Annotated in this window: 52 protein-coding genes and 3 pseudogenes (2 of these 55 running past the window's edge); 44 read left to right on the forward strand and 11 right to left on the reverse strand. The window is 62.3% G+C overall.

What is annotated here, in order from left to right:
• From KW062_RS11505 to KW062_RS11520, 4 genes are all read left to right on the forward strand, one after another.
• On the forward strand, window positions 1–117 hold the final stretch of the coding sequence (locus KW062_RS11505; protein WP_105755679.1) for a coproporphyrinogen III oxidase. It extends 1,224 nt beyond the left edge of the window; 117 of the gene's 1,341 nt are visible here — the last part of the coding sequence; its start codon lies off the left edge, out of view; its stop codon occupies window positions 115–117.
• Window positions 101–1,489, forward strand: a complete 1,389-nt coding sequence (hemN, locus tag KW062_RS11510; protein ID WP_105755678.1) for an oxygen-independent coproporphyrinogen III oxidase — start codon at window positions 101–103, stop codon at window positions 1,487–1,489. Before KW062_RS11505 ends, hemN begins: the two co-directional genes overlap by 17 nt.
• 122 nt (window positions 1,490–1,611) lie before the next feature.
• Window positions 1,612–2,403, forward strand: a complete 792-nt coding sequence (locus KW062_RS11515; RefSeq protein WP_177433276.1) for a CbbQ/NirQ/NorQ/GpvN family protein — start codon at window positions 1,612–1,614, stop codon at window positions 2,401–2,403.
• The gene (locus tag KW062_RS11520) at window positions 2,387–2,974 is read left to right on the forward strand and encodes a cytochrome c oxidase subunit 3 (protein ID WP_027620464.1); all 588 of its coding nucleotides are present in this window, start codon (window positions 2,387–2,389) and stop codon (window positions 2,972–2,974) included. The genes KW062_RS11515 and KW062_RS11520 overlap by 17 nt, the downstream gene beginning before the upstream one ends.
• Here the strand turns inward: KW062_RS11520 and KW062_RS28875 are convergent.
• Window positions 2,967–3,089, reverse strand: a complete 123-nt coding sequence (locus KW062_RS28875; RefSeq protein WP_256351164.1) for a hypothetical protein — start codon at window positions 3,087–3,089, stop codon at window positions 2,967–2,969. The two genes, KW062_RS11520 and KW062_RS28875, sit on opposite strands and share 8 nt — an antisense overlap.
• On the opposite strand from KW062_RS28875, the gene KW062_RS11525 reads away from it, so the two are divergent.
• The 8 genes from KW062_RS11525 to KW062_RS11560 all read left to right on the forward strand — a co-directional run bounded on the left by KW062_RS11525 (window position 3,034) and on the right by KW062_RS11560 (window position 11,753).
• Window positions 3,034–3,252, forward strand: a complete 219-nt coding sequence (locus KW062_RS11525; protein WP_256351117.1) for a cytochrome C oxidase subunit IV family protein — start codon at window positions 3,034–3,036, stop codon at window positions 3,250–3,252. The genes KW062_RS28875 and KW062_RS11525 overlap by 56 nt on opposite strands.
• 90 nt (window positions 3,253–3,342) lie before the next feature.
• Entirely contained in the window at window positions 3,343–3,783 is a 441-nt protein-coding gene (locus tag KW062_RS11530) for a c-type cytochrome (RefSeq protein ID WP_105755675.1), read from the forward strand.
• A gap of 3 nt (window positions 3,784–3,786) precedes the next feature.
• A complete protein-coding gene (locus KW062_RS11535; RefSeq protein WP_105755674.1) occupies window positions 3,787–5,214 on the forward strand; it encodes a cbb3-type cytochrome c oxidase subunit I in 1,428 nt (475 codons plus the stop codon).
• A gap of 66 nt (window positions 5,215–5,280) precedes the next feature.
• Window positions 5,281–7,122 carry a nitric oxide reductase activation protein NorD gene (locus KW062_RS11540; protein WP_105755673.1) on the forward strand — a complete coding sequence of 614 codons (1,842 nt, stop codon included), beginning with the start codon at window positions 5,281–5,283 and terminating at the stop codon, window positions 7,120–7,122.
• Window positions 7,123–7,563: 441 nt separating this feature from the next.
• Window positions 7,564–8,355, forward strand: a complete 792-nt coding sequence (locus KW062_RS11545; RefSeq protein WP_218424837.1) for a DUF4123 domain-containing protein — start codon at window positions 7,564–7,566, stop codon at window positions 8,353–8,355.
• Between the two features lie 5 nt (window positions 8,356–8,360).
• Window positions 8,361–8,882, forward strand: a complete 522-nt coding sequence (locus KW062_RS11550) for a DUF3304 domain-containing protein (RefSeq protein ID WP_218424839.1) — start codon at window positions 8,361–8,363, stop codon at window positions 8,880–8,882.
• A complete protein-coding gene (locus KW062_RS11555) occupies window positions 8,870–11,197 on the forward strand; it encodes a T6SS phospholipase effector Tle1-like catalytic domain-containing protein (RefSeq protein WP_105756004.1) in 2,328 nt (775 codons plus the stop codon). The genes KW062_RS11550 and KW062_RS11555 overlap by 13 nt, the downstream gene beginning before the upstream one ends.
• 94 nt (window positions 11,198–11,291) lie before the next feature.
• Window positions 11,292–11,753 carry a DUF3304 domain-containing protein gene (locus KW062_RS11560; protein WP_371321433.1) on the forward strand — a complete coding sequence of 154 codons (462 nt, stop codon included), beginning with the start codon at window positions 11,292–11,294 and terminating at the stop codon, window positions 11,751–11,753.
• Between the two features lie 64 nt (window positions 11,754–11,817).
• Here KW062_RS11560 and KW062_RS28880 read toward each other — a convergent pair whose 3' ends face one another.
• Window positions 11,818–12,009 carry a protein DnrP gene (locus KW062_RS28880; RefSeq protein WP_081786409.1) on the reverse strand — a complete coding sequence of 64 codons (192 nt, stop codon included), beginning with the start codon at window positions 12,007–12,009 and terminating at the stop codon, window positions 11,818–11,820.
• Window positions 12,006–12,689 carry a Crp/Fnr family transcriptional regulator gene (locus KW062_RS11565; protein ID WP_027620459.1) on the reverse strand — a complete coding sequence of 228 codons (684 nt, stop codon included), beginning with the start codon at window positions 12,687–12,689 and terminating at the stop codon, window positions 12,006–12,008. The genes KW062_RS28880 and KW062_RS11565 overlap by 4 nt, the downstream gene beginning before the upstream one ends.
• Before the next feature lie 558 nt (window positions 12,690–13,247).
• Between KW062_RS11565 and KW062_RS11570 the strand changes: the two genes are divergently transcribed.
• The gene (locus KW062_RS11570; protein ID WP_105756005.1) at window positions 13,248–14,438 is read left to right on the forward strand and encodes an NnrS family protein; all 1,191 of its coding nucleotides are present in this window, start codon (window positions 13,248–13,250) and stop codon (window positions 14,436–14,438) included.
• Window positions 14,439–14,466: 28 nt separating this feature from the next.
• The gene (locus tag KW062_RS11575; RefSeq protein WP_105756006.1) at window positions 14,467–14,904 is read left to right on the forward strand and encodes a CopD family copper resistance protein; all 438 of its coding nucleotides are present in this window, start codon (window positions 14,467–14,469) and stop codon (window positions 14,902–14,904) included.
• A gap of 70 nt (window positions 14,905–14,974) precedes the next feature.
• On the opposite strand, the gene ytfE is transcribed toward KW062_RS11575, so the two are convergent.
• The gene (ytfE, locus tag KW062_RS11580) at window positions 14,975–15,649 is read right to left on the reverse strand and encodes an iron-sulfur cluster repair protein YtfE (protein ID WP_027620456.1); all 675 of its coding nucleotides are present in this window, start codon (window positions 15,647–15,649) and stop codon (window positions 14,975–14,977) included.
• A 153-nt stretch (window positions 15,650–15,802) separates the two neighbouring features.
• Here ytfE and norR point away from each other — a divergent pair, with 153 nt between their 5' ends.
• The 9 genes from norR to KW062_RS11625 all read left to right on the forward strand — a co-directional run bounded on the left by norR (window position 15,803) and on the right by KW062_RS11625 (window position 27,243).
• A complete protein-coding gene (gene norR / locus KW062_RS11585) occupies window positions 15,803–17,332 on the forward strand; it encodes a nitric oxide reductase transcriptional regulator NorR (protein WP_105756007.1) in 1,530 nt (509 codons plus the stop codon).
• A gap of 90 nt (window positions 17,333–17,422) precedes the next feature.
• Window positions 17,423–18,070 carry a pyridoxamine 5'-phosphate oxidase gene (gene pdxH / locus KW062_RS11590; RefSeq protein WP_105756011.1) on the forward strand — a complete coding sequence of 216 codons (648 nt, stop codon included), beginning with the start codon at window positions 17,423–17,425 and terminating at the stop codon, window positions 18,068–18,070.
• Window positions 18,071–18,195: 125 nt separating this feature from the next.
• Entirely contained in the window at window positions 18,196–18,684 is a 489-nt protein-coding gene (locus KW062_RS11595; RefSeq protein ID WP_027620453.1) for an Lrp/AsnC family transcriptional regulator, read from the forward strand.
• Window positions 18,685–18,802: 118 nt separating this feature from the next.
• Window positions 18,803–19,342, forward strand: coding sequence for a peptidylprolyl isomerase (locus KW062_RS11600; protein ID WP_105756008.1), 540 nt, complete (start codon window positions 18,803–18,805; stop codon window positions 19,340–19,342).
• Window positions 19,342–21,114 (forward strand): aminopeptidase P family protein, encoded by a 1,773-nt coding sequence (locus KW062_RS11605; RefSeq protein WP_033866391.1) that lies wholly within the window; start codon window positions 19,342–19,344, stop codon window positions 21,112–21,114. The genes KW062_RS11600 and KW062_RS11605 overlap by 1 nt, the downstream gene beginning before the upstream one ends.
• A gap of 160 nt (window positions 21,115–21,274) precedes the next feature.
• Window positions 21,275–22,564, forward strand: a complete 1,290-nt coding sequence (locus tag KW062_RS11610) for a purine-cytosine permease family protein (protein WP_027620451.1) — start codon at window positions 21,275–21,277, stop codon at window positions 22,562–22,564.
• A gap of 160 nt (window positions 22,565–22,724) precedes the next feature.
• A complete protein-coding gene (locus KW062_RS11615) occupies window positions 22,725–23,438 on the forward strand; it encodes a TorF family putative porin (RefSeq protein ID WP_158261859.1) in 714 nt (237 codons plus the stop codon).
• Between the two features lie 56 nt (window positions 23,439–23,494).
• Window positions 23,495–25,546, forward strand: coding sequence for a hydantoinase/oxoprolinase family protein (locus tag KW062_RS11620; protein ID WP_177433291.1), 2,052 nt, complete (start codon window positions 23,495–23,497; stop codon window positions 25,544–25,546).
• Window positions 25,543–27,243: a hydantoinase B/oxoprolinase family protein gene (locus tag KW062_RS11625; protein ID WP_027620448.1), complete on the forward strand. Its 1,701-nt coding sequence runs from the start codon at window positions 25,543–25,545 to the stop codon at window positions 27,241–27,243. The genes KW062_RS11620 and KW062_RS11625 overlap by 4 nt, the downstream gene beginning before the upstream one ends.
• Before the next feature lie 94 nt (window positions 27,244–27,337).
• Here KW062_RS11625 and KW062_RS11630 read toward each other — a convergent pair.
• Window positions 27,338–27,527: pseudogene (locus KW062_RS11630) on the reverse strand (alkene reductase); the annotation flags it as partial.
• Window positions 27,503–28,339, reverse strand: coding sequence for a type VI immunity family protein (locus KW062_RS11635; RefSeq protein WP_327192035.1), 837 nt, complete (start codon window positions 28,337–28,339; stop codon window positions 27,503–27,505). The gene KW062_RS11635 and the pseudogene KW062_RS11630, both read right to left, overlap by 25 nt.
• 2 nt (window positions 28,340–28,341) lie before the next feature.
• On the opposite strand from KW062_RS11635, the gene KW062_RS11640 reads away from it, so the two are divergent.
• Entirely contained in the window at window positions 28,342–29,601 is a 1,260-nt protein-coding gene (locus KW062_RS11640) for an IS256 family transposase (RefSeq protein ID WP_105756142.1), read from the forward strand.
• Between the two features lie 91 nt (window positions 29,602–29,692).
• On the opposite strand, the gene KW062_RS11645 is transcribed toward KW062_RS11640, so the two are convergent.
• Entirely contained in the window at window positions 29,693–30,211 is a 519-nt protein-coding gene (locus tag KW062_RS11645) for an RNA polymerase factor sigma-70 (protein WP_105755639.1), read from the reverse strand.
• 204 nt (window positions 30,212–30,415) lie between these two features.
• Here KW062_RS11645 and KW062_RS11650 point away from each other — a divergent pair, with 204 nt between their 5' ends.
• The 18 genes and pseudogenes from KW062_RS11650 to KW062_RS11730 all read left to right on the forward strand — a co-directional run bounded on the left by KW062_RS11650 (window position 30,416) and on the right by KW062_RS11730 (window position 49,941).
• Window positions 30,416–31,381, forward strand: a complete 966-nt coding sequence (locus tag KW062_RS11650; RefSeq protein ID WP_027620441.1) for a FecR family protein — start codon at window positions 30,416–30,418, stop codon at window positions 31,379–31,381.
• A gap of 97 nt (window positions 31,382–31,478) precedes the next feature.
• Window positions 31,479–33,854 (forward strand): TonB-dependent siderophore receptor, encoded by a 2,376-nt coding sequence (locus KW062_RS11655; RefSeq protein WP_105755638.1) that lies wholly within the window; start codon window positions 31,479–31,481, stop codon window positions 33,852–33,854.
• 13 nt (window positions 33,855–33,867) lie between these two features.
• The gene (locus KW062_RS11660) at window positions 33,868–35,019 is read left to right on the forward strand and encodes a PepSY-associated TM helix domain-containing protein (protein WP_105755637.1); all 1,152 of its coding nucleotides are present in this window, start codon (window positions 33,868–33,870) and stop codon (window positions 35,017–35,019) included.
• Window positions 35,016–35,195, forward strand: a pseudogene (locus KW062_RS11665) (hypothetical protein); the annotation flags it as partial. The gene KW062_RS11660 and the pseudogene KW062_RS11665, both read left to right, overlap by 4 nt.
• Before the next feature lie 142 nt (window positions 35,196–35,337).
• Entirely contained in the window at window positions 35,338–35,892 is a 555-nt protein-coding gene (gene moaB, locus KW062_RS11670) for a molybdenum cofactor biosynthesis protein B (RefSeq protein ID WP_027620438.1), read from the forward strand.
• Window positions 35,889–37,124: a molybdopterin molybdotransferase MoeA gene (locus KW062_RS11675; protein ID WP_027620437.1), complete on the forward strand. Its 1,236-nt coding sequence runs from the start codon at window positions 35,889–35,891 to the stop codon at window positions 37,122–37,124. Before moaB ends, KW062_RS11675 begins: the two co-directional genes overlap by 4 nt.
• A 183-nt stretch (window positions 37,125–37,307) precedes the next feature.
• A complete protein-coding gene (ubiU, locus tag KW062_RS11680) occupies window positions 37,308–38,303 on the forward strand; it encodes a ubiquinone anaerobic biosynthesis protein UbiU (protein WP_027620436.1) in 996 nt (331 codons plus the stop codon).
• Window positions 38,304–38,313: 10 nt separating this feature from the next.
• The gene (locus tag KW062_RS11685; protein WP_105755635.1) at window positions 38,314–39,204 is read left to right on the forward strand and encodes a U32 family peptidase; all 891 of its coding nucleotides are present in this window, start codon (window positions 38,314–38,316) and stop codon (window positions 39,202–39,204) included.
• The gene (ubiT, locus tag KW062_RS11690; RefSeq protein WP_105755634.1) at window positions 39,198–39,668 is read left to right on the forward strand and encodes a ubiquinone anaerobic biosynthesis accessory factor UbiT; all 471 of its coding nucleotides are present in this window, start codon (window positions 39,198–39,200) and stop codon (window positions 39,666–39,668) included. The genes KW062_RS11685 and ubiT overlap by 7 nt, the downstream gene beginning before the upstream one ends.
• Before the next feature lie 211 nt (window positions 39,669–39,879).
• Window positions 39,880–40,797 (forward strand): LysR substrate-binding domain-containing protein, encoded by a 918-nt coding sequence (locus KW062_RS11695; protein ID WP_105755633.1) that lies wholly within the window; start codon window positions 39,880–39,882, stop codon window positions 40,795–40,797.
• 198 nt (window positions 40,798–40,995) lie between these two features.
• Window positions 40,996–42,183: an aromatic ring-hydroxylating oxygenase subunit alpha gene (locus KW062_RS11700; protein ID WP_027620432.1), complete on the forward strand. Its 1,188-nt coding sequence runs from the start codon at window positions 40,996–40,998 to the stop codon at window positions 42,181–42,183.
• Window positions 42,184–42,194: 11 nt separating this feature from the next.
• Complete coding sequence (locus KW062_RS11705; RefSeq protein WP_105755632.1) at window positions 42,195–43,640, forward strand: aldehyde dehydrogenase family protein; 1,446 nt, start codon at window positions 42,195–42,197, stop codon at window positions 43,638–43,640.
• Between the two features lie 5 nt (window positions 43,641–43,645).
• Window positions 43,646–43,810 (forward strand): annotated as a pseudogene (locus tag KW062_RS28885) (rubredoxin); the annotation flags it as partial.
• Complete coding sequence (locus KW062_RS11710; protein ID WP_256351119.1) at window positions 43,799–45,049, forward strand: FAD-dependent oxidoreductase; 1,251 nt, start codon at window positions 43,799–43,801, stop codon at window positions 45,047–45,049. The pseudogene KW062_RS28885 and the gene KW062_RS11710, both read left to right, overlap by 12 nt.
• 10 nt (window positions 45,050–45,059) lie before the next feature.
• Window positions 45,060–46,388 carry an NAD(P)/FAD-dependent oxidoreductase gene (locus KW062_RS11715; protein ID WP_027620429.1) on the forward strand — a complete coding sequence of 443 codons (1,329 nt, stop codon included), beginning with the start codon at window positions 45,060–45,062 and terminating at the stop codon, window positions 46,386–46,388.
• A complete protein-coding gene (locus KW062_RS11720) occupies window positions 46,385–46,756 on the forward strand; it encodes an ethanolamine utilization protein EutQ (protein WP_105755630.1) in 372 nt (123 codons plus the stop codon). Before KW062_RS11715 ends, KW062_RS11720 begins: the two co-directional genes overlap by 4 nt.
• A gap of 77 nt (window positions 46,757–46,833) precedes the next feature.
• Window positions 46,834–48,069, forward strand: a complete 1,236-nt coding sequence (locus KW062_RS11725) for an MFS transporter (RefSeq protein WP_177433274.1) — start codon at window positions 46,834–46,836, stop codon at window positions 48,067–48,069.
• Between the two features lie 216 nt (window positions 48,070–48,285).
• Window positions 48,286–49,941, forward strand: a complete 1,656-nt coding sequence (locus KW062_RS11730; RefSeq protein WP_105755629.1) for a BCCT family transporter — start codon at window positions 48,286–48,288, stop codon at window positions 49,939–49,941.
• A 644-nt stretch (window positions 49,942–50,585) separates the two neighbouring features.
• On the opposite strand, the gene KW062_RS11735 is transcribed toward KW062_RS11730, so the two are convergent.
• The 4 genes from KW062_RS11735 to KW062_RS11750 all read right to left on the reverse strand — a co-directional run bounded on the left by KW062_RS11735 (window position 50,586) and on the right by KW062_RS11750 (window position 54,228).
• Window positions 50,586–50,945 carry a putative zinc-binding protein gene (locus KW062_RS11735; RefSeq protein ID WP_027620427.1) on the reverse strand — a complete coding sequence of 120 codons (360 nt, stop codon included), beginning with the start codon at window positions 50,943–50,945 and terminating at the stop codon, window positions 50,586–50,588.
• Window positions 50,946–51,020: 75 nt separating this feature from the next.
• A complete protein-coding gene (locus KW062_RS11740) occupies window positions 51,021–51,698 on the reverse strand; it encodes a Crp/Fnr family transcriptional regulator (RefSeq protein WP_027620426.1) in 678 nt (225 codons plus the stop codon).
• A gap of 86 nt (window positions 51,699–51,784) precedes the next feature.
• Window positions 51,785–52,429, reverse strand: a complete 645-nt coding sequence (gene narL, locus KW062_RS11745) for a two-component system response regulator NarL (RefSeq protein ID WP_027620425.1) — start codon at window positions 52,427–52,429, stop codon at window positions 51,785–51,787.
• Window positions 52,426–54,228 carry a HAMP domain-containing protein gene (locus tag KW062_RS11750; protein ID WP_105755628.1) on the reverse strand — a complete coding sequence of 601 codons (1,803 nt, stop codon included), beginning with the start codon at window positions 54,226–54,228 and terminating at the stop codon, window positions 52,426–52,428. The genes narL and KW062_RS11750 overlap by 4 nt, the downstream gene beginning before the upstream one ends.
• A gap of 302 nt (window positions 54,229–54,530) precedes the next feature.
• Between KW062_RS11750 and KW062_RS11755 the strand changes: the two genes are divergently transcribed.
• Together KW062_RS11755 and KW062_RS11760 are read left to right on the forward strand one after the other, a co-directional pair.
• Window positions 54,531–55,823 carry an MFS transporter gene (locus KW062_RS11755; RefSeq protein WP_027620423.1) on the forward strand — a complete coding sequence of 431 codons (1,293 nt, stop codon included), beginning with the start codon at window positions 54,531–54,533 and terminating at the stop codon, window positions 55,821–55,823.
• Window positions 55,801–56,666, forward strand: partial view of a NarK family nitrate/nitrite MFS transporter gene (locus KW062_RS11760; RefSeq protein WP_027620422.1) — the 5' portion only. It continues 532 nt past the right edge of the window; only the first 866 of its 1,398 coding nucleotides appear in the window; it begins with the start codon at window positions 55,801–55,803; its stop codon lies off the right edge, out of view. The genes KW062_RS11755 and KW062_RS11760 overlap by 23 nt, the downstream gene beginning before the upstream one ends.

The following is a 56,666-nucleotide window of genomic DNA, read 5'->3' on the forward strand; positions in this document are numbered from 1 at the left end:
ATTCTCCCGGCCGGTCGACCGCAGCTGGATGCCATCTGCAACCTGTTTCAACAACCTGTGGGCGCTGCACAACCTGACTCGCACAGCGAGTGGATAAACCATGACCCGTTCATTTGATTTCAATCGCGCCCTGGTGCAGAAGTACGACCTGCCGGGGCCGCGCTACACCTCCTACCCGACCGCGCCGCAGTTTCACCAGGCGTTCGCCGTCGACGACTATCAGCAGGCCGCTGCCTCCAGCAACCGGGCCGCGACGCCGAAACCGCTGTCGCTGTACATCCACATCCCGTTCTGCAAGAGCCTCTGTTACTACTGCGCCTGCAACAAGATCATCACCCAGAAGACCCATCGCGCGGTCGAGTACCTGAGCTACCTCAAGCGCGAAATCGCCATGCAGGCGGCCTTGTTCGATCGCTCGCGAACCCTCACCCAACTGCACCTGGGCGGCGGCACGCCGACCTACCTGACCCGTGAGCAACTGGCCGACTTGATGGACTGCCTGCACCAGGCCTTCGTCATGGACGACAGCGACAACCATGAGTTCTCCATCGAAGTCGACCCGCGCACCATCGACACCGAGCAGATCCAGGCCCTGCGCGGCCTGGGCTTCAATCGCCTGAGCTTTGGCGTGCAGGACTTCGATCCGGATGTGCAGGCGGCGGTCAATCGGGTGCAAAGCGAGGAGCAGATTTATGCGCTGGTGGCGGCGGCACGCGCTGCCCGATTCAAGTCGGTCAGCGTCGACCTGATCTACGGCCTGCCGTTGCAGACCCAAGACAGTTTCGCCGTGACCCTGGACAAGATCATCGCCCTGCGCCCGGACCGCATCGCCGCCTACAGCTACGCGCACTTGCCGCAGATGGTCCGCGCACAACGGCTGATCCGTCCGGCCGACATGCCACCGCCGGAGCGCAAGCTGCAGTTGCTGGAGCTGACCATCCGCCGCCTGACCGAGGCCGGCTACGTATACATCGGCATGGACCACTTCGCCCTGCCGGACGACGAGCTGGCGCTGGCCCGGGCCAACGGCAGCCTGCAGCGCAATTTCCAGGGCTATTCGACCCACGCCGACTGCGACCTGATCGGCCTCGGCGTGTCGTCCATCGGCAAGGTCGGCGACAGCTACAGCCAGAGTGTCAAGGAGCTTTCGCAGTACTACGCGCGGCTCGACCAGGGCCTGTTGCCGGTACATCGCGGCTATCGCTTGAGCGAGGACGACCGGCTGCGCCGCGAAGTGATCAGCGACCTGATGTGCCATGGCCGCATCGACTTCGGCAAATTCGAGGCGCGCTACGGCATTGACTTCAACGAGTATTTTGCCGACGCGCTGGCGCAACTGCGCGAGCACGTGCGCGACGAGCTGCTGGAGATTCACCCGGACCGCTTGCTGCTGTTGCCCGCCGGCTACTTGATGATGCGCAGCGTAGCGATGGCCTTTGACGCCTACCTGGGCGGCGAGCAGAAGGGCAATTTTTCGCGCACCGTTTGAGGCCTTGCAGGCAAGCTTGACCGCGATCAAGTTTGCCCGAGGTTCCGCTGGCAGCGACTCGCCAGGGGCCGTAGCGTGGTGGCCAAACCCGCTTCTGACCCCGGTGCCCGATGAACGCCAGCATGACCTGCGAACTCAAGATCGAACCCTTCTACCAAGCGCAAGACAACGAACAGGCGCTGTTCGAACAAGCCTGGCACCACGGCATGCCGGTGCTGATCAAAGGCCCCACCGGCTGCGGCAAGACCCGTTTTGTCCAGCACATGGCCCACCGCTTGAACCTGCCGCTGTACACCGTCGCCTGCCACGACGACTTGAGCGCCGCCGACCTGATCGGCCGCCATCTGATCGGCGCCCAGGGCACCTGGTGGCAGGACGGCCCGCTGACCCGGGCGGTGCGTGAGGGCGGCATCTGCTACCTCGACGAAGTGGTCGAGGCGCGCCAGGACACGGTGGTGGTCCTGCATCCATTGGCCGACGACCGCCGCGAACTGTTCCTCGAACGCACCGGCGAAGTGCTCAAGGCGCCGCCCTCGTTCATGCTGGTGGTGTCGTACAACCCCGGCTACCAGAACCTGCTCAAGGGCATGAAACCCAGCACCCGCCAGCGTTTCGTGGCGATGCGTTTCGGCTATCCGCCTGAGCCTGAAGAGGTGCGCATCGTCGCCCGCGAAGCCCAGGTCGACAGCGCGCTGGCGGCCCAGGTGGTCAAGCTCGGGCAGGCGTTGCGCCGGCTCGATCAGCATGACCTGGAAGAAGTCGCCTCGACCCGCTTGCTGATTTTCACCGCGCGCATGATCGGCTCCGGCATGAGCCCTCGCCACGCCTGCATGGCCTGCCTGGCCGAGCCCTTGAGCGATGACCCGGTGACGGTCGCGGCGCTGATGGACGTGGTCGATGTCCACTTCGGCTGAGGCCGCCAGCCTTGCCCGCAGGCACCTGCCGGGCGATCTGGCGATGTGGTTGTTCATCCTCGCCGAGCTGTCGGTGTTCGCCCTGCTGATCCTCGCGTTCGCCGTGACCCAGGCCCTCAAGCCGCAGCTGTTTGCGCAGAGCCGGCTGCTGCTCGATACCTCAACCGGCCTGGCGTTGACCTTGAGCCTGCTGAGCGCCGGCGGCCTGGCTGCATTGGCGGTGGAGCAGGCCAGGCAATCGCGGCCCCGACGTGCCGCCTGGTTGCTGATCGCGGCGCTGCTGGTGGCGAGTGTCTATGTGCTGCTCAAGCTCGGCGAATATCGGCACTTGCTGGCAGCGGGGCTGGGCCTGGAGCACAACACCTTCTTCACCCTGTACTGGATTCTCACCGGCTTTCATTTCGTCCATGTGCTGCTGGGCATGTTGATCCTCGGCTGGCTGGCCCTGCGTTGTGCGCGGGGTGCCTACGGCGCCGGTGATTGCAGCGGGCTGGAGTCTGGCGTGCTGTATTGGCACATGGTCGACCTGGTCTGGGTGGTGCTGTTTCCGTTGGTCTACCTGCTCAATTGAAGTGAGGGCCCATGTTGGCTTCCAGGCTGTTGTTGTGCTGTTGGGCGGCGCTGGCCGTCTTGAGTATCGGTACTGTGTTGTTGGCCCGATCCGGGGCGAGCGCAGGGCTGTCCATGGCCATCCTGCTGGTAGCGCTGGGCAAGGCCTGGCTGATCAGCGACGGCTTTATGGAGCTGCGTCACGCGCCACGGCTGTGGCGTTGTTTGCTGTTGGGCTGGCCGCTGGCGTTGCTGGGATCGGTGGCGTTGACGCTGATGCTGCTGTCCGGCAATACCTGAGCAAAACCATCTGCCTTTCTTGATCGCCATCAAGCAGGTTCCAGCCCCGCGCTTCCTATCATGGACGGGCCAAGCAATGAGGAAGCGACGATGTCAGAGACCTTCACCAAAGGCATGGCGCGGAATATCTACTTCGGGGGAAGCATCTTTTTCTTCCTGGTATTCCTCGCCTTGACCTACCACACCGAACAGACCTTTCCCCAACGCAGCAACGAGGCGCAGCTCACCGAGTCGGTGATTCGCGGCAAGACGGTCTGGGAGCAAAACAACTGCATCGGCTGCCACACGCTGCTGGGCGAGGGCGCCTATTTCGCGCCCGAGCTGGGCAACGTGTTCCAGCGTCGCGGCGGCGAGGAGGGCTTCAAGCCGTTCCTCCACGCCTGGATGAAAATGCAGCCGCTGAATGTCCCGGGGCGGCGCGCCATGCCGCAGTTCAACCTGAGCGAGCAGGAGGTGGACGACATCGCCGAGTTCCTCAAGTGGAGCTCGAAGATCAACACCAACGGCTGGCCGCCAAACAAGGAGGGCTGAGACATGAACAAGGTCAATCCACACCTGAAATTCGCTTCGCAAGCCGTCGCCAAACCTTACTTCGTGTTCGCTCTGATGCTGTTTCTCGGCCAGGTGCTGTTCGGTTTGATCATGGGCCTGCAATACGTGATCGGCGACTTCCTGTTCCCGGTCATTCCGTTCAACGTGGCGCGCATGGTCCACACCAACCTGCTGATCGTCTGGCTGCTGTTCGGCTTCATGGGCGCTGCCTACTACCTGATTCCCGAGGAGGCCGACCGCGAGCTGCACAGCCCGAAACTGGCGATCGTGCTGTTCTGGGTGTTCGCCGCCGCGGGCGTGCTGACCATCCTCGGCTACCTGCTGGTACCCTATGCGGGGCTGGCGCGGCTGACCCACAACGAGCTGCTGCCGACCATGGGCCGCGAGTTCCTCGAGCAGCCGACCATCACTAAGATGGGCATAGTCGTGGTCTGCCTGGGCTTTCTCTACAACATCGGCATGACCCTGCTCAAGGGCCGCAAGACCACGGTCAGTATGGTGATGATGACCGGGCTGATCGGCCTCGCGGTGTTCTTCCTGTTCTCCTTCTACAACCCCGGCAACCTGGCCCGCGACAAATTCTACTGGTGGTGGGTGGTGCACCTGTGGGTGGAAGGCGTGTGGGAACTGATCATGGGTTCGATGCTGGCGTTCGTGCTGATCAAGATCACCGGCGTCGACCGCGAAGTGGTGGAGAAATGGCTGTACGTGATCATCGCCATGGCGCTGATCACCGGGATCATCGGCACCGGTCACCACTTCTTCTGGATCGGCGCGCCGGAGGTCTGGCTGTGGGTCGGTTCGATCTTCTCCGCCATGGAACCGCTGCCGTTCCTGGCCATGGTGGTCTTCGCCTTCAGCATGGTGCGCAACCGCCGTCGGCAACACCCGAACCGGGCGGCGACACTCTGGGCCAAGGGCACCACGGTCACCGCGTTTTTCGGCGCGGGTGTCTGGGGTTTCCTGCACACCCTGGCACCGGTCAACTTCTACACCCACGGCTCGCAACTGACGGCGGCCCACGGTCACCTGGCGTTCTACGGCGCCTACGCGATGATCGTCATGACCCTGATCAGCTACGCCATGCCACGCTTGCGCGGCCTCGGTGAAGCCGCCGACGAGCGTTCGCAGACCCTCGAAGTCTGGGGCTTCTGGTTGATGACCCTGTCGATGGTGATGATCACCCTGTTCCTCACGGCAGCCGGGGTGGTGCAGGTCTACCTGCAACGCTGGCAGGCCGACGGCATCGCCTTGCCGTTCATGGCCACGATGGAACAGTTGCAAGGGTTGTTCTGGGCGCGGCTGGTGTCCGGTGTCGGCTTCTTCGCCGGGCTGCTGTGCTACCTGCTCAGCTTCCGCCAGCGCGGACGTGCCGCATTGCGCGCACCGGCGCCGGTGGTGCCGTCCTGAGTGTTGGAAAGGGTTGGCCCGGCTGGTATAGCGGGCCGTTTTCGGATCTGCAATAAGGCAACCAAAATGGCCTTCAGCGTCGAACTGGAAGAATGGGTCGGCAGTGTCTGGCACCGTTTCATCACCCGCCGCGCCAGCGTGGATTTTCCCGAGGCGCGGGTCGAGTTACTCGATCAGCAACGCTCCCTGGCGTTGCTGTTTCGCGCCATGGGCGGGGCCGGCGGGATCGCCCTGGAAGCGGCCAGCGAGCGCGATCTGCTGCTGCGACGCAACCTGCTGCAGCAAATCGCCGGGACCTGCCGGCAAGTGCCGCTGGCCTGGTGTGATCCGGCGCATTTGCGCTTGCCACCGAGCCTGGCGGTGTTCCCCGAGGTTGCCCTCAATCAGGAACTCTATCGCTGGCTGGCCTTGCTGGCGGCACAGGCCGGGCCGATGCAGCACTGGGGGCGCGACAACCAGCGCTGGACGTTGCAGCTGTTGCAGCGCTTTCCGGCCTTGCGCGGGCGCTATCAGCGGCTGGTCGAAGCGCACTTGTTGTTACGCCCCGATCCGGCGTCGTTAAAACCAAACGAAGCGGCGCTGGAGCGGGCGCTGTGTCAGGCGCTGCGCGAGCCCGGCAGTGTCGAGCATTTTCCCCGCAGCGAACGCTCCGCCTGGCCGCTGCCGCTGTGGCTGTACCCGGCGCAGCAGCTGGGCAGCCCGCAAGCGGCAGATCTGGGCGACGATTCAGAGGAGTCGTTGACCACCGCTCCCGGTGAACAAAAAGCCGGTCGCAAGCGCGCCACGCGCATCGATGACGCCCGTCGCGATGGCGGGTTGCTGGTGGTGCGCCTGGAGAACCTGTTCAGCTGGACCGAACACGTCGACCTGGATCGTTGGGTCGACGACGGTGAAGACCCGGACGCCGCGCGGGTCGCCGATGATCTCGATGAGCTGACCCTGTCTCGAACCCGGCTGCGCAAGGGCGGCGGTCTCAAATTGCACCTCGACCTGCCGCCGGCGGACGTCGACGATGTGCCGCTGGGGCAGGGCATCAAGCTGCCGGAGTGGGACTACCGCAAGCAGCAATTGCAAGAGGACTTCGTCAACCTGCAAATGATGCTGCCCCGCGACTCGGAGGCGCAGCCGCTGCCGACACGGCTCAAGGCCTCGGCGCAGAAACTGCGGCGCCAGTTTGCCCATCTGCGCAACGACCGGCAGTGGTTGCGCCAGCAGCCCCAGGGCGCGGAGCTGGACTTGCAGGCCTGGCTGGATTTTCGCGTCCAGCGCGAGCAGGGCCAATGCGTCGAGCGTGGTTTGTTCATGGAGCGCCGGCAGACCCGCCGCGACCTGGCGTGCCTGTTGCTGGCGGACCTGTCGATGTCTACCGACGCTCACCTCAACGACCAGCAGCGGGTGATCGAGGTGATCCGCGACAGCCTGCTGCTGTTCGGTGAAACCCTGGCGGGATTGGGTGATGACTTCGCGCTGTACGGATTCTCTTCATTGCGTCGCCAGCAGGTGCGGATGCAGGAGCTGAAATCCTTCAGCCAGCGATACGACGATCACACCCGTGGCCGCATCCAAGGTCTCAAGCCCGGCTACTACACGCGCATGGGCGCAGCTATCCGCCAGGCCACCCGCTTGCTGGTCAAGAGCAAGCGGCGCAGCAAGCTGTTGCTGTTGCTGACCGATGGCAAGCCCAATGACCTGGATCTGTATGAGGGTCGCTACGGCGTCGAAGACACCCGCCAGGCGGTACTGGAAGCCCGGCGCCAGGGCCTGATCCCGTTCTGCATCACCATCGACCGCGAAGCCGGCGCGTACCTGCCCTACATGTTCGGCGCCCAGGGCTACACCCTGATTCGCCAACCCGAGCAACTGCCGCTGCGCTTGCCGCAGGTGTATCGGCAGCTGATCCAGCCTTGAAACGGGTGGCTGTTTCTGAAACTGCATCCGTCCCCGAACTTATTTGTGAGCCCGCTCGCGATAGGGCCGGCGCACGCAACGTCTGCATTGCCTGACCCCCCTCCCTCGACGCTGGAAAAAATCCTACAGCTCTTGCGTGCAAGCTATACAGCAACTTCCCACGCGCCAAAAGGAATCATCTGATTCCATCCGTTATCGCCTTCGTGAAAGCTGTCCAGCGCTTGAACTAGGGTGGAGAAAACCTCCCCCGAGCACTCTGAAAAAGACCAGGGAGGTCTGCATCATGCCCACTGTCCCAAGCTTGACCTCCGACCAATGGGGCCACGCTCGTCGTGTCGTCTTACTCAGCATGTTGTTGGCGATAGCGTTCGCGCAGAGCGCACGGGCCGCCAGCCTCGCTTACCCGATCAAGACCCTGTTGAAATTGCCGGAGGCTCACTTATGCCCGCAGTAAATACCTGGATCGAGCGCCTGGAGTCGTCCTGTGCCGATGCGTCCATCACTTACCTTGACGTGATTATCGATCAGGCGGGCAGCCCCCGCCCGCTGCTGCCAAGTGTGCTTAGCGTCGAACCGGCATTGCCCTGGCGCTCGTTGTTCAGCGGCTTACCTGAGGAGGGCGCCGAGGACTTGGCACCGTTGCTGGTTCGTGTCGATCTGTCGCAACCCCTGCAGCGATTGTGGTTTGTCGGTCTGGTGCAATCGCTGAAAAGCCAGTCACAACTATTGGTGCTGGCCTCACTATGGCCGTTCGAGACGCTGGCCGCACACCTGGTTCGGTGTCTTGAGGCGCGCAATGGCGGGTGTTTGGGGCTGCTGCGCTATTACGACCCACGGTTGTTCCCCTTGCTGTTCAGTCATGTGCTTGAACCCGAGCAACAGCGGGACTTGCTGTCCCCTGCGGTGTTCTGGAGTTGGCTGGACCGCGATGGCTTGCCGGGACGATTGGTGGGTGCTGCGGATTCGCCGCCAGATCCTGAAGACTTCTCTCATATCGAATTGAGCGATAGCCAGTTGGAAACGCTGGGCTGTGCCAGCGATGCGACGTTGGCAATCAAAAGTTTGGCTGCAGCGATCCCACCTCATTTGAGTGCGGAGCAGCGGTTTCAGGTGTGTTACGCGGCCATGCTCGATGCGACGCAGCGCGGATTGTTCCTCGATGCCGATCGGCAGGCGTACACGCTCAGCAAGGTGTACGAGGCCTGCGCCACTCATTCTGACAACAGGAGTTAATCAGCATGTTCATACCTATACGTGGCGATGGGGGGCTCGTCGTGCTCAGCGCTCTTCTAGCGATAATATTCCCGCAGAGCGCGCCGGGTGGAACTCTCCAAGCCATCAATCACACCCATTGGGCGATAAATCGATTTGCCGTTGATGGCCAGTCGGGGCTGGACATCATCGGACCCTACCAGGGCGGTGGCGGTGGTTGTTGTTATGCGGCGCCTGCACGCTGGAAGCCGGGGATTACGGTGCGAGTTGAGTGGGAGACGGGGGCCGGTAGTTCAAGAGGATATCCCGGTCTTAGGGACTGGTCTCAGTATTTGGCCTGGGTGGAGAAAATAGAGGCGCAAAAGCGCAAGCACAGCAAGGTAGTAGCTGTTCCCGATTACACCAAGCAAAAAGTCTGCGGCCTCACCGTGCACTTTCTTCCCTGTGATGAGCTCCAGGTGACCACCTCCTGCCATGCCTATGGCAGCCCCGAATACCCAATCAAGACACCGTTGAATTTGCCGGAGCCACAATCATGTCCGAAATAAATCACGCCAGTATCTGTCATCCACCGCCATTTCCAGAGCAGGGGCGATTGCCTGAGAACGCGCACCAGGTTTATCTGAATCTCCGACGTCAGGATGAACAAGGGCGCGACTATCATGATGCCCTCAGCGTTGCGGCGGGGCGCCGGGTGATGCCGCCGTGCTGCAAGACCCTGCACATCAGCCTGTTCTTTGATGGCACCGGCAACAACCTCAACCACGATCTGTACCTGGCGAACCCTACCCATCCCACGAATATTGCCCGGCTGTTTCGCGCCAGTATCGGTACCGGTCATGCCGGTGGCACCGGGCATGTCGGCAGCACGGCCCGAGGTCTTCTCGACACTTCGGTGCTCGGCAATGCCGACTATTTCAAGTACTACATGCCCGGCGTCGGCACCCCGTTTGCGGAGGTCGGCGACCTGGATTACACCACCCTCGGGTTAGCCAGCGCCCGGTATGGCGAGGAACGGGTGAACTGGGGGCTGATGATGTTGATCGATGTCTTGCGTCGAGCCTTGGAGTTGCCGCGTCTGGATTTCGCGGCCCAGAGCCGAGCAGTCAAGGCCATGGGCACCTTGCCGGGAATGGAATCCGCGATGGGACGCGCCAATAGGTCCAACGAGTTTCGCCGGCAGCTCGATGCGCTCGAGAAGCCCTTGCGTATTGCGCTGTCTGACTACCATCCCGGCCGATCGAGACTGTTGGGCCTACGTCTGTATGTCTATGGTTTTTCCCGCGGCGCCGCGGCGGCCCGGGCCTTTGTCAATTGGCTCAACGGCCTGTTGTCGAGGACCGCGTCAACGCCGTCTTTGGCGTTGCGCGACCTGACGTTACCCGTCAGCGTCGAGTACCTGGGTTTGCTGGATACCGTGGCGTCGGTGGGGCTCGCCGATATATTTCCGGGGGCAACCGGCCATATGAGCTGGGCCGATGGCAATCAACAGATTCCGGAACGTCTGGTCAAGCGTTGCCTGCATATCGTGGCCAGCCACGAGCAGCGTCTTTGTTTTCCGCTGGAGTCGATTCGGCAGGAGAGTGGTGGGTATCCGGCAAATTCCACGGAGGTAATTTATCCAGGGGTGCATTCGGATCAGGGCGGAGGGTATCCGCCGGGGGATCAGGGGAAGGCATTTAGTCCAAATGCGCTTATGGGAGACAGCTTGCTCCTTTCGCAGATCGCGCTGAACGATATGTATGCTGACGCATTCGCTTATGGAGCGCCGCTTAAGGTTCCGGAGGAGGTTCTACCGAGTGATATACGTGGTGAGATTTGGCGTGCTATGGCGCCGGAGTTGGTGCGGGAGTTTAACGTTTCGCCTACTTTGGTGACCCGATTCAACGCCTGGCGCGAAGTAACTCTGGGCCTGCTCCCCGTATCTCAACCCCTATCCCCAGAACAAACAGAACTCTACCAACCCCTGCCATCCACTACCTCCCTCGAAAAAGCCCTGCGCGAGCAGATGGCCTGGATCACTGCCTGGCGCATCGACCGCTACGCTTTCGCCAGTCTGAAGCAGACTCCTTTTTATGCGCAGGCGTCCGATACGGAGGCCGATCCAACCGATCGAAAAAACGCCGAAGCTGCCCGGAACGCAAGGCAGGCACTCATCGAAAAAAGCCGACGCGAACAACAGGTCAACGAACAGTTCAAGCGCACTGCGCCAATGCCGTTGGCCCCCGGCGTCAAGGACTTCGACGCCGACATGGCCCAGACGCAGTTGCGCGAAGCGGCCGAAGAATTCGGCATCGATTACCGAAACCCAAGCGTCATCACACCCTTTGTGGTTCGTCTGGCACGGCTGGCGATCATCCCGGCGCTGATTGCCAACCACGCGAGCCCTGAGGCCCGGGTCGAGCGCCAGTTGATGAGAAACGCCGGCAAGGAAAAAGTCAGCCTTTTATTCCCACCGCCGAAACACGAGCGCAACCATGTCAGTGAAACCCTGCGTTTGAACGTCGATGAAAGCCGCAACGCCAAGGAACCAACCGGTTTGTTGCGGGCACTGTTCGACGATCAGGTCCACGACTCCCGCGCCTGGTTTCTTTACTCGCTGGGACGCGAACACGGGGGCAGCTACTTCGGCGAACGCATGGTGTTCTTCGGCGAGAGCAACCGCCGTGAGCTGGTACTGGTCCTGGAAAAGAATGGGCAGTTGCTGGCCGAGGACGCCGGTCGGCGCAGATTGGAAGCTGAGCGTGCTCAACAGCCGCCGTACATGGATGCCGAGCGTATGGCAGCCGTTATGAAAGCCATCGACGCACGGTGGGCAGCCTATGACGCGCAAGATGCAGGAGCCGTTGATGGAACGGTCTGATAGGGCTTGTCTGCGCATGACTCAAGCGAGCGAACCGCTGCTCAAGCACCCTCTGCGGACCTCAATGGCGGCCGGTACATGCGGACTGGTGGGAATGCTCCTGGTTCAAGGTGCCCTGGCCGGCTCTCTTGAAGCGATCAATCACACGCACTGGGCGATCAATCGTTTTAGCGTCGAGGGCCGCTCGGGAGTCGACATCATTGGACCGTATCAAGGTGGGGGGGGAGGCTGTTGTTATGTCGCCCCGTGGCGCTGGAAACCGGGAATGACGGTGCAAGTTGAGTGGGAAACCGGCGTTGCTTATCCCGATGGTTTCCCTGGCTACGCAGATCGGGCGAAGTACTTAGCCTGGAGGGACGAAATGCGATCCTACAAACGCCAACACACCCAATCCGTCCCCATCCCCGACTACACCGGCCAAAAAGTCTGCGGCCTCACCGTGCACTTCCTGCCCTGCGACGAACTCCAGGTCACCACCTCCTGCCATGCCTACGGCAGTCCCGAATACCCGATCAAGACGCCGCTGCATCTGCCACAGCCGCAGTCGTGTCCGTAATACTCAGGCAGCTGCGGGTGATGCGGAAGTCTGTTGAGTCGGCTCCCACAGGGGGGGCAAGCGGCTAACGCGGCAACCAAAAAAACATCGCCACGCAAAACACACTCAGGCCAATACAAAACCATTGAAACCTGCGCAAACGCTGTTTTGCCGCGTGGGCTGCATGCAAGGGTAGGAGCATGCCGCAGTGGTGGCAGTCGCGGCTGCCGGCGGGGTTGGGGTGTTGGCAGTAGAGGCAGACGGGCAGGGTGTTCACTCGAACTGTTCCAGGCGCAGGCGATCGAGGATGCTGATGTGCCGGCCATCCTGGGTAATGATCTGCTCGTCGATCAGGCGGCGAATGATCCGCGAAAAAGTCTCCGGTTGGATCGACAGGTGCCCGGCAATCAACTGTTTGGCCATCGGCAGCTCGAAATGGCTGTCCACCGTTTGCTCGCGCACCAGTTGGGTCAACAGATAGCGCACTACCCGGTGAGTGGCGTTTTTCAGCGACAGGGTCTCGATCTCGTTGACCCGCTGATGCAGGCGCACACACAGCTTGCCCAGCAGCGCCAGGGTCAGCCGGCTATTGCTTTGCAGCAGGTGCAGGTAGGTGCTGTTGGAAAACCGGTAGAGCTGGGTCGGCCCCACGGCTTCGGCTGAGGCCACGTAGTTGGAGGTGTCCATCAGCATCATCGCTTCGGCGAAGGTTTGCCGGTCGCCGAGCACCTCGAACACCTTCTCCTGGCCATCGGGCGTCAACCGGTAAATCTTCACCGCGCCGGCAATCACGAAGTAAAACGAATCGGCCGGCTCACCCTGGCGAAACAGCGGTTCGCCCTTGTCGACGCTGAGCAACTGGCTGCTGCCCATCAGTTGGTCCATCTGCTCGTCGTTCAAGGGTTCGAACAGATGGTGGCTGCGCAGGATCTGGTGGTGGACGCGGTGAAGGACCATGGCAAGGCTTCCTTGAAAGTGAAATTCGGCTTAGACGAGACCCAGAGAAAGACCACTGGCCAGGGCGAGGACGGAACTCAACACGACGAACCAGGCCAGGGGGTGAATGACTTTGCTCATGACGACTCCGGATAAGCGAAAAGGGGTTGGGATTACCCTGTTCAGCAAGACTCGGGCCAGCCGCAATCTGTCGCCTCGGCGCAATGCAATGTAGGAGCGAGCCTGCTCGCGAAAAACCCGAGATCGCCGCGTTTATCCAGACAGAGCGCGTTATCGTTGACGTCCATCGCTAGCAAGCTAGCTCCTACAGGTCTATGGTGGATGCGGTAAAAATGACCCTGTGTAAATGGGTAAAATTAACTATTAAGGGTTGTTTTTACCCTGTCAGCGAATCGCTGCTCCCGATCAAACCCCCGTCGCTGCAACGCCAAGCTCCTCAGGCATGACGCTTGCACTGTTGATCTGCAACAACACCGTGCGATCACTACTCTCTGATGATCGAACGCGGATGGACCCGCGCACTGCGTATAGGTGCCGGGCATGCAGAGGAGTAGCAACATGCAAGTGCTCGAACGCAGCAAAGCAATGGCAATCCCGCCGCTGTTACGCCTGGCTTTCCGGCCGTTTTTCCTCGCCGGTTGCCTGCTGGCGCTGCTGGCGATCCCGCTGTGGCTGGCGGCTTTCAGCGGTTCGATCAGCGACTGGCAGCCGGCGGGTGGCTGGTTGGGCTGGCATCGGCATGAGCTGCTGTTCGGCTTCGGCCTGGCGATCATCGCCGGCTTCCTGCTGACCGCAGTACAGACCTGGACCGGCCGCCCCGGACTCAGCGGCCGACCCCTGGCCGCCCTGGCGCTGGTGTGGTTACTGGCGCGGGTGGCCTGGTTGGTCAATGCGCCCTGGGCGCTGCTCGCCGTCCTCGAACTGGCTTTCCCGCTGGCGGTGGCGGCACTGATGGGCATCAGCCTGTGGCAGGTGCGGCAGAAGCGTAACTACCCGATTGTCGTGGTCCTGCTGTTGCTGGCGTTGGCCGACGGCTTGTCCCTGTATGGGCTGAGCGCCGGCCATGAAGGCTGGCAGCGTCAGGGTGTGTTGAGCGGCATCTGGCTGGTGGCGGCGATGATGGGCCTGATCGGTGGCCGGGTGATTCCGTTTTTCACCCAGCGTGGTCTCGGTCGGGTCGACGCCGTTGCGCCATGGCCGTGGCTCGACTGGCTGCTGTTGATCGGCTCGCCGCTGGTGGCGTTCCTCTACGCCGCAGGTCCTGCACTGAGCCCGAACCTGTGGGTTGGCGTGCTGTTCGCGGTGCTAGGGGTCGGTCACCTGATCCGCCTGCTGCGTTGGCAGGACCGCGCCCTGTGGCGCGTGCCGCTGTTGTGGTCGCTGCACCTGGCCTACGCCTGGTTGGCGGTGGCGTGCCTGGGCATGGCGCTGTGGCATTTCGGCGTGGCGATCAACCCGAGCCTGGCGGTGCACGCCCTGACTATCGGCGCCATGGGCGGCCTGGTGCTGGCGATGATCGCGCGGGTCACCCTCGGCCACACCGGCCGGCCATTGCAGCCGCCTGCGGGGATGAGCCTGGCGTTCATTCTGCTCAACCTGGCGTGCCTGAGTCGGGTTGGTCTGATCCTGTGGTTGCCGATGCCGGCGTTGTGGCTGGCGGGTGTGTGCTGGGCCGTGGCCTTCGCGCTGTACGCCTGGCGTTATGGGCCGATGCTGCTGCGCACCCGGGTCGATGGACATCCGGGTTAAGCCCGCACACTCAAGGAGAGGCTCGTTCATGTATCCCTATCTACTGGTCACCCATCTGCTGGCGGCCATTGCTTTCATCGGCACGTTGTTCTTCGAAGTGGTGATCTGGCACAACGCTCGCCGGCAACTGTCGGACACCTCGCAAGCAGGCGCCGAGCAAGCCATCGCCGTGCGTTCGCGCAAGGTCCTGCATGGGGTGGTAGTGCTGTTGTATGGCGCCGGCATTGGTCTGGCCTGGCAGTACCGCGGCGCCCTGAGCCAGCCGCTGGCCAGCAGTTTCGGCACCTTGTTGAGCCTGAAAATAGTGTTGGCGCTAAGCATCATCGGCCACTACCTGCTGCTCGCGTACTGGCTGACCCACGGACGCCTGAGCGCCACTCGGGCCACCTGGATCCGCCGCAGCATCCTCGGGCACATGGTGCTGATCGTGGTGCTCGCCAAGGCGATGTTTTATTGGCAGTGGTGAACTGTCTCAAGGCTGGCGCCCACAGGGTTTTGTGGGGCCCTACAGGCCCCACAGATTCATCGATAGCCGATCAATGCCGCGCCTCAAGCGCATTGACGAACAACACATTGTTCTCCAGATGAATATGCTGCATCAGGTCATCACGAAATTCCGCCAGTCCGCGATACAACGCGCGCCAGGTGTTACAGGCATCCGCCGGCGGCGTGATCTGGTGGGTCAGGCCCAGCAGTTTTTCCAGGCTTTCACCGTGTTGATCATGCTCGAAACGCAGCACCTGGATCGGCGGTGCCGCACGCGGGCCGAGGCCGTGTTGCAGCATCGGGAACAGCACCTGTTCTTCCTTGCACATGTGCCCTTCGAGTTCCTGCTGCATTTCGCAGAGCAGTTCGGCCAGGCCGTTGGGGCAGGTGCTGCGTGCGCCGTGAACCTGCTCGACGCGCCGCGCCAGGCGGATCAGTTCCGGCAGTTGCTCGCGGTGGCGGGCGTGATAACGCGACAGCAGATGGGCGATCAATTGTTCCAGCGGCGCCTGGCGCCAGTCGTCCTGGCTTTCGCCGCTGTCTTGCAGGATCTGCAGGGCATCGGCGATCAATTGCGGGTCGAGTTGTTTGCCCAGGGCGGCGTCGCGCAGGCTCTTGTGGCCGCCGCAGCAGAAGTCGAGGTTGAAGGTGTGAAAGATCCGCGTGGCACCGGGAATGTCGCAGGCCAGTTGGCCCAGGCTTTGTTCCAGCAGGTTGTGGCTCATCAGGGGTTCCTCTCGGTTTGTAACGGTTCCCCAAGCTCATTGCACAGCAGATGCCAAATTTAACTGATTGATATCAATGGAATAATTTTTAACGGTGGTGAACTGAACCCTGAGGCATTAGGGTGAATCCCACCATAGAGGGTGATAACTACCATGCTGCGTGAAAGCCTGGCCGCCGACCTGATTGTCGAGTTGCCCAATGCCGTGCGGTTGCAACGTCTGGTGCAGACCCTGCGCGAATACTTCAACAGTGGCGCCGTGGGCCTGCTGCGCCTCGACGAGGACAGCCTGCGGCCGGTGGCGACCGTCGGCCTGGTCCACGAGGCCCTGGGCCGGCGCTTCGTGATCGCCCAGCATCCACGTCTGGCGGCGATCATGGCCTCCCGCGAGCCAACCTGGTTCGAACCCGACAGTCGCCTACCGGATCCCTACGACGGCCTGCTCGAAAACCACGTCGGCGAATCCCTGCCGGTCCACGATTGCATGGGCGTGAGCCTGTATGTGGAAGGCCGGATCTGGGGCGCGATCACCCTCGACGCGCTGCACGCCGGCACCTTCGACAGCCAGGCCCGCGAGGAGCTCAAGCGCTGCACCCTGCAGATCGAAGCCGCCGTGCGGGTCACCCGGCTGGAACAGGAAAACCGCAGCCTGCGCATGTCGCGCAGCGATCCTCAGGATCAACGGATGCCGGTCGAGGAGGGCGAGATCCTCGGCCAGAGTGAGGTCCTGCACAGCCTGCTCAACGAACTGGACGTATTGGCCGACGCCGATTTGCCGGTGTTGCTGCTGGGCGAAACCGGGGTCGGCAAGGAACTGTTTGCGCGGCGCCTGCATCGCTTGTCGCGGCGCAGTCACAAGCCGCTGATCCAGGTCAACTGCGCGGCGCTCCCCGAATCGCTGGCCGAGAGCGAGCTGTTCGGCCACGTCAAAGGCGCCTTCTCCGGCGCCAGCAGCGACCGCGCCGGGCGCTTCGATGCGGCCAACGGCGGCACGCTGTTTCTCGATGAAGTCGGCGAACTGCCCCTGAGCGTGCAGGCCAAATTGCTGCGTACTTTGCAGAACGGCGAGATCCAGCGCTTGGGTGCGGACAAGCCGCTGCACGTCGATGTGCGAATCATCGCCGCGACCAACCGCCACCTGCCCGACAGCATCCGCGATGGCCTGTTTCGCGCCGACCTGTACCACCGGTTGTCGGTGTACCCGGTGCCGATTCCGCCCCTGCGCGAGCGCGGCAACGACGTATTGCTGCTGGCCGGGCACTTCCTCGAACTCAACCGCGCACGCCTCGGCCTGCGCGGCTTGCGCCTGTCACCGGCGGCGGAACGGGCGCTGCTGGGATACAGCTGGCCGGGCAACATCCGCGAGCTGGAACACGTGATCAGCCGCGCCGCGCTCAAGCAACTCAGTCGCGGCAGCAGTCGTGCGGCGATCCTGACCCTGGAGCCGCAGGTGCTCGATCTCGACAGTGCGGCGAGCAATCAGCCTGCGCCGGTCGAGCGCGCGCAGGCATTGCCCGCCGACGCGCCGTTCCAGGCCCTGGGCGATGCGGTGGATGAGTGTCAGCGCGAAAAGGTGCGCCAGGCCCTGGATCTGTCGGCCGACAACTGGGCCAGCGCCGCGCGACTGCTGCAGATCGACCCCAGCAACCTGCACAAATTGGCCCGACGTCTGGGCATGAAATAAGCCCGCAACCCAGGTAGGGATTGATGGCGGTCAAGGTGATTTGACCCGGTGCCTCGCACACTGGGCCAAACCTTTTCGGAGACCATCGACATGCCGCTTTCCCTCGCCGAGATGCGCCGCAATTACACCCTGCAAGGCCTGCAGGACGAACAGGCCCTGGACGACCCGCTGGCGATGTTCGGCCAATGGCTGCAGCAGGCCCGCGACACCGAGCAGCCTCCGGTGGAGGCCAACAGCATGATGCTCGCCACCGTCGACAGCGCCGGCCGCCCCCATTGCCGGGTGCTGCTGCTCAAAGGCCTGAGCGACGCCGGCCTGATCTTCTTCGGCAACTACCACAGCGACAAGGGCCAGCAACTGACAGCCAACCCCCACGCGGCGATGACCTTCTTCTGGCCCGCCATGGAGCGTCAGGTGCGCATCGAAGGCCAGGTGGTGCCACTCGATCCGGCATTGTCCGACGCCTACTTCGATTCCCGCCCCCTGGCCAGCCGCCTCGGCGCCTGGGCCTCACCGCAAAGCCGCATGCTCGCCAGTCGCGCTTCGCTGGAATCGATGCTGGAACAGACGGCCCAACGTTTTCTCGACCAACCGATCCCGCGCCCCGAGCATTGGGGCGGCTGGTGCTTGCAGCCGGAGCGGGTGGAGTTCTGGCAGGGGCAGGCGGATCGCTTGCATGATCGGCTGGATTATCGGTTGCTTAATGGGGGGTGGTGTCGGAGTCGGTTGGCGCCTTGAGGGGGAAGTGCATCTGCCTTGTCCAGTGACCAATGGGCTATCCAGATCGCCAGCCGCGTGGCAGTCTCGCGGCTGGCATTTTCCGCGAGATGCCCGGGGTTATCGTCGATGGGTGTAGGGGTAGCATGAAAAAAGTGAAGTTGGATCGTATCAATCGGGCAATCCTCGAAAATCTGCAAAGCAATGCGCGGATCAGCAATCTCGAACTGGCCGAGAAGATCAATCTCTCCCCCAGCGCTTGCCTGCAAAGGACCAAGGCGCTTGAGGATGCCGGTTACATTCGCGCCTACATGGCATCGATCGATATCGACGCAATCTGTATCAACGTCATGGCCTACGTGATGTTCAGCCTGCGCGATCACGCCGGCCACCTGCGGGTGCAATTCGAACGTTTTATTGCCAAGCGTCGTGAGCTGGTGGACTGCCTGAAGGTCGATGGCGAGTACGACTACATTGCCCTCGCCACCTGTTCCACCGTGAGCGATTTCAACTTGCTGTGCGAACAGCTGCTGGATGAAAACCCCAACATCCTGAAAATCAGCAGCAACATCATCCTCGACAAGACCAAGTGGTTCGCCGGCTATCCGCTGGAAAATCTAATGTGGCGGGAGTGAACAATCTGCGGTAAATGCCCGCGCATCCCGCAGCAAGTGCACGGCACACCGCCTATCTCAATCTTTTGCATTGCCGTCTTTGCCCACAATGGGGGTTTTCCCAAGGCAGAGAACAACCATGACTGCAACGGCATACGTCACCCTGGAAACCGTACTGGGCGCCTTCACCCTCGAGTTGTTTGGCCAGCAGGCACCGCTGACCACCGCGAATTTCCTGGCTTATGTGGACAGTGGTCGGTATGACGGCAGCAGCATTTTCCGCATCGTCAATCCGTCCAACCAGCAAGCGGAAGATCCTGTGCGCATCAATGTCGTGCACGGCGGCACGCGACCGCTGGCGGCGAGTAATTTGCCGATGATCGTGCTGGAAACCACCCTGCATACCGGCTTGCGCCACCGCCACGGCTGCTTGTCGATGGGCCGTGAGGAGGCCAACAGCGCCGAAGGTGATTTCTTCGTCTGCATCGGCGATCAACCGCACTTCGACCACGGCGGCGCGCGCCATCCGGACGGCCTGGGGTTTGCCGCGTTCGGACAGGTCTGCGCGGGCATGGAGGTGGTCGAAGCGATCTTTGCCCAGGCCGGGGCGCAGGAATACCTGGCACCTGAGGCGGAGATCGGCATCCTGCGCGCCTACCGTCAGCCACGAGGTGTGTAATGGGGCGCTGTGACTGGGTCCGAAAGCTAATGAGCGCGCGTCGCTACGACGCTTTTCTGCTACCGCGCAGTGATGCCTACCTCAACGAAGACCTGGCCCCGGCTGACGAAGCCTTGCATTGGCTGAGCGGTTTCACCGGTAGCGTCGGCCTGGCGGCGTTGACGCAGAAGGGCGCGGCGCTGCTGGTGGACGGCCGTTACACCGAGCAGGCCCGCCACGAGTGCCCGCGTTTCGAGACCCTGATGCTCGACGACAGCAGCCTGTTCGACTGGCTGCGCGGCCAGTTGCCTGCGGGCGCGACCATCGCCTGCGACGCCAGGCTGCACAGTATCGACGAGTGCGCCCGCTGGCAGGCCCTGGCGACGCAATCGGACTTCAACTGGCACGCGTCTGCGGATAATCCGGTGTACCAATCCTGGCGCAATCGCCCGGACGCACCCAACAGCCCGGTGCTGGCCTGGGCGCTGGAGTACGCCGGCATGACCGCGCAGGCCAAGCTCGATCAACTCACCGCCAGCGTGCGTGGCGCGCAGTGCGATGCCCTGTGGTTGCCGGCGCCGGACATGTTGGCCTGGCTGTTGAACGTGCGCGGCGGGGATATCGCCATCGCGCCATTGCCGTTCAGCAATGGTCTGCTGTACGCCGATGGTCGGCTGGACTGGTTCATCGATGCCGAGCGCCTGCAATTGCCCGAGGAGTGGCTGCCCGCTACGGTCTCCGTGCGTGCTCCGCGACGGCTTGAGCAATGCATCGCCGAGCTGCAGGGCCAGCGGGTGTGGATTGATCGGCGGATGTGTACGGCGGCGGTTTACCGTCAGTTCGAGTCCGCTGCCTGTGTCTTGCATGAGGCGCCCAATCCGCTGCTGCTCCAGCGGGCCTGCAAGCAACCGGCCGAGTTGTGCGGCAGCCGTGAAGCCCATCGCATCGATGGTCTGGCGCTGTGCCGCTTTCTCTATGAGTTTCACTGCCGCTGTGAGCGGTTTATCGGGCAGAGCGAATTGTCGATTGTCGAATCCCTGGAGGGCTGGCGTTCCCGGCATCCCGACTACCGGGGTGTGAGTTTCGAGACCATCGCGGCCACCGGTGCCAACGGCGCCCAACCCCATTACTTGCCCAAGCCGGGGCAGGCGGCAAAACTGCGGCGCGGCGAGTTGCTGCTGATCGATTCTGGCGGCCAATACACCCAGGGCACCACCGATGTGACCCGGGTCCTGGCCTGCAGCCCGCCGAGCGCCTGGCAACGTGAGCTCTACACCACGGTGCTGCGGGCTCATATCGCCCTCGCCAGTTGCCTGTTCCCGATGGGCACCAGCGGCCAACAGCTGGACAGCGTGGCGCGCCAGGTGATGTGGCGAGAGGGGCTGGACTACGGCCATGGCACAGGACACGGGGTGGGCAGCTACCTGCATGTGCATGAGGGCCCTCACCGGATTGCCCCCCACGCCAGCGCGGTGCCGCTGCAGGCGGGCATGGTCACCTCGATCGAACCGGGGGTTTATCTGCCAGGTGAACTGGGAATCCGCATCGAGAACCTCTACGAAGTCATCGAGGTCGAGGCGCATCCGGGATTCCTTGGGTTCCGCGTCCTGACCCTCGCGCCATTCGCCAATGAACTGATCGACCGCGAACGACTGAGTCCGGCCGAAGCCTGTTGGCTCGATGAGTATCACCGGACGGTTCAGGCCGCGTTGATCGACGCTTTGGAGCCAGACGTCGGCGCCTGGTTGCTGTGCCAGACCCAGCCGAACAACCTGCAGTTTCAGGGGCAATAACCGTTGATTGTTTTTCCTGGTCGGCGCAAAAGCGCAGTTTGATTTCGAGGGCGCTGGCACTATGTGTCCAGCGTTCGCGAGCGCCTCACTACAATTCTAATAATCGGTTTGCCTCCTGTTTATGGGCGGGAGAGCAGACATTGCCAGTCGAGAGGCGAGCATGAGCAGTACAGAAAATGTGATTCCCGATGGCTACGACCGCCGGCCCGTGCCCCAGTCCGAAACGGTCTCTGGCGTTGGTCTGGCGCTGATCACCTTTGGCATCGGGATGACCCTGCCGGTGTTCTGGCTCGGGGCCGACGTTACGCAGAAAGTCGGGTTCGCGAGCGCCGCGCTGATTTTCGCCGGGGTTTGCGGGGCGCTCGGTTTGCTCTGTGCATTGACCGCGATGGTCGGCGTGCGGACGCGGCTCAGCACCTATATGGTCCTGCAGTTTTCATTCGGTCGGCATGGCGCCAAGCTGATCAACCTGATCATGGCGGTGACCTTGCTGGGGTTCTATGCGGCCACCGCCGATATATTCGGCAGCACCGTGGCCAGCGCCTTGCAAAGTTCCTGGGATATCGTCACGCCGGCCTGGGTGCACAGCGTGTGGGGCAGTGTGCTGATGACCTTGATGGCGATCTATGGATTGCGCGGGCTGGATCGGCTGTCGATTGTCTCGGTGCCGCTGATGGCGCTGTTCATGTTGTTTGCCTTGTACCTCGGCGTGCAACGTGCGGCGCCCGGCCAGTTGGGCGGGTTCGTCGGGGCCGGCGACAGCCTGGCACTGGCTATTGCCAGCACCATCGGCATGGTGGTGCTGACACCCGTCCTGATGCCCGACTTCACCCGTTACGCCCGTACTGAACGTGACGCCTTGATCGCTATTCTGGGCATGGTCATCGGCTTTCCCTTTGTGCTGATTGTCGGCGGCTTGTTGTCGATCATCACCGGCCAAAGCGAAATCATGCTGATCATGGCGAGCCTCGGCGTGCTGCTGCCGGCGCTGGCCGTGCTGGTGTTCTCCACCTGGATCACCAACACCGCGAATCTGTATTCGGCGACGCTGACCCTGGCGACCGTCAGCCGCACCCCGAGCTGGAAACTGACCGTGGCAGGCAGCGTGCTGGCGACGGGCTTGGCCGTGGGTGGCTTCATGAGCCATTTCCTCGATTTCGTGATGACCCTGAGCATCGTGATCCCGCCATTGGCAAGCATCTATGTCGCGGATTTCTTTGTGGTCCGCCAGCAACGCTACGACGTCGATGCGCTGGCGCAGTCCGGCGCCTTCGGTTGGCCGGCACTGGTCAGTTGGGCCTTGGCCAGCCTGGTCGCCTGGATGACCACCTTTGCCGGCTGGACCCTGACCACGCAGCCGACACTGGACTCTCTGCTGGTGGCCCTGGTCGCGTACCTGCTGCTGCAGCGCTTGAGCCGCGTTTCCACGGTTGCGCCCTCGCACTCGTAAGTCGCCAACCCCTTAGCCAATGCGTTGACCCGGAACAAGCCGGGAGGGCGAAGCCATGTCTGTTTTTACTCAAGCGAACACTGCGTTTGCCGGGCGCGCTCGCCTTTTGTCTGCACGGTTCAACGCCGATAAAACCATAAGAAATTCAGGAGCAGTTTCAATGAAGATCATCCGACTCATAGCCCTGGCCGCACTCGGCTGCAGTGGTGCCGCTCAGGCGCAGGTGTCCAGCACGGTGGCCCTGACCACTGAATACCAGGTGCGCGGCATCGGCTACTCCGGCAACGATCCGGCATTGAGCATGAGCCTGGACTGGGCCGGCGAGAATGGCGTGTTCGTCGGCGCCTGGGCGTCAAACACCGACAGCTTCGCCAGCGGCGATCCCTACGACGATGGCGCGAATATCGAGATCGACTTCTACGGTGGTTACAACGGCCAACTGGAAAACGGCTTGCGCTACGGCGTGATCGGCTACTACTACACCTTCCCGTCAACCAATTACAACATCAACTACCCGGAGATCGGCGTCAGCCTTGGCTACGGCAACTTCAATGCCTATGCCTATTACTCCAACGACATGATCAGCACCTCGCAGTCGTCGCAGTACCTGGCGGCCGACTACACCTTCAACTTGCCGTATCAAGTCGACCTGTCGTTGATGGCCGGGCACTCCTTTGGCGAGTACTTCCGCCAGACCGAACTGACCGGCGCCCATGAATACTCGAACTGGGAAGTCGCACTGAAACGCAGCTTTGGCCCGATCAATACCAAACTGAGTTGGGTCGATACGGACCTGTCGGGGCGTTACTACAACGATGGCGAGTACCTGCGCAACGACGGCCGTCTGATCTTCACTGTTTCCCACACCTTTTGAGACAACAGCCGGCGGCCCCGCGGCTGGCCGGCTTCTGCGTGATTGCCGGAGGACTTATGACAATCCGTGTGGCTACCGATATCGGTGGCACTTTTACTGACCTGGTTTACCTGGAAAACGGCGTGATCAACGCGGTGAAGGCCGACACCACACCGCCTAACTTCGAACAGGGGCTGCTCAACGCCGTCGCCAAAAGTGGCGTCAGTTACGCCGATATCGAATTCTTCGCCCATGGCTCGACGGTGGTGATCAACACCCTGACCGAACGCAAGGGCGTCAAGACCGCCTTGCTGACCACCCGAGGCTTTCGCGATGTGCTGGAAATTGCCCGGGGCAACACACCGGATATTTTTAACACCTACTACCGCAAGCCACCGCCTTTCGTGCCGCGGCACCTGCGCGTGGAAATCAGCGAGCGCCTGAACTATCGCGGTGAAGTCGTCACCCCGCTGGACCTCGAGGGCCTGCCGGCAATCCTCGCCACCTTGCGCGAAGAGGGCGTCGAGGCGATCGCGATCTGCCTGCTGCATGCCTACTGCAACCCCGCGCATGAAGCGCAATTGATGACCGCCGTCAGCGAGTTGTGGCCGCAGGTGGCGGTGATCGCGTCCCATCAGGTCAGCCGCGCACTGCGTGAATATGAGCGCACCAACACCACGGTGCTGTCGGCGTATGTGATGCCGGCCACCCGCGACTACCTGGACAACCTGTCGACGCATCTGACCGACAACGGTCTGCAATCGGCGCCCTTCATCATGAAGTCCAACGGTGGCATTTCCCCGGTCAAGGCCGCCAAGCAGGACCCCATCAGCCTGGTGGAGTCCGGCCCGGTGGGCGGCATCCTCGGGGCGCAGGCTTACGGCCAGTTGATCGGCGAACAGCAGTTGTTGGCCCTGGACATCGGCGGCACCACCGCCAAGTGCTCGCTGATCCACGATGGCAAGGTCGAGATCAGCAACGATTACGTGATCGAGAAAACCGCGATCAGTGCCGGTTACCCGATCATGACCCCGGTGGTGGACATCGTTGAAATCGGCAATGGCGGCGGCAGCCTGGCCTGGGTCGATGCCGCCGGCAGCCTGCGGGTCGGCCCGCAAAGTGCCGGCTCCACGCCAGGGCCGGTGGCCTATGGTCGCGGCGGCCTGGCGCCGACCACCACCGACGCCAACCTCTACACCGGGCGGATAAATCCCGATGACTTCGCCGGTGGCGAAATCCAGCCGGACATCGACGGCGTGCATGCAGCCTTCGCTCGGCTCGGGGAGCAAATCGGCGTCTCGGCCAAGCTGCTGGCCCATGGCGTATTGCAGATTGCCAACGCCAACATGGTCAACGCGTTGAAGCTGATTTCGGTCAACCGTGGCCACGATCCACGGGATTTCGCGCTGATGGCCTTCGGCGGCGGCGGAGCCTTGCATGCCACCGCCCTGGCAGCCGAGCTGGGGATCCCGAAAGTCATCATTCCGCCCTTCGCCGGGGTGTTTTCGGCCTGGGGGATGCTGATGCTCGATTCGCGACGCGATTACATCCAGACCCACCTGCAACGTCTCGATGAGCAGGGGCTGCCCAGTTTGATCGGGGCTTTTACCGCACTGCAGGCGACGGCCGAAACGCAGTTTGCCGACGACGGCATGACACGCGACAAGCTGCGCTTCGAATGGCACATCGACGCCCGCTACAACGGTCAGGAACACACGGTCAAAGTCGTCCTCGATGAGCTGCAACTGGCGTCAATCATCGAGCGCTTCCACGCACAGCATGAACAGGCCTACACCTTCCGCCTGGAACTGCCGATCGAGGTGGTCAACCTGCACCTGGTGGCTTTCGGCGAAGTCCCGAAATCACCCATGGCGCCGATCGGCGTGAGCACCGGAGCCTCAGCCGAAACCGCGTTAAGTGGCCGGCGCTGGGTCGAGTTCGAGCCCGAGCAAGCGGTGCAGACCGCGCTTTATCAACGCTCGGCGCTGCTCAGCGGGATGCGCATCGAAGGCCCGGCGATCATCGAAGAGGCGACCACCACCACCGTCGTCCGTCCGAGCGATCGCCTTGAAGTCGACCCCTACGGCGGTCTTCACATCCATATCAACGTGCAGGAGGTGTCGGCATGAGCAACGCCAATCCATTTACCCGCGAAATCATCAAGAACGCCCTGGTGGCGATTGGCGAAGAGATGTTCATTGCCCTCAAACGCACCAGCATGAGCCCGATCATCTACGAGGCGCTGGACTATGGCATTGGCCTCACTGATGCGCGAGGCCAGTTGATCTCCCAGGGCAACGGCATTCCGGGGTTTATCGGCACGCTGGATGGCGCGGTGCGCAGCGTGATGGAGAAATTTGCTCTGGAAGATATTCTCCCGGGCGACATGTTCATCACCAACGACCCTTACGGCGGCGGTGGCACCCACCTTTCGGACGTGTCGATGATCATGCCGGTGTTCCATCAGGAACGGCTGATCGCCTGGACGGCGAACAAGGCGCACTGGACCGAGGTCGGCGGCAAGGACCCGGGCAGCTTCAGCTCCGACGCCTCGGAGATTTACCAGGAAGGCTTGCAGTTTCCCACCGTGCGCATCTACGACAGGGGCCGGATCAACCAGGCCGTGGTCGACATCATTGCCGCCAACGTGCGCCTGCCGGAAATGACCCTGGGCGACCTGCATGCCTGCGCCGCAGCGTTGCGCGTGGGCGAACGGCGGTTGCTGTCGATCGTCGCCAAGTATGGCGAGGAGACCACCCTGGACGCCATCGAACGCCTGCTCGAGCACGGCGAGGCGATGACCCTGGCGGCCTTTGCCGACCTGCCCAAAGGGGTGTTCCATGCCGAGGACGTGATCGATGAAGATGGCCTGGGCAACGGTCCGTTCACTGTCAAAGTCAGGGTCGAAATCAGCGAGGGCCGCTTCGTCGCCGACTTCACCGGCTCAAGCCTGCAAGCCCAGGGGCCGATCAACAACACCCTGTGCGGCCTGCAGTCGGCAGTGCGCGAAGTGTTCATGGGCGTCGTGCGCCCAGGCATCGCCGCCAACGCCGGCTGCTTCCGCCCCATCGAAGTCATCTGCCCACCCGGCACCATCTGCACCGCCCAGCGTCCTGCACCGGTGTCGGCCTACTTCGAGTCAATGGTCGCAGCCGCCGACGTGATTCGTCGGGCACTGGCGCAGGTCTTGCCGGACCGCCTGATCGCCGGACAACTGGGTTCCGTGTGCTCCATGGTCCTCAACGGCCGTCACTCCGAGACCAACGATGAATACCTGCTGGTGCAGCCCTTGGTCGGCGGCTGGGGCGCCGGGCACGACAAGGACGGCGAGAGCGGCCAGTTCTGCGTGGGTAACGGCGAGACCAGCAACATTCCCGTCGAGTTGACCGAGCGTTGTTATGAAGTGCTGGTGGAGCGCTATGGCTTTCATCAGGAAGACGGCGGTGCGGGCCGTCACCGGGGTGGCCGAGGCGTCACGCTCGACTACCGGATCCTGTCGCCCAGGGCCTGGGTGTCGACCTTCTTCGGCCGGGGTATTACGCCGCCGTGGGGCATCGACGCCGGGCATGAGGGCTCGTGTAACTATGCCGAGGTTATCCGCGCAAAAGGGTCGACCGAACGCTTTAGCCGCGCTAATCGGGTGGCGTTGGAAAGGGGTGATTTGCTGCGGCTGGTGACGGCCAATGGCGGCGGCTGGGGGCCGGCGAAAGAGCGGAGTGTGGCGGCGGTTTTGGAGGATGTGAAGAACGGGTATATCTCGGGGGAGCAGGCGCGGCGGGATTATTCGGTACAGATGTCTGCAGGGGAGGGTAGCGCCGGGGTTTGATTGTCAAGGGCGGGATACACCGAACGCGACAGGAAAATTTATCCATTGCGTTCGGCATCGGTGTCACCCCACGGCTCGTGGACAGACTATCGAATCAAAGCGACGCGTCCGCTTGATAGGCGGGATAGTCGGTGTAGCCACGGGTGACGGCGCCGTTGACGCCATAGAACGATCGTGCGATCGCCCTCAGCCAACGGCCAGTCGTGCCGCATGCGTTCGACCAGGTCCGGGTTGGCGATGAAGGGGCGACCGAAGGCAATCAGGTCCCGATTGCCGCCGACAAGGCGTCTAGCGTGTCCAGCAGGAAGCGCTGACGGTTGGCCTGGGAGTTGTTGGATTTGTCGTCAGAGTTTCGGTTGAGGAATGCATCAAACATCTGCTTGCTGGCATCTAACCGCTGTTGTTCCTCCATCGATACACGGCGGAAGAATGGTGAAGGCTTGGGCTTCGGGCTGTCTTTGGGGAGGTCGAAGCGGCGCATCCATTGGTTGCTGGTACGCTCGTTGAGCCGTATTTCACCGGCAATCGAGCCGTAATGCAGTGAGCCGATATTGTTGACGCGCAATGGTTTGAGTACTTCATTGACCATCACATACAACTCCGGACGTGGATCGATAGTGGCTTTGCCTAAAGCTGGCCAGTTTCCGGCACGAAAAATCGTGCCCCACTCGTAAGGCAGGACGCCTATGCGTACGTCATCAAGTTGGGTAAGTAGATCCTCGGTTGTGCCTAACTTGCTGACCCAGTGGTGAGCCAGGTAGGTGTACCAGTTGAGGTTGGTGTAGCCGGTGCGCCATTTTTTATTGCCGCTAGGTGAGCATAGGTCTACACCTCGGTATTCTTGTATGAGTTCGTACTCAATGTGCTGGTAATTTTCCCATTCGTAGCTGTGCTGAATACCTAGCCCCGCAGCACCGTGCAGTGGACGTAAAATATTGCACAGTGAAAAAATCAAGGTTTCAAAATTTTGTTTTCCCGCGCCTTTCAGTTCATTAATTGGAAGGTAAAGTCTTACGATTGTAATTGATTGGTGAACTTGCTCGCTGGGGGGTGTCAGAAATTTTGTGTTCGGGCATAACATGAGTAAGAGGTGCATGTATGCCAACCAAAAAGAAATCTGAGCGCCAACCGGTGCGGGAGCTGCCGAAGCTTCCAAAGGAACTGCTGGATCAACTCCCTCAAACACTGATGACCGCTGAGGCGATCGAAGAGGCTTCTGCGGCCTTCAAGAAAGCGCTGATTGAACGCGCCCTAAATGCCGAGCTTGGCCACCATTTGGGTTATCCATCGGGCGCGCAGCGCCCGGAGGACGAAACCAACCAGCGCAACGGCAAGAGCGGCAAGACGGTGCTCACCGGCGATGGCCCGATACGCCTGGATATTCCGCGCGACCGCAACGGCAGTTTCTCGCCGATTCTGATCCCCAAGCATGAGCGCCGTTATACCGGTTTCGATGACAAGATCATCGCCATGTACGCCCGTGGAATGACGGTCAGAGAGATTCGTGCGTTTCTTTCTGAGCAGTACAGCACGGACGTCTCGCCCGATTTCATCAGCTCTGTGACCGACGAGGTCATGGAAGAGATTGGCGCGTGGCAACAGCGCCCGCTGGAGCCGATGTACCCGGTCATTTTCTTTGATGCGCTACGGGTGAAGATCCGCGAAGAAGGCTTGGTACGCAACAAGGCCATTTACCTGGCGTTGGGTGTTTTACCCGACGGGACGCGCGATATCCTGGGCATCTGGATCGAGAACACCGAGGGTGCGAAGTTCTGGATGAAGGTGTTCAACGACCTCAAAACGCGAGGCGTCGAGGACGTGCTGATTGCCGTGACCGATGGCCTCAAGGGCATGCCAGAGGCCCTCAGCGCAGTGTTTCCAGAAACAACACTGCAGACATGCATTGTGCATCTGATTCGCAACAGCCTGGACTACGCGGCTTGGGACAAGCGTCGAGCACTGGCCAAGGCGCTGAAGCCGATTTATCAGGCCATCAACGCAGAAGCGGCTGAGCAGGCCTTGGATGAGTTTGAAAACGGGCCTTGGGGCAAACAGTATCCAACGGTCGTGGCCGCCTGGAGACGCGCTTGGGATCGAGTGATTCCATTCTTTGTTTTCCCGCCCGCCATCCGGAAGGTGATCTATACCACCAACGCGATTGAGAGCATCAATGCTCAGCTACGTAAGATCATAAAGACCCGTGGCCACTTCCCGAACGACGATGCAGCGACCAAACTGATCTGGTTGGGGCTACGAAACATCACGGCAAACTGGGGTTCAGCGGCCCATGACTGGAAAAGTGCGATGAATCAATTTGCGATTCTGTACGGAGATCGGTTCATCAGGCCGACCTGGTGAAAATCAGGGCCTGCCTGACGGCAGGCCATTACCGGCCCGCACACAAAAAAACTGACAGTCCCGCTCGCTGATCTCAACCAACCCCACCCCCTCAAAGCACCCGCCGCCGACAATGCAAAACCGCCTCACTGATCATCCCATGCACCAACGCCGGCGAAACGCCCAAAATCCGCGCAATCTCATTCTGCTTCATCCCATGAATCCGGCACATTTCAAACGCATACCGCGTACGCTCCGGCAGATCCGACAGCGCGCCGCAAACCCTCTCCAGCACCTGCTGATCCGACACCAACGCTTCCGGCGTTTCCGCCTGGGGGCCGGACACTTCGCTGCTGTCGTCGTCGTGGGCGATCAGGCGTTCTTCGAATTGGCGGCGGCGGTAGTGGTCGATCGACAGGTTGCGCACGATGCGGGTGAGGTAGGAGGCTTGGGAGCGGATTGGGCCGCTGGCGTCGGCTTCGCCCATTTTCAGGAAGGCTTCGTGGACGATGTCTTCGGCGTGGCTGCGGCAGCCGGTGATGCGCGCGGCGAGTGCAATCAGGCGTAGGCGCCGCTCGAAGAACACTTCCAGCAATTGGGAGCCGCTCCCCGCCGTACTGGGCTTTTGCATGGTGCACCTGGGTTGTTTTTATGAATCAGCCAGCGAGGGGTGGGAATTTATTCTTATTAAGAATTATTTGCAATCAGTCCTCCGGGCAGATCAGCCTAAATGCCATCATTCAACGCTTAAGGCGCTCACAGCCTGGTGTTGGAACTGGACTCAAACCGCCGGACATGGAGTAAGCTTGGCGAAATTTTCTGTCTACCCGCCAAGATGACCCATCCTTCCAGCCCGCAGAAATCCACTGATGAAATCGCCGCCGACTGGTGTGTGCGCCTGCATTTTGGCGAGAGCACGGCGGCCGATCGTGCCGAGTTTCGGCGTTGGCATGACGCGGATCCGTCCCATGCGGCGGAGTACGCGAACATGTGCCGGATCTGGCAGGTCAGCGAGCAACTGCCCGCCACATTCGAGGTCGAACGCTCGGAGCGCTCGCGTTGGCGCGGGCCTTTGCCGTTGCTGGCGCGCGCGGCGGTGCTGGTGGCTGCAGTGGGTGCCATTTGGGGGGCAGGGTGGTCGGCGGGCGTGCTGCCAGGCAGTGTTCGCTACTACATGGCGCAGGAAGTCCGGCGCTCGGTGCAGTTGCCGGATCACAGCCAGGTGCAACTCAATCAGCGCACGGGTCTGGTCTATCTCGGTTTTCGCGATCAGCGCCAGGTACTGCTGCGCGATGGCGAGGCGTTTTTCGATGTGCAGCGCGACTTTGACAAGCCGTTTGTGATTCGCGCCGATAACGCCGATGTCAGGGTTACCGGGACTCACTTCAACGTCTGGACCGGGCCGGAGCAAACCACGGTGACCGTCACCGAAGGTTCGGTACTGGCTTCGCGCAGTGAAGGCAGCAGCGACAATAATCAGGGGGCCGTGCTCACCGCCGGCATGCAAGCGGCGTTCAGCCCGGAGCAAATGGTCCAGCTAGCGCGCATTGATCCGTCCCGGGCCGCGGCCTGGCGCGAGGGCAAGCTGATGCTCGATGACGTCAGCGTGCGCGACGCACTGCCGCTGATCAATCGCTACCTCGACGTGCCGTTGCAGCTGGCGACCAGCGATGTCGGCGACCTGCGCTTCGGCGGCACCTATGACACCGCCGAGCTGGCGCAATTGGTCAGCGCGCTGCCGAAAATCCTCCCGGTCAACGTGCGCCACACGGATCAAGCGACGCTGCTGTTGCGCCGCTGAAACCGGTCCTGTGAATTTCTTTTCAGTGATTTGCTGAACAAATCACCCGCTCATTCGTCGATCCGGCATGCCCTTAAATCACGCCACCGGAAGCACTATGAGCGCCTATCCACTGAATCGACCCGCCCTGCGTCTGCGCACCTGCATCGCCGCCATCCTCGGCCTGACACTGCTGACCGCCGTGCCGGCAATCGCCGCCCCGGTCCAGGTCAACATCCCTTCGCAGGCACTGTCGTCGGCGCTTGCCGATCTGGCCCGGCAGGCCAATCTGCAGATCATCTACAGCCAGGACACAGTGTCTGGCATTCGCAGTCGTGACGTCGCCGGCGCGATGGAGCCGGAGGCGGCGCTGCGGCAGTTGCTGGGCGGGGCGAAGATTGTCTATCAGATCGATGGCAATCACGTGACCTTGCAGGGCAGCAGTGAGGGTTCAGTGATGGCCTTGCCGGCAACCAGCGTCGTTGGCCAGGCCTACAGCTCCGTGGACCCCAACGACGGCTATGTCGCCACCCGCGCGTCGGCGGGCACCAAGACCGACACACCGCTGGTTGAAACGCCGTATTCGGTGTCGGTGGTCACCCGCGAGCAGATTGAAGCCCAGCAGCCGAAGACCGTCGCCCAGGCGCTGCGGTATACGCCGGGGGTCAATGCCGAAATTGCCGGCCCGCAGTTCGTCACCGATCAGTTGACCATTCGGGGCTTTCAGCAGGGCACCGGGCGCATGTTGCGTGACGGTACGCGCACTTTCCTGCCCGATTTTCTCGGCTGGGACGCCCCCGAGCCTTACGGCCTGGAACGCATCGAGGTGCTGCGGGGTGCCAGTTCGGTGCTCTACGGCGCCTCCGACCCGGGCGGACAGATCAACCTGGTGACCAAGCGGCCGACGCTCGAGCCGCTGCATGAAGTGCAGTTGCAGATGGGCAACCAGAACTACCAGCAGGGCGCCTTTGACCTGGGCGATGCGCTGGACGAGGAGGGCATCTGGAGTTACCGGCTGACGGGGCTGTTCCGCGAGGGTGATGCGCAGACCGAGCACATCACCAACCGTCGTCAGTACATCGCCCCCGCCATCAGCTACCGGCCCAGCGACAACACCGAGCTGACCTTCCTCGGCGAGTACCAGAAACAGACCGGCAACTTCGCCAACCCGTTGCCGGCCCAGGGCACGGTGTTTCGCGATCCCCGTGGACGCCTGGACCGTGACACCTACGTCGGCGACACCGCCTATGACTTCATGACCAACGAAAAGACCTCGTTGGGCTACGTCTTCGAGCACCACTTCGACGAAGTCTGGACTGCGCGGCAGAACCTGCGTTACAGCGACTACCGTCAAGCCAGTTCCGAAATCGCCATCTTCGGACCGGTGGGCGACCAGTACTCACGCTACAACGATCAACGCCAGGGCGACGGGCATCTGTTCACCATGGACAACCAGATTCAGGCCAACTTCGCCACGGGCCCGCTGGAACACACGCTGTTGACCGGCGTCGACTACAACAACGGCACGTTTGATCAGGACCAAGCGCTGAACTTCATCCTCGAAAGCTTTGACGCGTTCAACCCGGTCAACGGCCAGCCACTGACGTTCGTGCCGTTCAGTGCCAGCAGCTATGAACAGAAAATGTCGCAGACCGGTGTCTACCTGCAGGACCAATTGAAGGTCGACCAGTGGGTGTTCCTCCTCGGCGGTCGTTACGATTGGGCCAGCAACCAGAAGGACGATCGCGCACCGCAAACCCAGAAGGATGAGAAGTTCAGCGGTCGCGCCGGCATTGTCTACCTCTTCGAGAATGGCCTGGCACCCTATGCCAGCTACAGCGAATCGTTCCTGCCGGTGATGGGGGTGACCGCAAACAACTCGCAGCTGGATCCGGAAATCGGCAAGCAATACGAAGTCGGTCTCAAGTACGAGCCGCCGGGCAGCAACAGCCTCTACACCATTGCCTGGTTCGACCTCACCAAAGAGAACGCCACGGAGAGCGTCAACGGCTTCTCCCGCCAGGAAGGTGAAGTGCGTTCCCAGGGTATCGAGTTGGAGGCCAAGACTGAAATCACCGAGGGTTTCAACCTGATCGGCAGCTACACCTGGAACGATGTCGAAGTCACCCAATCGGACGTCGGCAACAAGGGCAATACGCCGTTCCGGGTACCCGAGCACATGGCGTCGCTGTGGGGCGACTACATCGTCCAGAGTGGCGCATTGGCCGGCTTGCGCCTGGGGGCGGGGACCCGTTACGTGGGCATCACCTTCGGTGATTCGGCCAACAGTTTCAAAGTCGACAGCTACACCGTGGTCGACGCACTGGTCGGCTACCAGTTGGGTAAGCTCGATGCCTCACTGGACGGCATGGAAGTTTCGTTGAATGCCACTAACCTGTTCGACGAAGAGTATGTGGCCGGTTGCTTCAGCAATGTTGGCTGCCAATACGGACAGCAGCGCACGGTCTACGGTACCGTGAGTTACAACTGGTAAGCCGAGTACGAACATGACCGCCCGAGCCTTGCGCACCTGGTATCTGGTCCATAAATGGACCAGCCTGATTGCCACCGTCTTTTTGTTGTTGCTGTGCCTGACGGGGTTACCGCTGATCTTTCAGGAAGAGATCGAGCATTACTTCGAACCGCACCCGCCGTTGCCTGCGCTGACGGCGCAAACGCCGAAAATCGACTACGACCAGGTGATCGCCGGTGCCTTGGCCGCGCGGCCGGGTGAGGTCGTGCGCTTTGTCGGTTTCGATCCGCACGACCCGATTGGCGTGGTGATCACGGCCACGAGCCTGGTGCCGCCGCCGATTGACGGGCACTTTCAGTCGTTCGATATGCGCACCGGCGAGCTGTTCCCGGCGGAGCCGCCCGACAAGGGTTTCATGAACCTGATGTTGCGCCTGCATACCGATCTGTTCCTCGGTCTGCCGGGCTATCTGTTTCTCGGCTTCATGGGCCTGCTGCTGGTGGCGTCGCTGGTGTCCGGGGTGGTGGTGTACACGCCGTTCATGCGCAAGCTGGACTTCGCCACTGTGCGCAGCGAACGCAGTCAACGACTGAAATGGCTGGACCTGCACAACGTGCTCGGCATCGTCACCCTGGCCTGGGTATCGGTGGTGGGCATCACCGGCGTGATCAATACCCTGTCGCTGCCCATCCAGGGTATGTGGCAGAGCGGCCAGTTGGCGGAGATGACCGCGCCCTACAAGGACGCACCGCCGCTGCAAAGCCTCGGCTCGTTGCATAAGGCGCTGGAAACCGCTCGCAAGGCGGCGCCGGACATGGAGCCGAGTTTCGTCGCCTTTCCCGGGACCCAATTCAGCAGCCAGCACCACTACGCGGTGTTCATGCGCGGTACCACGCCACTCACGGCGCGCCTGCTCAAGCCGGCCCTGGTGGACGCCCGGACCAGTGAGTTGACGGACATGCGCGAGATGCCCTTGTACGTGAAAACCCTGCTGATCTCCCAACCCCTGCACTTTGGCGACTACGGCGGCCTGCCGTTGAAAATCATCTGGGCCCTGCTCGACCTGGTGACCATTGTCGTCCTCGGCAGCGGCCTGTACCTCTGGCTCGGACGGCGCAAGGTGCCGCTGGAAAAACGCCTTGCCGAACTGAACGCCAGCGGCCTGTCAACGGAGGGCAGGGCATGAGGCGCGGGCTCTGGATGATCTTTCGCTGGCCGTTGGCGCTGGCGCTGCTGAGCCTGTTCGGTCTGCTGTCGGCGCTGATTGGCGATGAGGTCTATGACCTGCTGTCGTGGCTGACCCTGGGGGTGCCACTGCTGCTGGTCGGGGTGGTGTGGATTCGCCTGCGCCGGATAACCCGGTTGAGAGACCGAATGCAACGGCCTGATCAGCGCCGATTGGCAACTACCACCGCACCCAACCGAGATACCTCCATGGAGGAATAGTCCCCGCCAGCGTTCCGGTTCAGGCTTGCGCCATCCTCATCTACGGGAAGGCTTGAACATGTCCCATCTGGCGCAACGCACCTTCGAACCCTTGAACATTGCCGTGCTCACCATCAGCGATACCCGCACCTTCGACACCGACACCTCGGGGCAGACCCTGGCGGATTTGCTGCAAACCGCCGGGCATCAGTTGATCGACCGCGGGCTGGTCAAGGATGACATTTATCAGATCCGCGCCATCGTTTCGCGCTGGATCGCCGACCCCCAGGTGCAGGTGGTGCTGATGACCGGCGGGACCGGCTTCACCGCGCGGGACAACACGCCGCAGGCGGTGCTGCCGTTGCTGGACAAGCATGTCGAAGGCTTCGGTGAGCTGTTCCGCCAGGTGTCGCTGGAAGAGATCGGCATGTCCAGCCTGCAGTCGCGGGCGCTGGCCGGGATGAGCAACGGCGTGCTGGTGTGCTGCGTGCCCGGGTCGCCAGGCGCCTGCCGTACCGCGTGGAACAAGATCCTCCTCGGTCAACTCGACAGCCGCACCGGCCCGTGCAATTTCGCCCCGCATTTGAAGCCCCAGGCGCAGCGAGAGATTGCAGCGTGCGAGTCGCGCTCATGAGCGCCGGGGTGTGTGACCTTGGCCACCTGATGCCGGTGGATGACGCCATCGCTCATCTGCTCGATCAGGTGCCGCCACCGCCGGCGGCGCAGATGATTGCCTTGGAACAGGCCATGGGCCGGGTGCTGGCGGCGGACATTCACTCGCCGTTGAACCTGCCGGGCTGGGACAACAGCGCCATGGACGGTTATGCCCTGAGGGCTGCCGACCTGCCTGCAGACGGCGGATACCTGCCGGTAGGCGGGCGAATTGCCGCAGGCGATCAGGCGGCTATACCGTTGCCGGCAGGGCAGGCGGTGCAGATTTTTACCGGTGCGCCGTTGCCGCCGGGGGCCGACACGGTGGTCGCGCAGGAGCGTTGCAAGGTCGAGGGCGAGCGGGTGTGGTTTCCTCCCGTCACCTTGGGCGATCACGTGCGCAAGGAGGGCGAAGAGCTTCGGCGCGGTGATCTGCTGTTCAGCGCGGGCAAGCGTCTGCGTGCTCAGGAAATCGGTTTGCTGGCCGGTGCCGGCGTGGCCCGGGTCGAGGTCTATCGGCCGCTGCGGGTGTGCCTGCTGAGCAGCGGCAATGAGCTGCGTGAGCCGGGCGAAGCCTTGGCGCCGGGGCAGATCTACAACAGCAATCGTTACTGCCTCGCCGCGTTGTTGAAGGGCTGGGGCGTTGAGGTGCATGACTACGGGGTGATGGTCGACGAGCTGGCGGCCAGCCGCCACGCCCTGAGCCTGGCGTCTTCGGAATGCGACCTGCTGCTGAGTTCCGGTGGCGTGTCGGTGGGCGAGGAAGACCACCTCAAGCAGGCGATCAAGGAACTGGGCAGCGTGGATTTCTGGCGCCTGGCGATCCAGCCCGGCAAGCCGTTGGCCTTTGGCGAAGTGGGTGGCAAGCCGTGGATTGGCATGCCGGGCAATCCGTCGGCGGCGCTGATCACCGCGCTGGTGGTGGTGCGACCGTTCCTGCTGCGCGCCCAAGGCATGACCGACGTGCTGCCAACGCCTGTGGCCGTGCCGGCCGGATTCGACTGGCTGCAGCCGAACAAGCGCCGCCAGTACCTGCGCGCCCGACTGACCGCTGACGCCGGTGGCGCGTTGCAGGTGGAACTGCACCCGCAGCAAAGCTCGGCGATGTTGACTGCTGCGTGCTGGGCTGACGGGTTGGCGGTGATTGAACGCGAGCAGGTGGTGCACAAGCATGACCAAGTGCTGTTCCTGCCGTTTGCCGGGCTGATGCAGTGACGGCAATTGATTGCGGTCAAGGCCGTTACTTTCGGGCTGCATAAACTGGCCTTTGAATTCCTCTGTAGGAGCGAGCCTGCTCGCGATGGGGCCCGTAAGACATGCATCGCCTGTAAGGTCGCCATCGCGAGCAGGCTCGCTCCTACAGGTGATCTGCGTCTTCGTTTTACATGAGGATCACCCATGCAACTGGTCTGCCCCGCAGGGAATCTGCCTGCGCTGAAAGCGGCGGTGCGCCAAGGCGCGGATGCCGTGTATGTCGGCTTTCGCGATGACACCAACGCCCGGCATTTCGCCGGCCTGAACATGGACGACAAGCAGTTCGATGCCGCCGTCGCCCACATCCGCCAGCACCAACGCAAACTCTATGTCGCGGTCAACACCTACCCGCAGCCCAAGGGCTGGGAGCGTTGGCAGCGGGCAGTGGATCGTGCTGCGGATTTCGGCGTCGACGCGCTGATCGCCGCCGACCCCGGGGTGCTCAATTACGCCAGCCAGCGCCATCCACAACTGGCCCTGCACTTGTCGGTCCAGGGTTCGGCGACTCAGGCGGCGGCACTGGAATTCTATGCCCAGCGCTATGGCATCCGTCGCGCCGTGCTGCCGCGCGTGCTGTCGCTGGCCCAGGTGCGCCAGGTCGCGGCGAGCAGTTCGGTGCCGATCGAAGTCTTCGGTTTCGGCAGCCTGTGCATCATGGCCGAAGGGCGCTGCCACCTGTCTTCCTATATCACCGGCGAGTCGCCGAACCTGTGTGGCGTCTGCTCGCCGGCCAAGGCCGTGCGCTGGAGCGAGGACGCCGAGGGTTTGAGTGCACGCCTCAGCGAAGTGCTGATCGACCGTTACGGCGCCGATGAGCCGGCCGGCTATCCGACCCTGTGCAAGGGCCGTTTCCTGGTCAATGGCAAACGTTTCCACGCGCTGGAAGAACCCACCAGCCTCGACACCCTGGACCTGCTCCCGGAGCTCACCGCCATCGGTGTCGAAGCCGTGAAAATCGAGGGTCGGCAACGCAGCCCGGCCTATGTCGAGCAGGTCACCCGGGTCTGGCGCGCGGCACTCGATGCGCACCGCAGTGCGCCGGGCGGGTTCCGGGTCAAGGACGAATGGCGCCAGGTGTTGGCCGGTTTGTCCGAAGGCAACCAGACCACCCTGGGTGCTTATCATCGATCGTGGCAGTGAGGGAGGGAGCATGAAGTTAAGCCTTGGACCGGTCCTGTTCTACTGGGACAAAGAGCAGCTCAGCAGCTTTTACGCCGAGATGTCGGCGCTGCCCCTGGACGTGATTTACCTGGGGGAAACCGTGTGTTCGAAACGCCGGGCGTTTTCCCTCGATCAATGGCTGGGCCTGGGTCGTGAGTTGCAGGAGTGCAGCCAGGCGCAGTTGGTGATTTCCAGCCTCACGCTGATCGAAGCCGCGTCCGAACTGTCGAGCCTGCGCCGTCTGTGTGACAACGGCCAGTTGCTGGTGGAAGCCAACGACCTGGGCGCGGTGCAGTTCCTCGCCGAGCGCAAGCTGCCGTTCGTTGGCGGGCCGGCGCTGAATCTGTACAACGGCCATTCGCTGGCGCAATTGCTCGACAGCGGTATGGTCCGCTGGGTGCCGCCGGTGGAGTGTTCGGCGGCGCTGATCCGCGATGTGATCCAGCAGGTCGGTGAACTCGGGCACGCGCTGCCGGAGGTGGAAATCTTCGCCTACGGGCATTTGCCGCTGGCTTATTCCGCGCGCTGCTTTACCGCGCGGGCGGAAAACCGGCCCAAGGATGACTGCCAGTTCTGCTGCATCAACTACCCCGATGGGTTGGCTCTGACTAGCCAGGAAGGCCAGGCGTTGTTCACCCTCAATGGCATCCAGACCATGTCCGCCGAGGTGACCAATCTGCTTGCCGATTACGCCGGATTGCAGGCCTGTGGTGCCGATCTGGTGCGCCTGAGCCCGCGTGCCGAGGGCATGGCGCAGGTGGTCGAAGCCTGGCAGCAGGTGCGCGAGGGCGCGACGCCGCCGTTGTTTGTCGAAGGCTGCAACGGCTACTGGCATGGCCAGGCCGGGATGCTGCGGGTAGAGGAGATGGGCCTGTGCTGAAGCGTAAACAATGGCTGTTGAAAGGCGCCGACCGGGTGCTGCCGCTGGTGCGTCGCGTGCCGTTCGTGGTGCAGCGCCTGGCGTTGCAACAGACCCTCAATCGCTGCCTCGCCGAGCCCTTGCGCGACGGCGAATTCGAGGTGCTGCGCGGCCGTTGGTTGTGCCTGCGCATCAACGATCTCGGCCTGTCCTGGTACATCACCCGCAGCCGCGACGGCTTGCAGATCGCCCGCGAGGCTCCGGCCGACGTGACCATCAGCGGCAACTGGCGCGAGTTCCTGTTGCTCGCCAGCCGTCAGGAAGACCCCGACACCCTGTTCTTCCGGCGCCGGCTGGTGATCGAGGGTGATACTGAGTTGGGGCTTACCCTGAAAAACCTGATCGACAGCCTTGATCCGGACGTATTGCCGGTATGGCTGTGGCGCAATCTGGAGCGAGCAGGGAAGGGCTTGGCGGCGAGCTGAACCAGATCTACCTGGCAAACATCATCATCGCGAGCAGCGGTACGCCGCCCGGGCTGCTCCTACAGGTTTTGTGAACTGCGCCCCAGAGGTAGGACACCCATCCAATATCCGGGGGTGGGGTGCCCTCGGTATTGCTGCCCGCATTGTCCAGCCCCTGCGCCACCCGCTAGACTCACGGGATAAAACCAAAATATCGACGTGACCCTGCCTGATGAAAATCCACCCCTTACCGCCACTCAACAGTCTGGTCGCCTTCGAAGCCGCCGCGCGGCATTTGAGTTTTACCCTGGCCGCGCACGAATTGAACGTGACTCAGGGCGCTATCAGTCGCCAGGTGCGGCTGCTCGAAGACTACCTGGGCAAGGTGTTGTTCGAACGCACCACCCGCACCATCCACCTGACCCCGGCGGCCGCTGCCTACTACGAAATCGTCCGCGCCGCGCTGCTGCAAGTGGCCCAGGCCACCGGGGAAATTCGCCATTGGCAGGGCGCCGAACAGGTCACGGTGGCCACCAGCACGGCGATGGCCTCGTTGTGGTTGCTGCCGAAAGTCTCCGAGTTTCAGCGGGAGAATGAAGAGATCGATCTGCGGATCATTGCCCATGACCACGTCAAGGATTTCTCCCGCCTCGATTGCGACCTGGCGTTGTATTACTGCAGTACGCCACCCAGGGATATGCAGGTCACGCCGCTGTTTTCCGAGGAGGTGTTCCCGGTCTGCAGCCCACAATACCTGCAAAAACACCCCGCGTTGAACAAGCCCGAAGACCTCGCGGCCTGCACCTGGCTGGTGCTCGACGACCCGCAGCGTGACTGGCTGGGCTGGTCCGAATGGTTCAACAGCCAGGGGCTGAAAAATGTCGACCCCAAGCGCCGGATCAATATCAACAGTTACTCGATGGTGATCCAGTCGGCCATGGGGGGGCAGGGCGTGGCGCTGGCCTGGTCGAGACTGGTTGACGATCACCTGCGCAGTGGTGCCCTGGTACGTCCGCTCGACGCCGTGTTGCGCACTGACGCGCAGTTCTGCCTGCTGGAGCCGCTGTCCCGTGGCGGCATGCGCCAAAGCGTCAAGCGTTTTCGCAGCTGGTTGCTGAACCAACTGCCGGTTGCTTCCGGTACCCCATAAGTCAAGCGACCTCCCCCTGTACAAGCCCATTCCCACAGGGGGGGCACACCGCGTCCATATTCATGATCAAAAGTCATGAATCCCGCCCGAAATATCGTTTGTCGACCCTGCTCCGGTTTTTCCAGAATTGCCGCCAACGGACTGGGCCAACGTGCCCTGCCGATCTTTCCGAACCGTGCCCAGCAGGGGAAAACAATAATGACCACCCTCCAACAGATTCCAGTGCAGAACCTCGAAACCGTGCTCAACCCGATCCATGAAGCGACCGGCCTGAGCAACGAGTTCTACACCGATCAACGTTACTTCGAACTCGAGCGCGATCAGGTCCTGGGCAAGACCTGGGCCTGCGTCGGTTTCGCCAGCGACCTGGCCAAGGCCGGCTCGGTCAAGCCCATCGACTTCATGGGCCTGCCGCTGCTGCTGATGCGCAACCGTGAAAACCTGGTGCAGGTGTTCCATAACGTTTGCAGCCACCGTGGCATGAAACTGGTGGAGGAGGCCGGTGAGGTGCAAGGGGTGATTCGCTGCCCTTACCACTCCTGGACCTACGATCTGAATGGCGGCCTGCGTGGCACGCCGCACGTCGGCGGCATCGACAAGCACAAGGACGAACGCTTCGCCTGTGAAAAACACGGCCTGAAGGCGATCCGCAGCGCGATCTGGATGGACATGGTGTTCATCAACCTGTCCGGCGAAGCCCAGCCGCTGGAAGAGATGCTTGCACCCCTGACCGCACGCTGGAGCCAGTTCCTCGGCGAAGACGGCATGAGCCTGCTGAGCCGTCGTCCAGGCCATGACGCCACGGTGCTGGACATCAACTGCAACTGGAAGCTGGCGGTGGAGAACTACTGCGAGGCCTACCACCTGCCGTGGGTCCACCCGAGCCTGAACTCCTACTCGCGCCTGGAAGACCACTACAACATCATCGTCGGCGAACACTTCTCGGGTCAGGGCAGCTACGCCTACAACCTGTCCGACGTCGCTGGGACGCACTTGCCGAAATTCCCGGCCTGGCCGCTGGACCGCCTGCGCAACGCCGAATACGTGGCGTTTTTCCCTAACGTGCTGCTCGGCATCCAGGCCGACCACGCCTTCGCCATGCAGCTTGAGCCGGTATCGCCGGGCCGCACTATCGAGCACCTGCGCCTGTTCTATGTCGGTGACGAAGCCGCCAGCAGCGAAGAGTTCAGCGCCTGCCGCGAAGCGATCCTGGAATCCTGGAAAGTGGTATTCGCCGAAGACATCAGCTCGGTCGAAGGCATGCAGAAAGGCCGTTATTCCCCTGGCTACAAGGGCGGCGCGTTCTCCCCGGAAATGGACATCCCGACGCACTTCTTCCACCAGTGGGCCGCACGCCAACTGCTGGCTACCACCGAGTCGGTCTGAGGAGCGTTGCCATGTATCCGATAGCCTCCCACTGGCTCAACTACATCGACGGGCAATGGGTCGACAGCACCCAGCGCCTGACGGTCAACAATCCCGGCACCGGCGAGCCATTGGCGAGCATCGCCCAGGCTAGCGTGGCCGATGCCGAACGCGCATTGCAGGCGGCCCGACGCTGCGCCGACAGCGGCGAGTTGACCCGTGCCCGTCCCGCACAGCGGGTCACCTGGCTGCTGCGCATCGCCGAAGAAATTCGCGCGGTGGCGGATGAGGGCGCCTGGGTGTTGTGCCAGGAAAACGGCAAGCGCCTGGTCGACGCCAGAGACGAGTTCACCGAAGCGGCGCGCTACTTCGAGTACTACGCCGGCATGGCGGACAAGATCGAGGGCACCTCGATCCCGCTGGGCAACGGCTACATGGACTTCACCCTGTACGACCCGATGGGCGTTTCGGCGCAGATCGTGCCGTGGAACTTCCCGGTGTCGATCTGTGCCCGGTCCCTGGCGCCAGCGCTGGCGGCCGGTAACGCGGTGGTGATCAAGTCACCGGAACTGTCGCCACTGGGCATGTGCGTATTGATCCGCGCCATTGCCAAGGCCGGTCTGCCAGACGGTGCGGTGAACCTGATTTGTGGTCGTGGCCGCGAAGTCGGCTCGCACCTGGTCCGTCATCGCGGCGTCGACCAGATTGTCTTCACCGGCTCGGTGCCCACCGGCCAGACAATCCTGCGCGATGCCGCCGAGCATGCGATTCCCAGCGTGATGGAGCTGGGTGGCAAGTCGGCGGCGATCGCCTTCGCCGATGCCAATCTGGAGCAACTGCTGGCCAGCGTGCAGTCGGGGATTTTCTTCAATGCCGGCCAGGTCTGTTCGGCGATGTCGCGGCTGCTGGTGCAGCGCGAAATCTATGAGCAGGTGGTCGAGGCCGTGGTGGCCATGGCCGAAGGCCTCAGCGTGGGTCTGGGCCAGGACAACGCCGACCTGACGCCGGTGGTCAGCGCCGGGCAGCTGGCGGGCATCGAAGCCTTGTGCCGCCGGGCCATCGAAGAGGGCGCGGTAGCCGTCACCGGGGGCGAAGCCTTTGCCGACCGCGCCGGACATTTCATGCGCCCGACGGTGTTCCGCGACGTCACGCCCGACATGTGCATTGCCCAGGAAGAAGTGTTCGGCCCGGTGTTGGCAATCATGCCCTTCGACACTGAAGAACAGGCGATTGCCATCGCCAACGGCACCGATTTCGGCCTGGTGGCCGGGGTCTTCACCCAGGACATCAGCCGCGCCATGCGCTGCACCCGCCGCCTGAAATCCGGCCAGGTATTCGTCAACGAGTGGTACGCCGGCGGTATCGAAACGCCATTCGGCGGGGTCGGCTTGTCGGGCTTTGGTCGCGAGAAGGGCCAGGAAGCGCTGTACAGCTACGTGCGCACGAAAAACGTGGCGATTCGGGTCGCCGGGGAGTGAGCAGCATGTTCAAGACTTGGCTGTGCATCGTTTGCGGTCTGATTTACGACGAGGCGCTGGGCTGGCCCGAGGATGGGATCCTCGCTGGTACGCGCTGGGAAGACGTGCCCGAAGACTGGATCTGCCCGGAGTGTCACGTCGGCAAGGCCGACTTCGAGATGCTCGATATCAGTGAATACACCCAGGCCGTGACGGCACCGATCAGCGTGCCGCCGGCAGTGCTCGCGGTGCCCGTGGTGGCACCGGTTAGCGTTGCTGCGCCACGCCAGCCGATCGTGATCATCGGCAGTGGTTACGCCGGTTACGGCTTGGCCCAGGCGTTGCGCAAGGCCGACCCTAAGGTCGAGATCCGCGTGCTGACCCAGGAATCCGGTCATCTGTATTCCAAGCCGGCGCTGTCGATCGGCTTGTCCCAGGGCAAAAGTGCCGAAGCGCTGTCCGGCGAGTCGCCCCTGGCGATTGAGCAGCGCCTGAACATCCGCGTCTATCCGCACTGCACCGTGCAATCCATTGACAGCTCGGCGCGGGTATTGCGCACCAGTTTCGGCGACATGGCGTACGGGCAACTGGTGATCGCCAGCGGCGCGCAACCGATCCGTCTGCCGATCGAGGGTGACGGGGCGATGGTCAGCGTCAACAACCTGCAGGATTACCACGGCTTCCGCCAGCGCCTGAGCGGCATGCGGCGCGTGGCGATCCTCGGTGATGGCCTGATCGGCTGCGAGTTTGCCAATGACCTGGCGCACAACGGTTTCGAGGTCGACGTGATCGGCCTCGGCCGCTGGCCCATGGAGCGGCTGTTGCCCGCCGAAGCAGGGCAGCTATTGCAAGCGGCGCTGTGCGATCTGGGGGTCAAGTGGTACCTGCAAAACACCGTCGAGGCCATCGAGTCGAGCGGGCCGGGCTACCGGCTGAAACTCGCTGGCGGCCAGACCCTCGAGGCTGACCTGGTGTTGTCGGCGGTCGGCCTGCGCCCGGACCTGAGCCTGGCACACAGTGCGGGACTGGCGGTGGGGCGCGGCATTCAAGTCAACCCGCAGTTGCAGACCTCGGTACCGGGCATTTATGCGCTGGGCGATTGCATCGAGATCGACGGCCAGTTGCTGCCGTATCTGGCGCCGATCAACCAGGGTATCCAGGCACTCAGCAAGACCCTGCTTGGACAACCGACCGCCGTCGCTTACCCGCTGATGCCAGTCACCGTGAAAACTCCGGCCGCACCCCTGTGTCTGCTGGCTCCGACGGGAGCCGGGGAGTGGCGTTGCACGCCAACCCCGGACGGCTTGAGCGGCGGTTTTTACGACGCCGAAGGCCGACTCAACGGCTTTGTGCTGTTGGGTCGCCAGGCACAAACACAGCGCAGCGCATTGCTGCAGTCCTGTCAGAACTCTCAGCAGGCGGTCGCCTGAGGCGGTACACATGAACACTTCAATCAAGCTGCCTTACGACGATAACAGTTGCGGCTGGTACGCCGCGCTGCCTGAACAGCCGGCGGTCAAGCGCCTGGCTGGCGAGCAACGGGCGGATTACGCGGTGATCGGTGCGGGCTTCGCCGGTCTGGCGGCGGCCCGGCGCCTGGCCGAACATCATCCGCAGGCGCGGATTATCCTGGTGGACGCCCAGCGCGTCGCCCATGGAGCCTCCGGGCGCAACTCGGGTTTCGTCATCGACCTGCCGCACAAATTTGCCCTGGAACATCCGGACCCGGCGCACAAGCAACGCCTGCTGTCGCTCAACCGCGCGGCCATTGCCCAGTTGCAAGGGCTGGTGCAGAGCCGGGGCATCGAGTGTCAGTGGTCCCATGCCGGCAAGTATCAGGGCGCCGTCGGTGCCCGAGGGCTGGCCTATCTGGATCACTTCGAGCGCTTGATGAGCGACCTTGGCGAGCCGTTCCGCCGGGCTGATTCTGCCGAACTGGCCAAGGTCCTGGGCACGCAACATTACAGCGGTGCGATCTACACCCCGGGTTGCTACCTGATGCAGCCGGCGGCGTTGGTCACTGGCCTGGCGCGCACCCTGCCGGATAACGTCGAGCTGCTGGAGGAATCACCGATCCAGCGCCTGGAACGTGACGGTCGCGGCGGCTGGATCCTGCAGGGCAGCAACGGGCTGATCCGCACCCCGCAACTGCTGCTGGGCACCAGCATCTTCACCCAGGAGTTCGGTTACCTGCGCAACCGCCTGTTGCCGGTGATGACCTTCGCCAGCTGGACCCGTCCGCTGACCGATGCCGAACTGGCCACCTATGGCGGCCAGCTGGATTGGGGCCTGACCCCGGCGGACCATGCCGGGACCACGGTGCGCATGACCCAGGACCGCCGGCTGATCATCCGCAACACCTACAAGCACGTGCCCAAGTATGGGCGCAGCACCAGCGACGGCATGCGCCTGAAGATTCGCGAGTCCCATCGCAAGGCGTTCAAGGCGCGTTTCCCACAGTTGGCCGAGGTGCCGTTCAGCCACACCTGGGGTGGGGTCTATGCGATCTCGCGCAACTTCACCAACTTCTTCGGCGAGTTGGAGCCGGGGGTTCACGCCTCGGCTTGCGACAACGGCGTCGGCGCGGCGTGGGGCACGATCTCCGGGACGATGCTCGCAGACCAGGTGGTGGGCGCCGAGTCCTCACAGTTGAACGACATTCGTGCCGTGACCGGCATGCCGTCGCTCAACCCGCCGGAACCCTTCCTTGGCCTGGGTGTGCGTTCGCGCATTCACCTGGCGGCCTGGAACAGCCGGAGCGAGCTATGACTGCCGGCGTGAAACCCTCGGTGCGGGTGCTGCAAGTCGATCACCGCGACCTCGACTTCAGCGTGCGCGGTGGCCCACCCGGTGGCGCCTTCGTGGCCCGGGCCCTGAGCAATGAAGTCTCGCCGAATATCGGCGTCGGCTTTGCTCGCTGGGAGGGTGCCCAGGTGGCCTGGACGGTGCTTTATGACGAAGTGATTTTCGTCATTGAAGGCTGCTTCGAGCTGCAGGTCGGCGCCGAGCTGTTCCAGGTCACCCCGGGCCAGTTGCTGTGGATCCCCGAAGGCACCGAACTGGTATACGGCGGGCACGCCTTGTTCGGCTATGTCGTGCACCCGGGCAACTGGAAAGAGCTGCACGGTTTGAGCTGAGCCATCGACCCTTGGCGCTTGGCCGATGGCTGCGCGCCAGGGGTTTTGCATCCGCACTTTTTTCTGGAATCGGCACCGTGTTTGGACTGACGAAGACCTTCGGCGCGCTGTATTTGGCCAGCTCGATGATGCAGCTGGGATCGATGATGTTGATGACCTACCTGGCGTTGCGCCTGAACGATTCGGGAGCCAGCGAAACTGCTGGCGGTGCGTTGATGGCCGCCAATGCCCTGGGCATGGTGCTGGGCGGCTGGGTGGGGCGCAGCCTGATTGCGCAGGTCGGGCATATTCGCACTTACGCGGCCTGTGCCGGGATCATTTGTGCGGCGGTGCTGGGCCATGAATTCAGTGCATCGCTGCCGTTCTGGCTGGTGCTGCGGGCGCTGGTGGGACTGGCGATGATGTGCCAGTTGATGGTGGTGGAAAGTTGGCTCAACGACCAGGCCAGGACCGAGCAACGCGGCAAAGTCCTGGCGCTGTACATGGTCGCCAGTTACGTCGGCATGATGCTGGGTAACCTGGCCCTGAGCCTGGATGAAGGCTTGGGCATCCGCGCGCTGCTTGGCGTGGCGATGGTCTTCGCCCTTGGTTCGGTGCCGGTGGCGCTGACCCGCAGCATGCATCCCACGGCGGTGCCGGCGGCGCCGATTGACCTGCGCTTATTCCTGCGGCGGATCCCGCAGTCGCTGGTCACGGTGCTGGTGTCCGGCGTGCTCAACGGCAGCTTCTACGGCCTGGCAGCGATCTACGCCAGCAAGCAGGGGCTGGCGACCGCGCAGGTCGGCCAGTTCATGGCCCTGTCCATCGCTGCCGGATTGTTGGCCCAGTTGCCCCTGGGCTGGCTTTCGGATCGCTTGCCACGGGCGAGCCTGATCCGCGCGGTGGCGCTGCTGTTGATCGTCATCAGTCTGCCGTTGGCGTTCAACCAGGCGCCTGGGTTCGTCACCTTGCTGTGGTTTGGCGCGGGCATCGGCTTCCTGCAGTTCTGCCTGTATCCGTTGGGCGTGGCGCTGGCCAACGACAATATGGAACCGGCGTTGCGAGTGTCGCTCTCCGGCATGCTGCTGATCACCTTCGGCGTCGGCGCCTGCATCGGGCCGCTGATGGCCGGTGCCCTGATGGAGCACCTCGGTGCGGCGAGTTTTTACTTCTTCTATACCGGCACCGCGCTGTTGCTCGCCCTCTGTGTGGGCCAGGCAAAAGTCACCGGCGAACACTTGCGCAGCGATGCGCCGTTGCAGCATCCGGTGACCCCCAACGGGATTGCCAGCTGCAACCTGATGACGGTGGAGGAGGGCACTGACCGGCCCTAGCACCATGGTTTTATTGATGCGTTTTTCTCATGAGTCGGTGACTAAATATGGTTTGAACGGTAGTGGGGCTTCAAGCAAATTGGCACGGCTGCCAAAACCGAGATGGACCTGAATTAACCTGCAGATGAACACTGCCCTGATGTCGCTCGATATCAGGCAATAAGCACCCTGCGGACAGCAACTACACCCTTAAACAAAAACAAAAGGGGAATAACAATGCGTGCGCAATCCGGCATGTTGAAGGGCCTTAATCCGACTGTGACAGTGCTCTCGATAGTGGGCGTTATCTTGTTCGTTTTATTCTGTGCCTTCAAAGATCAACAGGCAGCCAAGGCTTTTGAAGCGGCTTCCACCTTTATCCTGCATAACTTCAAGTGGTATTACCTGGCGCTGATCACCGGTGTCCTGGGTTTGCTGCTGTATATCTCCATGAGCCGTTTCGGCAATCTGAAACTGGGCACCGAACATGACCGCCCCGAGTTCAGTTTCGCCTCCTGGATTGCCATGCTGTTCAGCGCCGGGATGGGCATCGGGCTGATTTTCTGGTCGGTGGCCGAACCCATGCTGCACTACGCCGACAACCCGTTCTCCAAGGGCCTGACCGATGAATCGGCGACCCTGGCGATGCGCATTACCCTATTCCACTGGGGCCTTCACCCTTGGGCGATCTTTTCCATGATCGGCCTGGGCCTGGCCTACTTTGCCTACCGCAAGGGCTTGCCACTGGCCTTGCGCTCGCTGCTGTATCCGCTGATCGGCGAACGTATTTATGGCTGGATCGGGCATGTGGTCGACATCATGGGCGTGATCATTACCGCCTTTGGTGTTTCCCAATCGCTGGGTCTCGGCGTCGTGCAGATCAATACCGGTATGCATAACGTATTTGGTTTGCCGATCAGTGTCGGTCTGCAGTTATCGATCATTCTCTTTGTCAGTATTGTTGCCTGTATTTCGTTGTTGGCCGGTTTGTCCAAAGGCATGAAGCGTATCTCCACGCTTAATATGTATTTGTCGTTCGCTCTGATGTTGGCGGTATTGGCGATCGGTCCGACCCGTTACATTCTTAATCTGATGTTTGAATCCACCGGGGACTATGTGCAGAACATTGTCGGCCTGAGTTTCTGGATGGACACCCAGAAAGACAGCGAATGGCAGAACTGGTGGACGGCGTTCTACTGGCCGTGGTGGATGACCTGGGGGCCGTTCGTGGGCCTGTTCATTGCGCGTATCTCCAAGGGCCGGACCATTCGCGAACTGGTGATCGGTGCGCTGGTGGTGCCGACCATGGTCACCATTTTGTGGATGTCGGTGTTCGGTGGTGCTGCGCTGAAGAATGAACAGCAGGACCGTCAGGCTTACCAGGCCTCTGTTGCCACGCAGCAGGTCGGCACGGAACAGGCGAAATTCGAAGGCGGGACGATTCTGCAGGCGACCAAGAAAGAAACCACTGCGGCGATGTTTACCCTGTTGCAGTCCCTCGATGGCCCGACCATTGGCGCGGCGTTGTCGATCCTCGTCTGTGTGTTGCTCGGGGTGCATTTTGTCACCACCGCCGATGCCGGGACTCAGGTGCTCTGTACCTTGTGCGCTCTGGGCAGCACCAATCCGCCGAACTGGATCAGAGTGCTCTGGTGCCTGCTGGAAGGGGCGATTGCTGCGGGGCTGCTGCTGGCCGGGGGGCTGAAGGCGATACAGATGGCAAGCATCGTCGCCGGACTGCCGATTGCCATGCTGTTGCTGGTGATGTCGTACACCCTGATTCACAGCCTGCGCAAGGAAATGCCAAGCACCCCGGCCTGGACCCCGGCGGCTGTGCCGCAGCACGAGGCCGAGCGCCGTGACCGGCAGCCAGAGTCCTTGGCCGCCGCCTGATCGTTCACAGACCTGTAGGAGCAGCCGGGCAGCGTTCCGCTGCTCGCGATGGTGGTGGGGCAGCTGATATCCCTGTCGGATGGGCTGCCGTCATCGCTAGCAGGCTAGCTCCCACATGAATCTGCGGCGAACACCCATATCGCAAACACCTCAAACCCCTTGTAGGAGCGAGCCTGCTCGCGATTGTGGTGGGGCAGTCGACACCCATGCTGGATGTGCTGCCGTTATCGCTTCAAGCCAGCTCCCACAGGGGTTTGAGCTGCGCCGGTTTTCCTGAACAGGCCGGCCGGTAGGCCGCCTCGGTTGCTTTTGATTTTGATTCACCGGCCCCGTTACAGAAGGCTGAGTGGAGGCATTCATCCGAGGGGAGCGCGTAGCGCGCTGCGGCGCAGCCGCAGTCATCGAGAGGAGGTGCCAGCGAAGCCAACCGGAGGCGATGACCCGCGGATGGATGCTGGAGCGAAGGTACCCCGAGCCTAGGCGAGGGGGCCGGATGTTGGGGCAAAGCCTTTTGCTTACTTTTCGGCGTTTGGAAAAGTGAGTCGCCGTAAGGGCGAAACCATAGGTGGCCGTTACCGCAGGAATGGATATGTACACCGAAAAAATGCCATCGCGAGCAGGCTCGCTCCTACAGGGCGGTGTGTTTACCCTTTCAGCAACCGCCTGATCCCCTCAAACAACTCATCACTCTGCTCCTGCGTGCAATCCTCGCCATAGCGCTTGCGCAACCCGTAATGGCTCAGGATCACATGCACATCGGCATGCAGGCCATGCTGTTGCAGGCAGTTTTCCACGCATTGCAGCGGGCAGCCGTCGAGGGCGAGGATCTTGCGTCCGGAGCGCGCCTTGTTGACCAGCGACGGCACATGCCCGCCGAGGCCGGCGATGCACGACATTTCTGCGACGCCACTGCGATCCAGGCGCACGGCCAGGGTGTTGGCCAGTTGCGCAACGTTGGAGCAGCCGGAGCAGGAGTAGACCAGGGGCAGGCTTGGGGCGGGCATTGACGATCTCCATGAATGGGCCGGACCAGTGTGCAAGGCCACTGGCGCCGGGCAATTGATGGCAATCAATTCTGCCTAGTGGAATGTCGCCAGCGCGTCTTCTGCGGCGAGCAGGTGGATGGTGCGGCGGTCCATCGCGATCATGTCGCTCTCCACCAGGCGATGCAGGATCCGCGAAAAGGTCTCCGGCTGGATCCCCAGTTTCGACGCCACCAGGCGCTTGGAGACTTGCAGGACGATCTCCCCGGTCACCGGGTGGCGCTCCTGCAGCAGGAAATTGATCACCCGCCGGCTGGCGCTGGCGATAGTCAGGGTGTCGATGTCGCGCAGGCGCAGGTGCAAGTGCATGCTCATGCTGGCGAGGATCGCCAGGCAGACTTGCGGCGCGTCTTCCAGGGCGTTGCGATAGTGCTGGCCTTCGATGCTCACCAGCACGCTGTCCTTGAGCGCGGTGGCGCTCACCGGGTAGCAGCGGGCCTGGCTGAACAGCAGGGCTTCGGCAAAGGTCTGCCCGGGCTGGATGATTTCCATCAGGTTTTCCTGGCCTTCACCGGTCAGCCGGTACAGCTTGATCTGGCCACTGACCAGCAGAAAAAAACGCTTGGCCGGGTCGCCCTGGTGCACCAGCGTGCCGTGGCAGTCCAGGCGCCTGAGCGTGGCCAGGGCGCAGACTTCCTTGAACACCTGCTCCGGCAGTTGGCTGAACAGGTGATGACGACGCAACGTTTGAACAGTAGATGGGTGGGTCAGCATGGCGTACCTCCGCTGCCGCGCATTTTAGAACGCGCGGCCCGTCAGACCTATGCCTCTGCCGGCCTACCTCGAAGGAGGCAGTTGCCTCAGTGGTTGCGCAAATGCTCCATGGCCCACACGGCGGCCTCGACTCGCGAGCGCAGGCCGAGCTTGTGCAGCAAGTTTTTCACATGCACCTTGACCGTGCCTTCGGTGATCCCCAGCTTGTGCCCGATCACCTTGTTGCTGAAGCCAGCGGCGATGGTCTTCAGCACCTGGCGTTCGCGCTCGGTCAGCTCCACCACCGCCTGGCGCGGCGGCGAGCGCAGGGCCTGGGCCATGACCCGGGTCAGGCCGGGGCTAACCACCAGGTTGCCGTCGAGGGCATCGCGGATGTACTGGATCAGCAACTCCGGCTCCATGTCCTTGAGCAGATAGCCGTCGGCATCCAGGCGCAGGGCATCGCGAATGTCGTCTTCGGCGTCCGATACGGTGAACAGCAGCACCTTGCCGGCATAGTCCATGGCCCGCAGGCGGCGCAGGGTCTCGATGCCGTTCAGCTGCGGCATATTGTTGTCCAGCAGGATCAGGTCCGGTTGCAGCGGCTCGATCAGGGTCAGCGCCTCCTCGCCATGATTGGCTTCGCCGACGATCAAAAAATCCTCTTCGAGTTCGAGCATCTGGCGGATGCCTCGGCGCATCATCGGATGATCGTCGACCAGCAGAATGCGGTGCTGTGGGGTGGTGCTCATGTGACGCTACCTTCTGTGTGCCGGCCGAGAAACTCCGGCAGGAATTCAAGCTGGACCAGGGTGCCCTGGGGCTCCCGGGAGAATATTTTCAGCTGCCCGCGCAAGCTGCGCGCCCGCTCATCCATGATGTTCAGGCCGTGGTGTTCGCGCTGGTCGACGTTGCCGCTGAAGCCACGGCCGTCGTCTTCCACCAGCAGGCGTACCGTCTCGCCGTCCTGTCGCAGCTCCAGCCAGGCGTTCTGCGCATGGGCGTGGCGCAGGCAGTTGGAGAGGGCTTCGCGGGTGATCTGCAGGATGTGGATCTGTTCGCTGGCCGACAGCTCGAAAGCCAGGGTGTCGAGGTGCAGGTGTACGGCGAATTCGCCACGGCGGGAGAATTCGGCGGCGGTGTCCTTGAGCTCCTGCACCAGGCCGGCGTCGTCGATCTGCAGGCGGAAGGTGGTGAGCAATTCGCGCAACTGGCGGTAGGCATTGTTCAGGCCTTCGCGCAGTTCGCCGGTGACCTGCTCCAGGGTCTGCACCGGTTCGCCACGGCGCATCAGGGTCTGCATGCGGCTGACTTGCAGCTTCATGTAGGACAGCGCCTGGGCCAGGGAATCGTGAAGTTCGCGGGCGATGATCGTGCGTTCGTCGAGCAGCAGCAGGCGGTGATCCTGTTCGCGTTGGCGTTTCAGCGACAGCGAGGTGCCGATCAGGTTGGCCAGGGCCTGGATCAATTGGGTTTCCCAGGCCTGGGCGGTGTGGCCGTCGACAAAATGCGCCTTGAGCTCTCCCAGTTCGCTGCCCTGGTTGCTGATGCTGAAAGTCTGCAGGCTGCTGCTGTGATGTTTCTGGCAGCCGGCGCAATCGCTGCTGGCGCACACATCGCGGGTGCTCGCACCGTGCAGGGCGAGCAGTTGCTGGGCCGGTGCCTGCTGCTGGCCTTGCAGGCACAGGGTCAGGCGCAGGCCCGGCAGGCGTTGCTGGAAGCGCCGGATCAACTCATCGAGGCCTTCGGCATTGGCCAGGCGGGTCGCCAGGCTGCCGCTGCTTTGATAGAGCAATTCGAGGGCGGCGTTGGCCTGTTGCAGGTTCAGGGTCTTCTGCCGGACCTGGCTTTCCAACGTGCGGTGGGACTCTTCGATGGTCTCGGCCATGGCATTGAAGCTGGTCGCCAGCTGACCCAGTTCGTCCTCGGACTGGTGATTGACCCGCGCGCGATAGTCGCCGCGACGAAAGCGCTGGGTAGCTTCCACCAACTCCTTGAGCGGCGAGACCACGCCGTACTGCAACTCATACAGACCGACCAGCAGGACAATCATGGTGGTGAACAACGCCAGGCCCTGGATCACCTGCTGCCAGCTCTGCTTTTCCTCGCTGTGGCGCTGCAGCAGATTGACGAACTGGTTCAGTTGCTCGACGAAGGGCTGGGTGTGGACCTGGAACGCCGCGGCATCGCCACGCTCCAGCGCCGGGCGCAACACGTCATTCCACTGATCGAGGATCTGCTTATAGCTGGTTTGCAACGCGGTGCTCGGGCCATCGTCCAGCACTGCCTTGAGGGGCTGGCTGTCGAGACGCCGTTGCAGGCTGTCGCGCACGGCATTGAGTTGTTCACGATCGGCGCCGGCGGCGAGCTTCCAGCTCAGGTGGTAGGTCTCCATGCGCACCGAGCCGGCGGTGTTGATGGCGGCTGCATCGCCCTGGCTGAACCAGGCGATCAACCCGGCGCTGAGGGAGCTGGCCAGGGCCAGCATGGCAATCAGGATCACCGCGAGCCCGGCGCGAGCGGGCAGGGAACTGCGCAGCCAGCGAAGCATCAGCGCAGGTCTCGATTGAAGATGAAAAAGCCCAGCATGTGCAGCTCCAGGGTGGGGAAGGGCGGCGATTGGCGGGCGCTACCTCTAAAGAGTTGTCGAGGTGCCGTGGTCGACAGAAAACCCCACCTGAAAGGTCAAGTTGCTGATAAACAAAGGCTTTACCGCTATTTGCGCTCTACCTCCTTGGAGGTAGACAGCACAAGCATAGCCCTGGAAGGCTTTGGCGGACGTTGATGTGGATCAAGTTTTTCCGGGGTCTCGCTCTCTACTCTGCCGGCATGGCTAACCGACTGGAGCGCATTGTGATCCGACCCCGTGTACAACAAGGCTTGGTGCTGGGCATGAGCACGCTGGCCTTCACCGTCTGCTTCATGGTCTGGATGATGTTCGCCGTGCTCGGCGTGCCGATCAAGGACCTGCTCCAGCTCAACGAAACCCAATTCGGCCTGCTGGCCGCCACCCCGGTCCTGACCGGCTCGCTGGTGCGTCTACCCCTGGGCCTGCTGACTGACCGCTTCGGCGGGCGCACGGTGTTCTTCCTGCTGATGCTGTCCTGCGTCGCACCGCTGTACCTGATCAGCCACGCCACGGCTTATTGGCAATTCCTGGTGCTGGGCCTGTTCGTCGGCCTCGCCGGCGGTTCGTTCTCGGTGGGCATCGCCTACGTCGCCAAGTGGTTCGACAAGGACAACCAGGGCTTCGCCATGGGCGTCTTCGGTGCCGGTAATGCTGGCTCGGCGGTGACCAAATTCCTCGCCCCGGCGCTGATTGCCGCCGGCAGCTGGCAACTGGTGCCGAAAGTCTTCAGCGCGATCCTGTTCATCACCGCGCTGCTGTTCTGGTTCCTCAGTGCCGACAACAAATCCCACCGCAGCGCCTCGGGCGCCAGCCTGCGTGAGCAGTTGAGCTCGCTGAAGGATCCGGCGGTGTGGCGCTACTGCCAGTACTACTCGATTGTCTTCGGCGGCTATGTCGCCCTGGCGTTGTGGATGACCAAGTACTACGTCCAGGAATACGGCTTCAGCCTGCAAAGCGCGGCGCTGCTGGCGGCCTGTTTCTCCCTGCCCGGCGGCGTGCTGCGTGCGGTGGGCGGCTGGATGTCGGATCGCTGGGGCGCGCAGAGCGTGACCTGGTGGGTGCTGTGGGTCAGCTGGATCTGTCTGTTCCTGCTCTCCTACCCACAGACCCAACTGCAAGTGCAGACCATCAATGGCCCGGTGGATTTCCACCTCGGCCTCAACCCCGTGCTGTTCACCGTGCTGCTGTTCGTCATGGGCATCGCCTTCGCGTTCGGCAAGGCCTCGGTCTTCAAATACATCGCCAACGACTACCCGACCAACATGGGCGCGGTGTCCGGCATCGTCGGCCTGGCCGGCGGCCTCGGCGGGTTCGTGCTGCCGATCATGTTCGGCGCCCTGGTCGACCTCACCGGCGTGCGCTCGTCCTGCTTCATGTTGCTGTACGGCGTGGTCTGGGTGTCCCTGATCTGGATGTACCTCAGCGAAGTGCGCAAACGCCCGCTGCTCGGTAAAGCGTCGACCCCGAATTCCAGCATTGCCCAAGGAGACAACCATGTCCGTTCTGCAAAAGCCTGACAAAGGCCCGGTCATTCATGACTGGCGCCCCGAGGACCCAGCGTTCTGGGGCAAAAGCGGCAAACAGACCGCCACGCGCAACCTGTGGATTTCGATCCCGGCGCTGCTGTTGGCCTTCGCTGTGTGGATGGTCTGGAGCACGGTGATCGTGCGCTTGAACGCCATCGGCTTTACGTTCACCACCGACCAGTTGTTCTGGCTGGCAGCGCTGCCGGGGTTGTCCGGCGCTACCTTGCGAGTGTTCTACTCGTTCATGGTGCCGATTTTCGGTGGCCGTCGCTGGACCGCCCTGAGCACCGCGTCGCTGCTGATCCCGTCGATCTGGATGGGCTTCGCGGTGCAGGACACCAGCACCTCCTACAGCGTGTTCGTGATCATCGCCTTGCTCTGCGGTTTCGGCGGTGGCAACTTCGCCTCGAGCATGTCCAACATCAGCTTCTTCTATCCGAAGTCGCAGCAGGGCACGGCGCTCGGGTTGAACGCCGGCCTGGGTAACCTCGGGGTCTCGGTGATGCAGTTCTGCGTGCCGCTGGTGATCACCTTCGGCGTGTTCGGCTTCCTCGGCGGCAACGCCCAGGTGCTGCCGGACGGCACTCAACTCTGGCTGCAGAACGCCGGCTTCATCTGGGTCCCGTTCATCATCCTGGTGACCCTGCTGGCCTGGTTCGGCATGAATGATCTGTCCAGCGCCCGTGCCTCGTTCAGCGAGCAGGCGGTGATCTTCAAGCGCAAGCACAACTGGCTGATGTGCTGGCTGTACCTGGCGACCTTCGGCTCGTTCATCGGCTTCTCTGCTGCCTTCCCGATGCTGATCAAGACTTCGTTCCCGGACGTCATCGCCCT

The sequence above is a fragment of the Pseudomonas fluorescens genome (assembly GCF_019212185.1).
Lineage (GTDB): Bacteria > Pseudomonadota > Gammaproteobacteria > Pseudomonadales > Pseudomonadaceae > Aquipseudomonas.

Bases quoted from the DNA above. Each gene is read 5' to 3' on its own strand.
- hemN (WP_105755678.1), top strand. From the start codon at position 101: ATGACCCGTTCATTTGATTTCAATCGCGCCCTGGTGCAGAAGTACGAC.
- KW062_RS11515 (WP_177433276.1), top strand. From the start codon at position 1,612: ATGACCTGCGAACTCAAGATCGAACCCTTCTACCAAGCGCAAGACAAC.
- KW062_RS11520 (WP_027620464.1), top strand. From the start codon at position 2,387: ATGTCCACTTCGGCTGAGGCCGCCAGCCTTGCCCGCAGGCACCTGCCG.
- KW062_RS28875 (WP_256351164.1), bottom strand. From the start codon at position 3,089: ATGGACAGCCCTGCGCTCGCCCCGGATCGGGCCAACAACACAGTACCG.
- KW062_RS11530 (WP_105755675.1), top strand. From the start codon at position 3,343: ATGTCAGAGACCTTCACCAAAGGCATGGCGCGGAATATCTACTTCGGG.
- KW062_RS11535 (WP_105755674.1), top strand. From the start codon at position 3,787: ATGAACAAGGTCAATCCACACCTGAAATTCGCTTCGCAAGCCGTCGCC.
- KW062_RS11540 (WP_105755673.1), top strand. From the start codon at position 5,281: ATGGCCTTCAGCGTCGAACTGGAAGAATGGGTCGGCAGTGTCTGGCAC.
- KW062_RS11545 (WP_218424837.1), top strand. From the start codon at position 7,564: ATGCCCGCAGTAAATACCTGGATCGAGCGCCTGGAGTCGTCCTGTGCC.
- KW062_RS11550 (WP_218424839.1), top strand. From the start codon at position 8,361: ATGTTCATACCTATACGTGGCGATGGGGGGCTCGTCGTGCTCAGCGCT.
- KW062_RS11555 (WP_105756004.1), top strand. From the start codon at position 8,870: ATGTCCGAAATAAATCACGCCAGTATCTGTCATCCACCGCCATTTCCA.
- KW062_RS11560 (WP_371321433.1), top strand. From the start codon at position 11,292: ATGCTCCTGGTTCAAGGTGCCCTGGCCGGCTCTCTTGAAGCGATCAAT.
- KW062_RS11565 (WP_027620459.1), bottom strand. From the start codon at position 12,689: ATGGTCCTTCACCGCGTCCACCACCAGATCCTGCGCAGCCACCATCTG.
- KW062_RS11570 (WP_105756005.1), top strand. From the start codon at position 13,248: ATGCAAGTGCTCGAACGCAGCAAAGCAATGGCAATCCCGCCGCTGTTA.
- KW062_RS11575 (WP_105756006.1), top strand. From the start codon at position 14,467: ATGTATCCCTATCTACTGGTCACCCATCTGCTGGCGGCCATTGCTTTC.
- ytfE (WP_027620456.1), bottom strand. From the start codon at position 15,649: ATGAGCCACAACCTGCTGGAACAAAGCCTGGGCCAACTGGCCTGCGAC.
- norR (WP_105756007.1), top strand. From the start codon at position 15,803: ATGCTGCGTGAAAGCCTGGCCGCCGACCTGATTGTCGAGTTGCCCAAT.
- pdxH (WP_105756011.1), top strand. From the start codon at position 17,423: ATGCCGCTTTCCCTCGCCGAGATGCGCCGCAATTACACCCTGCAAGGC.
- KW062_RS11595 (WP_027620453.1), top strand. From the start codon at position 18,196: ATGAAAAAAGTGAAGTTGGATCGTATCAATCGGGCAATCCTCGAAAAT.
- KW062_RS11600 (WP_105756008.1), top strand. From the start codon at position 18,803: ATGACTGCAACGGCATACGTCACCCTGGAAACCGTACTGGGCGCCTTC.
- KW062_RS11605 (WP_033866391.1), top strand. From the start codon at position 19,342: ATGGGGCGCTGTGACTGGGTCCGAAAGCTAATGAGCGCGCGTCGCTAC.
- KW062_RS11610 (WP_027620451.1), top strand. From the start codon at position 21,275: ATGAGCAGTACAGAAAATGTGATTCCCGATGGCTACGACCGCCGGCCC.
- KW062_RS11615 (WP_158261859.1), top strand. From the start codon at position 22,725: ATGAAGATCATCCGACTCATAGCCCTGGCCGCACTCGGCTGCAGTGGT.
- KW062_RS11620 (WP_177433291.1), top strand. From the start codon at position 23,495: ATGACAATCCGTGTGGCTACCGATATCGGTGGCACTTTTACTGACCTG.
- KW062_RS11625 (WP_027620448.1), top strand. From the start codon at position 25,543: ATGAGCAACGCCAATCCATTTACCCGCGAAATCATCAAGAACGCCCTG.
- KW062_RS11635 (WP_327192035.1), bottom strand. From the start codon at position 28,339: ATGCACCTCTTACTCATGTTATGCCCGAACACAAAATTTCTGACACCC.
- KW062_RS11640 (WP_105756142.1), top strand. From the start codon at position 28,342: ATGCCAACCAAAAAGAAATCTGAGCGCCAACCGGTGCGGGAGCTGCCG.
- KW062_RS11645 (WP_105755639.1), bottom strand. From the start codon at position 30,211: ATGCAAAAGCCCAGTACGGCGGGGAGCGGCTCCCAATTGCTGGAAGTG.
- KW062_RS11650 (WP_027620441.1), top strand. From the start codon at position 30,416: ATGACCCATCCTTCCAGCCCGCAGAAATCCACTGATGAAATCGCCGCC.
- KW062_RS11655 (WP_105755638.1), top strand. From the start codon at position 31,479: ATGAGCGCCTATCCACTGAATCGACCCGCCCTGCGTCTGCGCACCTGC.
- KW062_RS11660 (WP_105755637.1), top strand. From the start codon at position 33,868: ATGACCGCCCGAGCCTTGCGCACCTGGTATCTGGTCCATAAATGGACC.
- moaB (WP_027620438.1), top strand. From the start codon at position 35,338: ATGTCCCATCTGGCGCAACGCACCTTCGAACCCTTGAACATTGCCGTG.
- KW062_RS11675 (WP_027620437.1), top strand. From the start codon at position 35,889: ATGAGCGCCGGGGTGTGTGACCTTGGCCACCTGATGCCGGTGGATGAC.
- ubiU (WP_027620436.1), top strand. From the start codon at position 37,308: ATGCAACTGGTCTGCCCCGCAGGGAATCTGCCTGCGCTGAAAGCGGCG.
- KW062_RS11685 (WP_105755635.1), top strand. From the start codon at position 38,314: ATGAAGTTAAGCCTTGGACCGGTCCTGTTCTACTGGGACAAAGAGCAG.
- KW062_RS11695 (WP_105755633.1), top strand. From the start codon at position 39,880: ATGAAAATCCACCCCTTACCGCCACTCAACAGTCTGGTCGCCTTCGAA.
- KW062_RS11700 (WP_027620432.1), top strand. From the start codon at position 40,996: ATGACCACCCTCCAACAGATTCCAGTGCAGAACCTCGAAACCGTGCTC.
- KW062_RS11705 (WP_105755632.1), top strand. From the start codon at position 42,195: ATGTATCCGATAGCCTCCCACTGGCTCAACTACATCGACGGGCAATGG.
- KW062_RS11710 (WP_256351119.1), top strand. From the start codon at position 43,799: ATGCTCGATATCAGTGAATACACCCAGGCCGTGACGGCACCGATCAGC.
- KW062_RS11715 (WP_027620429.1), top strand. From the start codon at position 45,060: ATGAACACTTCAATCAAGCTGCCTTACGACGATAACAGTTGCGGCTGG.
- KW062_RS11720 (WP_105755630.1), top strand. From the start codon at position 46,385: ATGACTGCCGGCGTGAAACCCTCGGTGCGGGTGCTGCAAGTCGATCAC.
- KW062_RS11730 (WP_105755629.1), top strand. From the start codon at position 48,286: ATGCGTGCGCAATCCGGCATGTTGAAGGGCCTTAATCCGACTGTGACA.
- KW062_RS11735 (WP_027620427.1), bottom strand. From the start codon at position 50,945: ATGCCCGCCCCAAGCCTGCCCCTGGTCTACTCCTGCTCCGGCTGCTCC.
- KW062_RS11740 (WP_027620426.1), bottom strand. From the start codon at position 51,698: ATGCTGACCCACCCATCTACTGTTCAAACGTTGCGTCGTCATCACCTG.
- narL (WP_027620425.1), bottom strand. From the start codon at position 52,429: ATGAGCACCACCCCACAGCACCGCATTCTGCTGGTCGACGATCATCCG.
- KW062_RS11750 (WP_105755628.1), bottom strand. From the start codon at position 54,228: ATGCTTCGCTGGCTGCGCAGTTCCCTGCCCGCTCGCGCCGGGCTCGCG.